Source organism: Bacillus sp. iso_77 (assembly GCF_056173625.1).
Genome location: NZ_CM149683.1, coordinates 692,058 through 749,728, shown reverse-complemented (window position 1 = coordinate 749,728; position 57,671 = coordinate 692,058). Strand labels below are relative to the sequence as shown.

The following is a 57,671-nucleotide window of genomic DNA, read 5'->3' as shown; positions in this document are numbered from 1 at the left end:
TCATTTGACCGCTTGTTCTCCTTGTATAAATTGCTCATATCGCCTTAATTGCTCTTCCATAAAGACCTTTGCTTCTTTACTGTTCATATAACGGCCTGTCCAGCCTTTTTGTTTTAACTGCTTTTTCCACGACTTCGTTTGCGTCATTTTTTGAAGAAGCTGATCCCATGCTCGAATGTCGTGCTGATTCATTTGCTTTGGTCCCATCACACCACGCCAATGAGAGAAGATGAGCGGAATCCCCTGTTCTTTCCAAGTGGGCACGTCTTTGAAGCCTTCTAAACGCTGATTCGTTGTGGTCGCAACAAGCTTCAGTCTTTTCTTTTCATAATCATGGCGAACCTCTGTAATGGTCGTAGTTGCCGCATCTACCTCATGGTCAATGAGTGCTTGAAATAAATCATCTGCACTATCAAATTTTAAAAACTGAATGCGGTACGGATCAATTCCTGCCATTTCAGCAGCCCGTGCGAATGAGATTTGATCATCATTTCCAAAGTCCGGGGCAAACCCAATTTTTAAGGAATCTGGTTTCTTTTTTAATGCGTGTAATAGCTCCTTTCCATCTGAGAAAGGAGAATCAACTGGCACTGCGACTACCTGCCACTCTTCCGCAAGAATAGCAAGCGGGGTGACATCATTCATGGTCACGTTACTGCTGCCCAGCAAATTACGGCTTAATAATAAGCTCGAATTTAAACTAATATAATTGGCATCTCGCTCCATCATATAGGTCCATCCTTTATCAACCGTTCCGCCTCTTTGATAAAGAATATGCACAGGCTCTTCCACTAGCTTTTCTTCTTCTAGCACGGTTTTCATCACTTGAGCTGTTTGGTCAAATCCGCCATCAGGTACACCTGATACCACAATGTATAATGGGCTGTGCTCCAGGAAAGAATCTTTTGCTGTTTTTTCATTAAAGGTGAGCGTTGTACAAAGGCAGACCAAAATGAGTAAGAGTATTCCTTTTTTCATTTTTATGACTCCGTTTGTTTTTTGGCGGGATAATATTTTCGTTCTGGTCTACCAATGATTCCATACGCCAGCTCTGCCCGGCATTCTCCCGTTGTCACAAGATACTCTACGTATCGTCTTGCTGTTGTGCGTGATGCGCCCATTTTTTCTCCGAGTTCTTCCGCTGTAATTCCGTTCATCTCTGCTGTCATGAATGTTTTCACCTTGTCCAAAGTCAATGAATTAATGCCTGTTGGCAAGTCTCGCTCATCCTTTTGCTGCGATTCTTCCTGTATTTGACCAAAAAACAGATCAATCATCGTTTGATTGACTTCATCTTTTGAATTGATTAACTCTCTCTTCTCTTTATATTCGGTTAAAACCTGCGTGAATTTTTGGGCGGTCACTGGTTTGATTAAATAATGAACCACTCCATAATGCAATGCGTCTCTTAACAGCATCGTTTCCGTTGCAGCCGTGATAATGATCACATCCACTTCAGGATGGCGCTCTCTTAACAGCGGCAAAAGGTTCGTGCCGAGCTCATCAGGCATGTAGACATCAAGTAAAATGAGATCCAATTGTTCTTTTTGAAGTGCCTCCCACAGATCCTTTGCACTCTTTGCCTTGCCGGCCACTTGAAAGCCTTGTACCTTTTGGATATAAGATTCATGAATCGCAGCGATTCGAAAATCATCTTCCGCAATGAGTACCTTTATCACAACCTATTCCCCCTTTGTGCCTTTCGGTATGTAAACAGTGAAGATGGCACCGCCTTCTTTTTGGTTCGCAACTTCAATCCAGCCCCCAAGTTCATCTAGCACTTCTTTGACATTGGCAAGTCCATAACCTCGCCCTTCTCCCTTTGATGAATGTCCTCTTGTGAAAAGTTGTGAAATGGCTCCTTCATCTACACCGTCCCCTGAATCAGATACCTCTATGATAATATCAAATCCAATATCTGTGATGAACAAGCTGACTTCTCTTTTCTCCTTATTCAATACAGCCTCAAACGCATTGTCTACGAGATTGCCAATGATGGTAATAAAGTGAGATAAACTTAAATGGGCTGGGAGCGGCTCCAATGAACTATTTTCATCAATGTGAAAATGAACCTTTTTCTCAGATGCCTTTCCTAACTTCCCAAGTAAAATGGCTTGTATATTCGGAGAGCGAATTTGCTTCATGAGTAAATCATGCTGGCGATTTTGAAGTGTATACTCTTCTTTAATTAACTCAATGGCTTCATCCACTTGTTTCAACTCAAGCAAGCCTAAAATAGCGTACAGCTTATTCGAAAATTCGTGTGTTTGTGCTCTAAGGTCTTCTGAATATTGACTGACCTCTGTCAATGTATCCAACAGCTTTGTCAGCTCGGTTTTCTCCCTGAAGCTCACAATTCCTCCAAATACTCGATTGTCCTGCACCACTTTTTTGACATTTAGCACGAAGGTTTTATCATTGACGACTGATTCTATGTTAGGTTCAATCGTCTCTACCTTTAGATAGAAAAGAAGATTGGCATTTGGCAACACTTGATCAATATGAAGAGGCAGCGTTGAAGAGACGCGTAGCATCTGTTCAGCTGACGTATTCATCATCGTAATGGCACCTTTACGGTCAAATGCAATGATTCCCTCTTTAATCGCATGCAGCATCGCTTCTCTTTCTCGATATAATGAAGCAATTTCATGCGGTTCAAGCCCTAATATATCTTTTCGAATACTCCTTGTTAAAAAAATCGCTCCAAAAACCCCAGGCAAGAGCACAAGAAGGGCAATATAACTTAATTTGAAGAGTTGATGAGCTGTCGCTTGGTCGATATCTCTTTTTAAAAATTCGACACTGACTGTCCCAATAATCTCTTCATAACTGCCAGTTTCTTTCATGATCGGAGCACTTCCTCTGACAACGGTTTCACCATCAGAATCACCCGTTGATATGGAAGTTCCTCCAAATAGCAGTGTACTTCTTCCTTCCGACACACTGATGGTTTTCCCTACATCCTCATGATTCGTATGAAAAAGAACCTTTCCTTTTTGATTGGTGATAAAAATGGCATGCGCTCTTACTTGCTCTTTCATTTGCTCAAGCACAGCCTGTTCTTCATTTTGCGAATCTCCCGTAGCCACCGATGTTTTAATGGGCGGCATATAAGATATCGTTCTAGCAGTTTGCACCGCCAGCTGTTCAGCTTGGCTCTGCCTTTCTGATGTCTGCAAAAAACCAAAACAAATGGTCAATAAGGCAATAACAACAAGTAAAAGACCAATAATTAACCCCAAAATTTTTGTTTGTAAAGTGACTTTCCTTTTGCCCATCCTCACCGCCACAACCCCTAATTCAGTAGATTCACCCGAATAGACTCTAAGAAAATCATATCATTTTTTCTCATGAAGTTAAGAGAAAATTCACACAGACAAAAAAAGGATGACTCAGTATTGAGTCATCCCTGTGTGCCTATTACGTGATGGATAAACCAGCACTTGCATAGCCTGCTACAGTATTCACTAAAGAAAGACCTGTAGCTGATGCCGAGAATACGACAAGTAATCTTGTTTCTGGTGTGACTGGTACATTTAAACCAGTAGCGATGCCGTTTGTAATAGCCCCTAGCGTTAAAATCCCGGTTAACGCTGGAGCCAATGTGACGCTCGCTACTTGAGTGAAGCTGTTATTTGGTGTCGGTGAAGCAAACAGACTAGCAGTTACAGTAATACTCGTGCCAACTAAAGAAAGGGCTGCAGTCGTGCTAAAATAGCCGGCAAATGACGTAATGGTTCCAGCTCTTGGAACGGAGAATGCCATGTTTAACAATGTTCCTGCTGCTCCGGTTAAATCAATGATTCCTCCTACAATACTGACACCTGTCGCCGAGTTACCGAATCCGACCAAACTAGATGTTCCAACTAGACCGCCTGCGATTGTGGTTAAAACAGCTGGTGTACCAGATGCAAATGGAATAATCGCACTTGATCCTGTCGCACCTGTGGCGCCTGTTGCACCGGTTGCTCCCGTGGCACCTGTTCCTGTAGCCCCTGTTGCACCCGTATCTCCTGTTACACCTGTCGCACCTGTGGCGCCTGTTGCACCGGTTGCTCCCGTGGCGCCTGTTCCTGTAGCCCCTGTTGCACCCGTATCTCCTGTGACACCTGTGGCGCCTGTGACTCCGGTCGCTCCTGTTGGACCTGTATCTCCTGTGACACCGGTTGCTCCCGTGGCGCCTGTCACACCTGCGGCTGCCAATAACGTGTAATCTGGAGACGTATCTGGTGTGCCAGTTGGTGGTGCTGTATTTACGACATAAGTTCCACCTTCATATGTCACCACTTGACCTACTGTATAGGTTGGAGCTGTTGCTGGGTCAAATGCCAAAATACCAGCTAACCCTACTCCGGTAGCCCCGGTATCTCCCGTTGCACCTGTGGCTCCGGTTACTCCAGTCGCTCCCGTATCTCCTGTTGCACCTGTGGCTCCGGTTACTCCAGTCGCTCCCGTATCTCCTGTTGCACCTGTAGCTCCGGTTACTCCGGTCGCTCCCGTATCTCCCGTTACACCTGTGGCTCCGGTTACTCCGGTCGCTCCCGTATCTCCTGTTGCACCTGTGGCTCCGGTTACTCCGGTCGCTCCCGTATCTCCCGTTACACCTGTAGCTCCGGTTACTCCAGTCGCTCCCGTATCTCCTGTTGCACCCGTGGCTCCGGTTACTCCGGTCGCTCCCGTATCTCCCGTTACACCTGTGGCTCCGGTTACTCCGGTCGCTCCTGTATCTCCCGTTGCACCCGTGGCTCCGGTTACTCCGGTCGCTCCTGTATCTCCCGTGGCGCCTGTCACACCTGCGGCTGCCAATAACGTATAATCTGGAGACGTATCTGGTGTGCCAGTTGGTGGCGCTGTATTTACGATATAAGTTCCACCTTCATATGTCACCACTTGACCTACTGGATAGGTTGGAGCTGTTGCTGGGTCAAATGCCAAAATACCAGCTAACCCTACTCCGGTTGCCCCGGTATCTCCCGTATCTCCTGTGGCTCCGGTTACTCCGGTCGCTCCCGTATCTCCCGTTACTCCTGTGGCTCCGGTCGCTCCAGTATCTCCCGTTGCACCGGTCGCTCCGATTGCTCCTGTCGCTCCTGTATCTCCCGTTGCACCCGTGGCTCCGGTTGCTCCAGTCGCTCCCGTGGCTCCTGTTCCTGTTGCCCCTGTGGCACCCGTATCTCCTGTGGCTCCGGTCGCTCCAGTAGCACCTGTATCTCCAGTAGCGCCGGTCGCTCCTGTTCCTGTTGCCCCTGTGGCACCCGTATCTCCTGTGGCTCCGGTCGCTCCGGTTGCGCCTGTATCTCCAGTAGCGCCGGTCGCTCCTGTTCCTGTTGCTCCCGTGGCACCCGTATCTCCTGTGGCTCCGGTCGCTCCAGTAGCACCTGTATCTCCAGTAGCACCTGTATCTCCAGTAGCGCCGGTCGCTCCTGTTCCTGTTGCCCCTGTGGCACCCGTATCTCCTGTGGCTCCGGTCGCTCCGGTTGCGCCTGTATCTCCAGTAGCGCCAGTCGCTCCTGTTCCTGTTGCTCCTGTGGCACCCGTATCTCCTGTGGCTCCGGTCGCTCCAGTTGCGCCTGTATCTCCTGTTGCTCCTGTTCCTGTTGCTCCGGTTGCACCCGTATCTCCTGTCGCACCCGCAGCGGCTAGAAGCGTATAATCTGGTGATGTATCCGGTGTACCCGTTGGTGATGCTGTGTTTGCAAGATACGTTCCACCTTCATATGTCACTACTTGACCCAATGGATATCCTGGTGCCGCTGCCGCATCAAAAGGAACGACTCCAGTTAGACCTACACCAGTGGCTCCTGTTGCACCCGTCGGACCTGGATCTCCGGTGACACCTGTTGGTCCTGTACCTGTTGCGCCCGCAGCTGCTAAAAGCGTATAATCCGGCGATGTATCAGGCGTACCTGTTGGTGGTGCTGAATTTACCACATACGTACTGCCATCATATGTCACCACTTGACCTACTGGATACGCCGGGGCTACCGCTGGATCAAATGCTACAATCCCTGTTAACCCAACGCCTGTTGGGCCTTGTGGACCTGCCGGGCCGGCTGGACCCGCAGGGCCTACTGGACCCACTGGACCCGCCGGACCTGCTGGGCCTCTTCTTCCTCTTCCCCCTGGCGGTCCTTGAATGACACACACACAAGGATCTTTTCCGCAGCATGGATTTTTTACTGGTTTCCTTGGTTTGTCTGATTTACCTTTCTTACAACTATCACATTCCCAGCCATCATCCTTATACGCATCATACCAGCTTCCTTTTTGGTAGTGGTCTGTCGAATGAGTTGGGTATATCTTTCCGCATTGTCTACATTTTCTCATAGAATCACCCCAATCCATCGTATTCATCATGATCGATAAAGGTGTATGTACAATTTTATTTTTATCAAAAAATTTGAAAGGTCTTGCACTCTGCGTGCAAGGACCTCTCTCCATCGTTAAAATGTCATCGTCATTTTTAAATCTTTTCCTACCATACTATATTCAATATCCGCTGGACGGATCGCCTCTTTTAGTTTTTTTACTCCTTCTCCTTCAAAAAAAGTAGGTGCATCTTTCCCTCCAATCAACAAAGGTGCCATATAGATAACAGCTTCGTTCACAAGTGATGCTTCTAAAAATGATGCACTCACACTGCCCCCTGCCTCTACAAGCACTGACATCACAGAGCGCTTCTTCAACAGGTGTAACACATCCTGAAGATCTGTCCGGTGTTCTCCGCTTGTGACAAATACTTGATGACCTTTTTGTATCAACTGTTGATACTTTTGATGATCATAATCTTGTGATGTACAAATTATGGTTTCTGCCCTATAATCTGTTAAGCATTTGGCATGAAGCGGTATCCTTAATGTTGAATCTAAAATGACACGAATGGGCTGATGGTTGAATGAATCCTTTACAATTAAGCCGGCATCATCTTGAATAATCGTTTCCACTCCTGTCAGCACCGCATCTGCTTCTTGACGTAAGCGCTGCACTTCTGTTCTCGCCTCTATTCCTGTGATCCATTTGCTTTCTTGCTCAGCCGTGGCAATTTTCCCATCTATCGAAATAGCTGATTTTAAAATGACATAAGGAAGGTTTGTTTGCATCAAATGAAAAAAAGGAGCATTTAAACGATCTGCTTCCTGTTTACATATACCTTGCTCCACTTCAATTCCAGCCTTTTTCAAAAAGGCAATTCCTTTACCTGCAACAACCGGATTCGGATCTTGAGTGGCAATCAGCACTTTCTTCACACCACTTTTGATGATCGCTTCGGTGCAAGGGCCTGTTTTTCCGTGATGTGTACAAGGTTCGAGTGTCACATACATGTCAGCTCCCTTCGCCTTTTCTCCTGCCATTTGTAGCGCATGAATTTCAGCATGAGGCTCGCCAGCCTTCATGTGCGCACCAATCCCAACAATCTCACCGCTCTGAACAATCACTGCACCAACAAGCGGATTGGGTGAGGTTTGTCCTTTCATCGCCTTCGCGTTGGCAATCGCCAGCTTCATATAAAAAACATCGTCTTTCATCTCGGACTCCTTTCTTCTCTCAAGGGAAAGAACTCCTTCAGAAAATGAAGGAGTTCTATTCTCATGTGCTATACTTTCTCAAGCCGTTTCTTTTCAGATCGATCATAGTAAGGCAAGGAATAAAACAGTTTATATGATGCTCGTTGTTTACAAAAACAGCATTTGCGACATTCATATTTATTAATGAGGAGCACATGCGGACAATTGAGTACAGTCAGACCTTTTTTCATATGTTCCTTGCAAACACTTATCATGAGAATCCCCCGCTTACATTCTTTTTCTTAATGAGAGATTACTTCTTTCGGAAATTGTTCAAATAAGCGCAGTACTTCCGTATGTGTGCCATCTTCTCGAATATGATAAATACCACCGTCATATGAGCTTGCATACACATCATTTCCTAGTTGTCTAATGGCACTAATACCATTCTTAGCAATTCGAATCGGACCTGTATTGACATCTAGCTCTGGATTCCATACCACAATATATCCCCAATAGTCTCCGCTCACAATATAGCCAGAGTCTGTCACAGTGATGGATTTAATGGAATATTGATGCTCGTTGTGCTGATTTAAAATTCTGCCTGTATGCAAATCAAACAATCGGACGTTTTTATCACGGCTGACAATGGCAATACGATCTCTTTTGCTATCAATAAATACATCATTTAACAGCTCTGTCGCCCCGATATATTCTGCTGTTAAGGACAAACTCTTTTTATCGAGAAGACAGATGGTTCCTTCAACTGCCGCTGTGATGATATGATCTCCTTCTACCTTTAATGCTTTGACCGCGCAATCATGTGCTTTAGAACGGCCAATTTCCTTTAAGTGTTCTGTCGAAATGACATGCACATAACCGCCATAAGTGCCGATATAAAATTGACGATCCTCCTCATGGAAATACACACTATTGACAGGACCTGTGTTGAGATCAAAAGAGACCATTTGCTGCAATGACTCGTGTACAATATGCACCTGACTCGCATGATCGCCCCATGCATAATAGCTTCCATCCCGTGCAACAGCCACTCCATTTGTGAGAACACCTGTTGATTTTGCGATTTCGATTCCATTCTTTCTGAATTTTCCGTCATCTGATGCAGTGATAATATCACCCGCTTCAGTCAACGCAATATCATTAATAGAAGGTGTCGCCAATTCCTGCTCATCAGAGATCACTTTTCCTTCTTGAATTGACCATTCACAATACGTTTTCCCAAAGCTGGCTCCTAAAATGGCTTGCTCGTCTTCTGTCCAAACAAGCGAGCGCTCCCATTGATATTTATGAGGTAGCAGCGTATCAATTAAATCACCGGTTTCATAATTCCACAGCTTAATTAAATGGTCATAACCCGCTGTGAGCAAGTAGTTACCGCTCGGCGAAAAATTCACACGTTTCACACCTTGTAAATGAGCTTTAATGATTTTTTTCTCCTGTAATGTAGCGGCATCATAAATGATAACTGTGCCATCATCTCTGCCAAGGGCGAATACTTCTTTTTGATTGCTGCCGCTGATGGTATCCAGCTCATAATCAAACGGGCCAATTTCACCTACAATTTCTCCTGTTTCATAGAGCCATACAAGGACATAGCCATCGTCACCAGTTGTATAAGCTTTATCCTCATGAATCCATACAGCTAATACATCCTTGCTATGTCCATGAAATTCTCTTAAAATGGCTCCCGTTTCAATATCCCAAACTAAGCATCTTCTGTCTCTGGACACCGATACAAGAAGCGTATCCTGCTTTGCAAATGCGACAGCTTCCACGTCATCCGCATGACCATATAGCGTACGAATTCTTGTATGTGTGCTAGTATCATATAATTGAATGGTATAGTCTGACGATGCACTCGCTAAATACGTTCCATTTTCCGAAAGGGATAAAGAGTTGATGATATGCTCGTGACTGCCAATGAATGTTCCTTCTCCCGTGGCACGGTCCCATTTATAAATACAGCGGTCATAGCCACCTGTGTAGACAATTTGGTCATGCTGAGTTGATAAAACGGATGTAATCGGTCCTCTATGCATGGTTTTACACTCCCACCTTTATATGTTGTTTTTGACGAGTAACTACACGAAAACCAGTAAATCGAAAAACAGGGTCTGGGTGTTTCCCGTGTCTTCTTGCGACTCTGCATAAATCTCCGCCTCTTGCGAAGGAGCCACCTTTTAAAATGTAGTAATCACTGCCGAGTGTCTCGGTTAAATCATCTACAACCTCAATTCCGCCTTCATATATGTGATACTTGGTGTTGACCCATTCTTCGACATTGCCACCCATATCATATAGTCCAAATAGAGATCTTCCTTTTTCGTAATGACGGACAGGTGTCGTTTTTTCAATATTTGATTCGTGCGTATTACAGTAAGAGGGATCAAACTCATCTCCCCAAGGATATTGATGTCTCGTATTGCCCCGGGCAGCATATTCCCATTCTTCCTCAGTAGGGATCGATACCTCATATCCAAGCTTCCCGCTCAGCCACTGACAAAATGAGAAAGCTTCCTCGATGTCCATGCCCCAAGCTGGATGGTCTTTTCCCCCGCCAAGTTCTAGGTTCGTCAAGCTCTCTGGATAAGGCTTTCCTGTCTCGTCGCAATAGCTTTGATACCATTCATTGGTGACGACCGTATCTGAAATGAAAAATTCGCTCATATACGGCTGATAAGATGGAAATTCTTTGTACAGCCATTTTTGAAATTTTTTCTCACGGCCATAGGCTGGATTCAGAAGTTTGTCCTTCCAAAATTCTGATGCCTTTTTCATATCTTCTTCATTACTTCCAATCGTCGCATAGCCGCTTGGGATTTGAATCCAATTGATATCAGGTTTCACGCTTTTCTCCCGCCTTCTTTAAATAAACTCATCTACTGATTAATTAATTTCTTCTCATCGACCATATGCCCTGATGCTGCTTTTGCCTTTAAATACGCCTCATTATAGAGAGAGGCTTCTACCGTATGATCAAACCGTAAAACCGGAAGACCGTAAGCAGCAATGGAATCGACTTTATCTGGATTATTGGTTAAGAGATGCAATGGTTTCCCTTTGTTTAAATAGTGCAAGACAGCCGCTGCTTCCTCGTAATGCCGATCATCATCTCCGCAGCCGATCAACCTGTTCGCCTCAAATGTATCCAGTTTCATTTCCTGTAATTTATACGTGAAGGCTTTGGCCATTAGCCCAATAGAGCGCCCTTCTTGATTGGCCATATACACAAGCATGCCTTTTCCGTAATCAGTGATTTTTTTTAGCGATGATGCAAGCTGTGGACCGCAATCACATTTCAGTGACCCAAACACATCCCCTGTTTGGCAGACACTATGAATTCGCACAAGCGGCGGCACTTCATTTTCAAAGTCGCCAAAAAGGAGACAAGAGGAAAATGTTTGCTGCTCGGTACTCATTTGTACAATAGACTCAACCGTTGGCGTTGTATCAGCTTCTACAGACGCAAAGGCATACCATGTAAACTGCACTTCTTCATGTTCAATAGAGATCGGCAGGTTCACTGGCCCCACGAGCAAATAGTGTTTTTCTTGAAATGTAAAATGATGAATCATTGATTGTAGTTCAGCTACAAACTTGTTCATTTGTCTCCCCCTATTCATCACTGCACCCCATTGAACTCTCTCAGCGCAGTGATGGCGTGATGAATATGTGTATGCACTCCCTTTGCATCCTGAGCACCGGTTCCAGCTAGAATCATGGCTCAGGAAAAATTTCCTGTCATACTGGCTGAATAGATGTGCGATGCCAATCATCCATCAGTACCTTTCATAAAGACTCTTTTTAGGCTGTCACTTGTCCAGTACAAAGGAGCAGAAATCGAGCTTCATACGCTGTATTCTCTGTAAGAGAGCAACACCATTGGATGATTCTTGAATGGAAACTGACATGCTCTTTCTCTAAAAGAATATCTCTGCTAGCTTCGAGCTGCTTTCTCCTTTACTAGAAGCTCTGGTTCTTCAAATGCACGTCATCCGGTTGTACCCTTTGATTGGATGAATAGTCCGTACTTCAATTCAGCTACATTGATTGAAGCATGACACCCGCCTAGGTATGCACCAAGAACCATCACATCAAACATCGCGTTTATCCTCCTTTGCACTAGATTTTGACAGCAATGACATGATGCTGGCTGATCCCAGCCTTCGCTTGTAATGGTGTAATCGAAACGAGCTCAAGTCCTGATGTACAAATCTTTTCTCCAAGCTGAGTATCTGAGAATGAAAAATGGAAGCGTCCATCTTCTCCGATTAAGCCTGTTTTCCACTCTTCTCCCCATACAACAAGGGAAAACACACCACCTTCATGAAGCAGCGAGGAAATCTGCTTTAAGTATCGTTCGTGGTCATCAGGGTGCTGATGGTGAAAGCAGCCATGATCTAAAATCAAATCAAACGTCAGCTCGCGCCCTTGATTCATCGACCAGGACATAAAATCTTGATGATAAAAATGGACAGGAACCTCTTTTCTCTTCTTTAATCCTTGCCATTCCTCATGCTCATAAAGATCAATGCCGGTATATGCCGACAGTCCTTGTAAATGTTCAAGAGCCCGGCCGTTCCCGCAGCCGATATCCAGCACCGAAGCAAGTGCATCCTTTTCCCTGGAACGCCATGCCTTCAGAGACATCACAGCAGCGTCTGTTAATGATGGATCAGTGGACCACATATCTGTTCTTTGCTCATAGTGTTCTTGAAAAGCCATGCGCATTTTCTCTAAATACAACCCGCTGTCTTCATGATACAAAGCCTTTTTCATCACGTGACCTCCTTCAATTCACAATCACCTTTCCTAATAAAGGTGGTTTTCAAGCAAAAAGCCTTATGATAAAATGAAAGATGGATTTTTTAGGAAATCTATTTTCTGAAAAAGGAGAGAAGCATCCCACATGTCACTCTTCTTTTTCAGCACTCATCTTCACATACAACCACAGCCATTCAACTGTTACAGCGCCTCAGTTTGTTATACATTTTCTTCATATGGGTTCACCTCCTTAACAGCGATAAGAAAGCGCTTTCTTTATGATGATCCTCTGAATACCTTGAACAATATCATTGAGAAATAGGCATAGTAGAAAGACGAATCTACCATTCTAAGCTATCTTTCATCTATTTTTTTGTCTAATAGATATTTCTTCAGTATCGCTCTGCCTCAGAAGCGCTCTCCCTTAGGTCTTAATGCATCATCATTTACCGAATTGATCCTGAAATCCACCCATCAAAAATTTAACAACTAATTCCATAATAACTTGATTAAGCCAAATATATTGTTTTTAGATTATTTTGTCAACAAATTATTTCCTAAACATTAGAATGATTTTCTAATTGAAAATACAGGTATATTTCGTGGTTTTTTGACCTTAAAACACTTATTTCTACACAAAAATACAACTTAAACCAATAGAACTAAGAAATTTATCTACTAAATTACACAAGATTTTTATTTCATTTTGAAATAAAAATAAAGATATCATAATTATTTCCCGAATGGTTTTTTGTGATATTTTCACTACTTTTTTCATTTTTTGATGGTACCCTTTGATATTTCTATATTTTCAATTAGACATTTTACTGTTTATCCCAATTTTTCAACCTTTCTTATTATAGTGAAAAAGACAGATGGTAGATTTTAATTATCGCAGCATGAAAAAAAGCCCCTTACAAAAGTAAGAGGCTTTCAGCGTGTAGACAAACCCTCGCATTCTTTGTCAGTCCTGTGCGCTGGTACTCACGAATGTCAATCCGCTCTGCTCCGGTGCTCGTCCTTCCTAGACTGCAAAGGTTTTCTATCACGCTGAAAAGAAGACAAAGGGCTAAAATCAAGTTCATTTTAGCCCTTTGTCAACAATCTGAAAAAAAGCCCCTTACAAAAGTAAGAGGCTTTTTACGATGGCGTTTATGCCCAATTTTTCACTTTTTCATGGTCAGTCACAAAGAGAAGAACTTTTCCTTCATCTAAATGTTCTTCAAATGTCTCAGCTTCTTCTTTTGAGAAACCAATTTCGTGAATCTTATTGCGGAGTTCATCTCCCTTTTTGCTAAAGATGTTTCCAACCGCATGCTTGAGTCCAACTTCTTTTGGACCTATTGTATTGGCATCTGTGTTACTTGCAATACGCTCAGTTCGATCATCGTCATGGGACAGAACATAAATGTCCTCTCTTGCAACACCGAGTTGTTTTAATTGCTCCACATCTCTTTGAAGTGTTTCATCATTTGAATACTCTCTTACAACAGGTTTCATTTATTATTCCTCCTTTAACGTCTTACGAATCTTTTACCCGTCACTTTTGTCATTAAACCTTCCTCCAGCACATCCATTTTTACTCTGTGAACTTAATGCGTCTATGGACTTATTTTTGACAAAAAGACTGTGAATATGACTAAATTTTCTGAAAAATTGTATTCATTCCTTGTCATTTGTTGTACAATTCTTATACTGGAGGCTAGAAATGGGGTGGAGCTGATGTATTATTTTTCAGCTGAGCAGCAGTTTAATGCATGGGTTGTCAGTGATTTGGTGAAACAGCTTTTTCAAAAATGGAATCCTGAAGAATCAAAAGCAAAGCCGCTTACTTTGTTTGCTGAACAGCACTTTCACATCTGCATCGATTATCTCTTTTCTATTATTATTAACATTGGAGATATCGAGTCAATCGAACAAGATCCACAAGACCTGTTGTCCTCATATTTAAATATCCTTTTTCCTTTTGTGACGCACGATATGATGAAAGCCTCCATGCAAAATGCAAATGAATATTTATTAAAAGAACGTGATGCGGATGAGTATCAACTGTTTGGTTGTCTCCCGCCGCTCCTTTCTGTCTCTCTTCAAAAAAAGTAGTCCCCTTCTTTTAGATGGTGGCTGCTTTTTTGTATGTGCTTGGAAAAGACCGTATGTTTTGAACGAAAAGAAGCATCATGTTAATGTAAATCTAGGTTGCAAGTGAAAGGGAGGATTTGACATGAGTCAACAAAAACAAATTCAATTAGCAAAACGTCCAAAAGGGTTACCTACTAAAGATGTTTTTCATTTTGAAACAGTTGATATACCAACGCCGCAAGATGGCGAAGTCTTGATTCAAACGAAATATGTGTCTGTAGATCCTTACATGAGAGGACGAATGCAAGATACAAAATCCTATACACCTCCGTTTAAACTCAATGAAGTGATCCAGGGTGGAGTGGTCGGAGAAGTCGTCGAGTCCAAATCTCCTCAATTTGAGAAAGGTGATTTTGTACTTGGATTCCTTGGCTGGCAGGAATATTCTACTGCCAAAGCAGAGTCTCTGACAAAAATTGATCCATCCATTGCGCCGCTCTCTTATTACTTAGGGATTTTGGGCATGCCAGGACAAACCGCCTATTTTGGACTTCTTGCGATTGGTCAGCCAAAAGAAGGAGAAACTGTTGTCATTTCTGGAGCCGCAGGTGCCGTTGGTTCTGTTGTCGGACAGATTGCTAAAATCAAAGGTGCCCACGTCGTAGGAATTGCCGGATCTGATGATAAGCTGGCTTATTTAAAAGAACTGGGCTTTGATGAAACCATTAATTATAAAACAACAAATGATTTAGATGACGCCATTGCAAAAGCCTGTCCAAACGGTGTCGATGTGTATTTTGACAATGTGGGCGGCGAAATCTCTGATGCTGTGATGAATCATTTGAACCGTTTTGCACGTATTCCAGTCTGCGGCGCCATTTCTTCTTATAACATTAGTGCAAGCGAAGACATTGGGCCTCGTGTGCAAACAAAACTAATTAAAACAAGTGCATTGATGCAGGGCTTCATTGTTGCCAACTACTCTGATCGTTTTGAAGAAGCGGCAAAAGATCTCGCACAATGGGTAAAAGAAGACAAACTGACTTACAAAGAAACCATTATCGAAGGTTTTGACCATATTCCAGATGCATTCCTCGGACTATTCAAAGGGGAAAATGTCGGAAAACAGCTTGTCAAAGTTTCATAAAAAGAAAGGACCCTCCATGTGGGAGGGTCCTTTTTTTATGCTTGCTTGGGCGCAAGGTGCAGCTGACCTTGCTTATAAACAATTTCCTGAAGCGAAAGATTTAGCTTTTTCGCCATTTTTTTAAGCATTGAATGCTCTTGAGATGTGACTAGGCTGATAACCGCCCCTTCTTTTCCTGCGCGGCCGGTTCTGCCTGAACGGTGGATATAGCCTTCTTCGTTTGGCAGGTCGGCATGGATCACGTAAGGCAGATCGTCAATATCGATCCCTCTTGCTGCGATATCTGTTGCAAGAAGAAGCGGGAATTCACGCTGTTCAAAAGCCTTTAAGATGACTGCACGCTCTGCTTTTTTCGCTTCACTGTGAAGCACACCAAGGTCGACATGGTGATACGCTAATTTTTCTGCATAAATGCTCAAATTCGTAATATCTCGCACAAAGACAAGTGCCTGCATGTCCTCAAGCCGTGATAGCTTTTGTAGTAATTTCACCTTGTCACGCTGATCACATAACAGGTAATAATGCCCTACCTTCTGCGCTTCTTCTTGGCTTCTGCTAATTTTCAATACTTCTGGTTCAGATGCAATGTCTTTAATCTGTTGAACGGTTTCCTCTTTCAACGTCGCAGAAAAACAAAGGATTTGTCTTTCTTTTAATGTGGATTTAATGATCGCTTGGATCGTTTTCATATGCTCTGGGACAAGAAGCTGGTCTGCCTCGTCTAACACGATCGTTTTCACTTCATGCATTTTCAGTTTCTTGATTTTGATTAACTCTTGTACGCGACCCGGTGTCGCCACCACGATATTCGGGTGTTTTTTTAGCTTTTCCTGCTGCTTCTTGATGTTTGCCCCGCCTATTAAGGAAATAGCTTTGATGTCTGAACCTTGTTTGAACTCTTGCACAACATCAAAAATTTGCATCACAAGCTCTCTTGAAGGTGCCAAGATTAAGACTTGCGGGTGTTTGATACTCACATCAATTTTATTTAAAAGCGGCAGAACATACGCTAGGGTCTTCCCTGTTCCAGTCGGTGATTCTGCGATCACATCGCGTTTTTCCGTAATCCACTCTGCTGTTTGTTCTTGTATCGCTGTTGGCTTCTCAAAGCCAGCCGCTTCAAAGTTCTTTTGAATAAATGGCTTTGCTTCTTTCAAAAATGCCCAATTTTCCGTCATGTTGATCTCCTTTATCCTCATTCAATCTATCCTTAAGTATCTCAAAATCAGCTTTGAAACGCAATTTTTCTTTTGATGCTTTTATCGAGCCGGACAGTTCGATATAATCATGAGAGGCACTAGCCGTTTTGAATCTATTTGAGGTGTAAAAAATGATATTATCTGTTAAAGATTTAAGTCATGGCTTTGGCGACAGAGCCATTTTCCACGAAGTCTCCTTCCGGTTATTAAAAGGCGAGCATGTCGGCTTGATCGGCGCCAACGGTGAAGGAAAGTCAACGTTTATGAATATTATTACTGGCAAGCTTGAGCCAGATGCAGGAAAGGTCGAATGGGCAAAAAATGTCCGTGTCGGCTACCTCGATCAGCATACCGTGCTTGAAAAAGGAAGAACCATTCGTGAAGTCCTTCAAGATGCATTCCATTATTTATTCTCAATGGAAGCCGCAATGAATGACATTTACGAAAAAATGGGTGAAGCAGATCCTGATGAGCTAGAAAAGCTTTTAGAAGAAGTAGGCGTCATTCAGGATGCCCTGACGAACAATGATTTTTATATCATTGATTCCAAGGTAGAGGAAATTGCAAGAGGTCTTGGGTTAACAGATCTCGGGCTCGATCGTGATGTGACAGAGCTGAGCGGCGGACAGCGGACAAAAGTACTGCTTGCGAAATTGCTGTTAGAGAAGCCTGAAATTCTTCTTCTTGACGAGCCGACCAACTATTTAGATGAACAGCATATTGAGTGGCTGAAGCGCTATTTGCAGGAATATGAAAATGCATTTATCCTCATTTCACATGATATCCCGTTCCTAAACAGTGTCATTAACTTGATTTATCATGTCGAAAATCAAGAACTCACGCGATACGTTGGTGATTATGACCAATTTAAACAAGTATACGAAGTGAAAAAGCAGCAGCTAGAAGCAGCGTATAAAAGGCAGCAACAAGAAGTGGCTGAATTAAAGGATTTCGTCGCGAGAAACAAAGCACGTGTCAGCACTCGAAATATGGCGATGTCTCGTCAAAAGAAACTCGATAAAATGGACATGATTGAATTAGCAGCGGAAAAACCAAAACCAGAATTCCACTTTAAACCTGCACGTACATCAGGGAAATTGATTTTTGAAACGAAGGATTTAGTCATTGGGTATGACGAACCGCTCTCTCGTCCATTGAATTTAAAAATGGAACGCGGGCAGAAAATTGCGTTATACGGTGCCAACGGTATCGGAAAAACGACACTGCTCCGAAGTCTTCTTGGAGAAATCTCCCCCATTTCTGGTGAGGTGGAACGCGGAGAATTCCTGCATATAGGCTACTTTGAACAAGAAGTAAAAGAGCAAAACAGCAACACTTGTATCGAAGAGGTGTGGAGCACCTTCCCATCGTACACACAATATGAAGTCAGAGCTGCCCTTGCCAAATGCGGTTTAACGACAAAACATATTGAAAGCCGTGTGTCTGTTTTAAGTGGTGGTGAAAAAGCGAAGGTCCGCCTTTGTAAGCTGATCAATGAAGAAACCAACCTACTTGTTCTCGATGAGCCGACAAACCACTTGGATGTCGATGCCAAAGAAGAATTAAAGCGCGCGTTAAAAGAATATAAAGGCAGCGTCCTATTGATTTCCCACGAACCTGAATTTTATCAAGATGTGGCCACTGAAACTTGGAATTGTGAATCCTGGACAACCAAAGTATTATAATCACAAAAAAGCCTTATATCTCATGCAGATATAAGGCTTTTTCTATTTAATGACCTGCTTGAATATTGATGAGATGTTTCCGGCCAATTAGTAGGATGATCATGCCTAACAGAACGACAGCCGCCCCAACATAGTAAGGGGTGCTTGCAGTAAAAGATTCAGCAAGTACGCCGGCAATCCAAGGAGCAATCGCGCCCCCAATAAACCGCACGGCACTGTAAGAGGATGAAGCAATGGAACGCTCAACCGGTGCTGATCCCATCACTGCGGTCGTGAGCACAGTATTGATCATACCAAGAATACCCCCAGCAATGACAATTCCGCAGATGACGACTACAACATGTGAAGTCCAGATTCCAATACCGAATAAAATCACAGCAAACGAAGCAAACAGAACCACAAGAGAAGTCAATGTTCCAAGCTTGCGATGAATGACCGGCGCTGAGAAGACGGAAGTCACAGCTAAAAATAGTCCCCATCCAAAAAAGACATAACCAAGACCATGCTCATCAAGATGAAGCACAAATGGCGAATAAGCTAGAAGAACAAAGAATCCAAAATTATATAAGAAAGCAGCAGATGCCATCGTTAAAAGCCCCTTATATTTCAAGGCTCCAACAGCTTCAAATAACTTCACCTTTTTCTGCGGCTTTTGCATAGGTGGCAGCATAAAGGTAATGGCTAAAAGAGCAACGAGCATTAACACTGCCACACCAAAGAATGGCCCACGCCAAGAGATCGTTCCAAGCTCACCGCCAAGGAGCGGCCCGACAGAAATCCCAAGACCTAGTGCAGCCTCATATAAAATGATGGCCTTCGCACTTCCTCCAACAGACACACCGACAATGACAGAGAGAGCCGTTGAAATGAATAAGGCATTCCCAATGCCCCATCCCCCTCTAAAGCCAATTAATTCATTAATCGTTGAAGAGGTACCCCCTAAAGCAGAAAAGACAATAATAAAAATAAGTCCGATTAATAACGTCCATTTCGCACCAATCCGACTAGAAATAAAACCGGTAAAAAACATCACAAAGCCAGTCACAAGTAAGTAGCTCGTAAACAAAAGAGAGACCTGACTTGGAGATGCATCTAATTGTGATGCAATGGCTGGCAAAATCGGGTCTACAAGCCCTATGCCCATAAATGAAATCACACATGCAAAGGCAACGGCCCAGACGGCTTTTGGCTGCCTAAGCAGACTTGTACGCTGTTTCAACACTTCTTCTTCCTTCATTCCATCAGAACCTTTCCTACAGTTGTTTAACAAAATAAAATAAACACGCTGAGGTGTTTATTTTTGTAATTGCTCAATGGCATGAGCCGCTCTTTCTTTCATCATTTCAAGATCCTTTTTAAAGGATTGAATCGTTTCTAGCTTTTTTGTAATCAATTGATGCTGCACAGTCAGCTGCGCATCAAGATCTAACAGTTTTTCTAATCGTTCCTTCGGGTCAAGTGACAACAAGTAGCCTTCTTTATTCAGCTCAAGCTGTTTTCCGATTTCCATAAACGATTGAAGCTCTTGTAAAGAAAAGCCAAGTACTTCTTTGGCCTGCATCACTTTCTCCAGTTCTTCCATGTCATCCTCTGAGTAAAGTCTGACACCGCCCTCTGTCCGCTTTGGTGCTGATAATAAACCAATCTCTTCATAGAAACGAATCGTCCGTTTCGTCAGACCGCTTCTTTTCGCCACTTGATCAATTTTCATCCATTCCATCACCAGTGCCTCCTGCTCATCAATTCATGTTTTATTATACACCTTTATGACCTTAACGTAAACGTTAATGTTTGATCACTTGATTTCTATTGTGGTTTGATGCAGAATAAATAGGAATCATTACGTTTTAAAGGAGGTACCCTATGCGTTCATTTCCATCCAAAAAAGAACGACACGCACAATTCGGTTCTGTCCCGCCAAGCGCTAGAACAAAACCTTGTCAAAAAGAGGACATGATAGACATCCAACAAACTGAACAGGACTTTTATTTTGATCTGGAACAGGTCGGAATTTGCCGTGTGTCGTACCCTGTACATATTTTGTCTAAAACGGCTCCACAGCACCAAACCGCTTCCGCTGATTTTACGCTGAGTACATATTTGCCAGCTCATCAAAAAGGCATTCATATGAGCCGTCTCACCGAGCAGCTTCACTCCTTTTATGAGAGCGGAAAGCCGGTTGATGTGGATTCCTTAAAAGAATTGACAGCACAGCTTGCCAAGCATATGAATCAGCCATCTGCCTCGATTCAAGTTTCCTTTCCGTGGTACATGGAAAAAAAGAGTCCCATCAGCGGAAAGTCCGGTTTGATGCATGCAGACGTGCAATATGACATCCACTTTCATGAAGAAAACGGATGGATTTGTCATATTGGCTGCACTGCTCAAGTGACAACGTTATGTCCTTGTTCAAAAGAAATCAGTGAATACGGCGCACATAATCAGCGCGGCACTGTATCTATTCAGGTAGAGCTGTTTGAACAAGGTCAACTCCCTGATGACATGAAAGCAGATCTACTGCAGATCATCGAGTCTAATGCGAGTGCACCCCTTTACCCTGTACTCAAAAGACCAGATGAAAAACACGTGACAGAAGAGGCCTATGAAAATCCACGTTTTGTAGAGGATGTTGCGAGGTTAATTGCCGCAGAGTTGTACGAACAAAACTGGATTAAAGGGTTTCAAATTGAGTGCCGAAATGAAGAATCCATTCATCAGCACGATGCTTATGCCAAATGTTCTTATCAAAAAAACTGTAGAATGTCTCTACAGTTTTTTTGCCAACCTTTATTTTTCATTACTTTCTAATTCCTCAATCATCATCGACAGTTCTGTCCAGCGATCCATCGCTTGTTCTAGTTCTTCAGCGACGGCTTTTTGCTTGTCCATCAGCTCTTGAATTTTCCCAAAATCACTGCCAGCCTCAGCAATGCTGGCTTCAAGTTGCTGGTGTTTGTCCTCTAGTGCTTGTATCCGATCTTCAATCCCATCCCATTCAAGCTGGTCCTTATAGGATAGTTTTTTCCTCTTTTTCGGTGCAGCTTCTACTTGTTTTTCAGCTGGTTTTGTCTCTGTCCGCTTCTGTTCTTTTTCTTGCTCCATGTAATCGCTGTAAGCACCTTGGAAGTGTGAAATACGACCATTTCCTTCAAACACAAGCAGACGATGGACGACTCGGTCTAAGAAATAACGATCATGCGACACGGTGATGACTACGCCTGGGAACTGCTCCAAATAATCCTCTAAAATGCTCAGCGTCTCTGTATCAAGATCATTCGTCGGCTCATCTAAAAAGAGAACATTCGGCTCTTCCATCAATACCTTCAATAAATACAATCTGCGGCGCTCTCCCCCTGACAGCTTGCGGATAAACGTGCGCTGCATGGATCTAGGGAATAAAAATCTCTCCAACATCTGCTCTGCTGTCACAATGACGCCATCTGCCGTTTTGACAATTTCAGCTGTTTCTTTGATGTAATCAATGATATTCAGCTCTTCATTCATTTCGTTATGGTCCTGCGTGTAATAGCCAATGCGGACTGTTTGTCCAATGGTCAATTGTCCATTCGTCGGTTCGATTTTACCCGCCAGGCAATTGAGTAAAGTCGTTTTGCCCACTCCATTCGGTCCGATAAATCCGATACGATCACCTGGCACGACTAAATCACTGAACTGGTCCACAAGGGTTTGACCAGCAAATGTGATGCTGATCTCTTCTGCCTCAATCACTTGTTTTCCAAGCCGGTGAGAACCGATCGCAAAATCAAGCTCTCCCTTTGCATCAGGTCCCTTTTGATCCTTCAGCTCTTCCACTCTGCCGATACGTGCTTTTTGCTTTGTCGTTCGAGCCTTTGCCCCTCTTCTGAGCCATGCAAGCTCACGTCTAAGCAGGTTTTGACGTTTCGTTTCTTTTACTTGAGCTTCTGCTTCTCGTTCCGCTCTTTTTTCTAAAAAGACTTCATAATTTCCTTTATATGTGTAAAGCTGCCCCTGATTTAATTCATAGATCCGATTGGCGACACGGTTTAAGAAATAACGATCATGGGTGACAAGAATGACAGCCCCGCTGTATTGACTCAAATATCCTTCAAGCCATTCAATGGTTGCGTTGTCTAGATGGTTTGTCGGCTCATCTAAAATCAGCAAACCCGCAGGCTGAATTAAATTTTTGGCGATCGCCACACGCTTTTTCTGTCCGCCTGATAACGCATGAACAGATCGGCTCACATCTTTAACGCCAAGCTTTGTCAAAATCGTTTTCGCCGAAAGGTTCGCATCCCATGCGTCGTCCTGATCCATTTTATTTTGCATACGCATAAGCGCTTCTTGTTTTGCCTCGTTTTGTGGATCATGCTCTAAATCAGCCAGCGCCTTTTCATAGGCTTTCATCGTTTGAATCATCGGTGCTGTTCCTGAAAAAATATAGTCGAGAATCGTTTCATCCCCGCTCATTTCAGGATCTTGCTCGAGAAATTCGATATCAAGTGTCCCTGCCTTTGTGATGTCGCCTTCCTCAAATGATTCAAGTCCTGCAATGACTTTTAAAAGCGTTGACTTCCCTGTTCCATTCGGTCCAATTAACCCGATGCGTTCCTTTGGTTCTATATGAAAAGAGATATGGTCAAACAGCGTTTTTTCGCCATAGGTTTTATATAATCCTTCTACATTCAATAAACTCATTTTATCAGCCCTTACATAGATTCTTCCTTTATTTTAAATCAGCCAGTAGCAGAAAACTAGTTTTAAAAAACCCGCTTCTGAAAAGAATGTTTCCTTTTGATGCTCGATACACTATGAAGAGGTGATCTAAAGATGATAACCATTAGTTTATGTATGATTGTGAAAAATGAAGAGGAGGTTTTGGCTGACTGCCTGTCTTCTGTTCAAGACATTGTAGATGAGATGATCATTGTTGATACAGGATCAACAGATCAAACAAAGGACATTGCTCACTCCTTTTCAGCAAAGGTACTCGACTTTGAATGGGTCCAGCATTTTGCAAAAGCACGCAATTTCGCTTTTTCCCATGCGACAAAAGAGTATATCTTATGGCTGGATGCCGACGATGTCCTACTTGAAGAGGACCAGCAAAAACTGCTTCAGCTCAAACAGACGCTTGATCCCGCAGTAGATGCCGTCTCGATGTTTTACCATGTTGGATTTAGTGAGGACGGTCAGGTGAATTTTAAATATAGAAGAAATCGGCTCGTCAAGCGTGCCTTGAACTTTCAGTGGTATGGGGCCGTTCATGAGTTTCTTCAGGTGTATGGCAACATCTTACCGGCTGATATCGCCGTCACCCATCAAAAGCGTAAGAAAACAACCGCTGGAGAGCCTGGACGCAATCTGCGCATTTATGAAAACATGCTTGCAAAAGGCGAAGAGATGACGCCTCGTGATCTCTTTTACTTCGCCAATGAATTACGAGATAACAAGCAGCATGTGAAGGCGATTCGCTTTTATCACAAATTTTTAGCCACAAAACAATGCTGGATTGAGGATGAAATTCGCACATGCCAAAATTTAGCTGACTGCTATTATGCAGTCGGTTTTGAGGAAGCCGCCTTATCCTCCTTATTGCGATCCTTCTTATATGATCAGCCCCGTCCAGAATTTTGCTGCCGGATTGGGGATCATTTCAAAGCACAAAATAAATACAAAGCGTCCATCTATTGGTATGAGCAGGCACTGAAGGCACCTGAAATCGAAACAGCCTTTACACTGACACAATATAAAACATGGTATCCTCACCTTCAGCTTTGCTATTGTTATTATCAGCTCGGTGATTTGGCTCAAGCCAAAACCCATCATCTTGCATCCTCAGCCCATTACCCAACCCATCCTAGTGTGCTGTACAACGAAAAAATATTTGCTGAACAAACGTAAATCTCCTGTTATCACATCCGCCTGTCACATGACGGCGGATGTCTTTTGATACACATTAGCCTTTTGTGACATTTAACACTTTAGCGATTTAAAGCGTTTTTCAACCAATTGACTAAATTGCCATTTACGCATATACTAACATTCGTCTTACGAAAAGATTTATCCATTAGGAGGTCAACATGAGTTCTTTATTTAGAAAAAAGTCTCTCGACCAGCTCATGCTTGAAAGTCAAACGAAGCGGCTGAGCCGTTCTTTGAATACATTTGATTTAATCTTGCTTGGCATTGGCTGTGTGGTCGGGACTGGCATTTTTGTGATAACGGGGGTTGCGGCTGCGAAAGATGCGGGACCTGCGATTATTATATCTTTTATTTTGGCTGCGATCGCATGCGCCCTTGCTGCTTTTTGCTACGCTGAATTTTCCTCGTCCATTCCAGTGTCAGGAAGTGTCTATACGTATTCTTACGCAACACTTGGAGAATTCCTCGCCTTTTTAATGGGCTGGGATTTAATGCTTGAATATGTTGTTGCGCTCTCTGCTGTGGCAAGCGGATGGTCATCCTATTTTCAATCACTGCTCAGTGGATTTGGTCTGCACATACCGAAGGCTTTATCGGCTGCACCCGGAGCCGCTGATGGGGCCATCTTTAACCTGCCAGGCGCACTCATTATTTTACTCATTACCTTTATTGTCTCAAGAGGCGTAAAAGAGAGCACGAAGCTGAATAACATCATTGTGCTCATCAAAATTGCCATTGTCCTCCTCTTTATCATTTCAGGCTTTGCTTACGTTAAACCTGAAAATTGGACACCTTTTATGCCAATGGGCTTCCATGGCGTGATTGCAGGAGCGGCCACTGTCTTTTTTGCTTACCTTGGATTTGATGCAATCGCTAATGCATCTGAAGAAGTCAAAAACCCACAAAAAGCGATGCCGATCGGAATCATCGGTGCGCTCGGTGTTTGTACGATTTTATACATCGGGGTTTCATTTGTCTTAACAGGCATGGTTCACTACACGAAGCTGAATGTCAGTGACCCTGTCGCTTTTGCTTTACAAGTGGTTGGCCTGAATAGTGTCGCTGGTATTATATCGGCAGGTGCTATTATCGGGATTACGACAGTGTTAATTGCACTTGTCTACGCTCAGGTTCGTTTAACCTTTGCTATGAGCCGAGATGGACTCATGCCGAAAATCTTTTCAAACGTTCATCCAAAATCGAAGACACCGGTTGCCAACACTTGGCTGACAGGCGCTGTTGCGGCATGTATCGTTGGATTCGTCAACTTATCAACACTTGCTAATTTAGTCAGCATCGGTACACTTGCGGCCTTTACGGTGATCTCGATCGCTGTGATCATACTCCGGAAAAAACATCCGAATATGAAAACAGCGTTTAAAGTACCCTTTGTTCCTGTCCTTCCCATCATTAGTGCGGTCATTTGTATGATCTTGGCTGCCACACTGAAATGGGAGACATGGCGAGCCTTCCTCATCTGGGTAGCCATTGGTGTCGTTGTGTACTTCACCTATGCAAGACGCAAAAGCCATCTGAATCAAACACAATAGAAAAGAGACACGGGGTATCCCGGTCTCTTTTTTGTTTAAATCACACTGTTTTTCACTGAATTCGAATCCACCATATCTGGATCGAGTACGCTTGAAATCGGAATGACAAGCGGTGAACAATCTCCATTGTCCTCACCAAAACCCTGGTTCAATTTCATCGAGAGAAAATAATCGATCTGCTGATAAGGTCCTAGCGTCAGTGATGCCCCCCGATCCATTGCATTGATTTTAAAAGCACCGACATTGACGACTGAGGGTGAGAATAACATCACACATCACTTCCTTGGAATAGGTTTAGCTGCTGGCGAAAAAGAGGCAGGTGAGTCCACTTGATCTCGATCATCTACATGGCTCTTTGTTCCGACAAAACCGCTGGCATCTCCAAAATTCTGTCCGTACCCCTGATTTTTTTTATCTGAGTTTTGCCACTCTGCTAACAAATTTTGTCCGACATTCACCGCCGACGCATTTTCAAAGGAATTAATTTTTAACATGAAAATATTAATATTGATATACGGAGTTGGTTGAACCACAGATAAACCTCCTTTTTATAGGTATATGCGAGCACCCATCAAGTATGTTAACAGGAGGTCTTCACATGGACTTCGAAAAAATGAAGCAGTGGATGGACATTGCCCAGCAAATGCATGGAGATGATTTTTGGAAAATGATATTCGATGATGAGCAAAGATCTCCCTTTATGGCAAATGGTCCGTCTCCCTTTACATTCTCGCAGCAAGATCAGCGAGGAACAGATGCATCGTTTCCACCAGTCGACATTGTGGAAACCCCTACTGAATTTCAGTACTTAATTTATCTGCCTGGCTACCGGAAGGAAGATGTTCAGGTGCTGTCATATGGTGAATATTTAGTTGTAAAAGGACAGCGTTTTTCCTTTTTTAACGAACAAGATTTTCGCCAAAAACAAGGAAAGTATGGTCCGTTTGAAAGAAAAATTCGGCTCCCAGATATGATTCTTGGTCAAATGAATGCGGCTTTTAAAGACGGCGTGCTATACATTCGCTTGCAAAAGGATGAAGGAAAAGCAACTGCGATAATCATAGATGACGAATATTGATACTGACTGCGTCTATTAGATCACGATCATCAATCGTTTCAATCGGCAAGATCGTGATCACGCCATCAGCATTTTGTTCACCAAAACCATTGTTTCTTTTGATCGTCGAGCAGTGATTTCGTACGATCGTCGAACCGAATGTCATCGAGGACCCTGTACCAATCGTATTCGTCTTCATATGGGTAATCTGAATGCGTGTAGGCAGCATGCACTTCTCCCCTTTCATGTATCTCTATAAGTATATACCGGGCAGCTTTTCCATAGACTAGAGCAAGGCGAAAGAAAAGGTTGTGGTCCACTTGAAACATTTCATTCAATCACTCTTTAAAAAAACCGAAGCCAGTCCATCCCCATCTGTCGTCGAGCTGGAAAAAAGACTCACCGCTCTTGAGCAGAAAATGTCTGCACCTGCTCCGCCTGTCTCGGAGGATACGCACATTCACATTGAATCACTGCATGTGGACAAAATTGACTACCATTTAGAGTTTGGTGAGCTTTCCATTGATCAGCTTAAAGGTAGACTCAACATTGGAGCCACCTATTACACGCCAAAGGACCCGCACCTCAAAAAGGCAGCTTCAGTACCGAAGCCAAAAGAAACAAAAACACCAAAAGTCTCCATTCGATCAAAGTCTTCATCTCAGCACGACCGGAAGCCAGAAATAAACCGCAAGCACAATCGCTACAATACTGATCACATTTAGCCAAAAGCCAGCCTTGACCATATCAGATATTTTCAGCACATCCGCACTAAAGACAGCCGCATTTGGCGGTGTGGAAATTGGCAACATAAACGCACATGAGGAAGCTAACGCAGCCGCAGCCATTAAGCCGTACGGCTCCATGCCAATTGCAAGTCCAAGCCCTACTGTAATCGGAATGATCATGTTCGCAACTGCTGTATTGGACATAATTTCGGTCATAAATAAAATAGAAGCCGTTAAAATAATCAGCAGCATGAGATACGACAGCCCATTTAAATGCTGTAAATTTTCCCCGATCCATCCTGTTAGATTCGTTTCCGCAAATCCTGTAGCGAGCGAAAGCCCGCCTCCAAACAAAAGCAAAAGCCCCCACGGCAACTGCTTCATATCCTGCCATTCTAGTATTCTCTCTCCATTTGTCGCTGGAATGAGAAATAACAGCATCGCCCCAAAGATTGCGATCGACGTATCCGAGACAGGAAGCCCGCCAAACAAAAAGATTTTAAAGATCCATAAAAAAGCCGTCATAAGAAAAATAGCAAAAACCCATTTTTCTTCTTGTTTCATTTTGCCTAAATCCTCTAAACCCTTCCGTATAAACGCCGCTCCCATTTCACCTGTGTGCTCTACCTTGAACTGTATCTTGGTCAAATACAGAAATAAGAGAATAAGCAGAACAGCCGCCACCGGAAAACCAAACAAAAACCATTCAAAAAACATAATTTCTCGATCTAACAACTTTTTTGACATCGCTGCAAAAACAGCATTTGGCACAGACCCAACGAGTGTCGCCAGTCCGCCAATAGAGGCTGAATAAGTGACTGATAATAGGATGCTTTTACTGAATCGGTCAAGAGATGCACCAGACAAAATATCGTTCGCCTTCACCTCTTTAATCACAGCCAGTGCCACAGGCAGCATCATCAGTGCTGTGGCTGCATTTGAAATCCACATAGATAAAAAGGCCGTTGCCATCATAACCCCTAATACAATGCGGTCACTTCTTGTGCCAATGATGTTTAAAATATGTAAGGCCATTCTTCTATGTAAATTCCATTTTTCAATAGCAATGGCAATCATAAATCCGCCCATGTACATAAAAACAATCGGGTCTCCATAAGCTCTTGATGTTTGCTCCATCGATAGCCCGCCAAGTGTTGGCAAAAGGATGATGGGCAATAAAGAGGTAGCCGGTATAGGCAAAGCTTCTGTGACCCACCATGTCGCAGTCCAAGCAGTAACGCCCAGTACCACTCTTGGTGCATAGGTCAATTCACTTTCTGGAATGAGCAAAAAAATAAGCAAAAAGAAGATCGGTCCAAGAACAAGTCCAGTCAGATTCACTTTTTTATAAACGATCACAATTCCTCCTTCATGAAAACGCTTTTAATTTTCTAATTTTTCACATTCGATGATCACATAAAAAATCCTTTAAATCATAAGAAAAAATGAAGAGATCCTTAAGCAGCAGCTGTGTCTTGCTTCATATTTCCACTTCATGACTTGGTCTATTTTCATAGGAGAAACTATACAAATCCTACACAGTAACTGTAAACTATAGAGGATCTAATCAAAAATTGAGGTGTTTTCATTGTATACAGATCAACGAAAATCATTTTGGAAACAGAAAAAAGTCATCATTCCCCTTCTTAGCATCATCGCGATTGCTGCTGCTCTCTTTTTCTTAAAAGATACGCTTTTCTCCAAAGAAAAAGAGGCGCTGAAAGCCGCTGAATCCTTTACGAAACATCTGGAGAAAAAAGAATTCACAAAATTGGCAGATGAGGTCACAAGCGGCTCTCTGAAAGCCAATGACTTTTCTAAAAAACAACTTGCCGAAAAATACGATCATATCTTTAGCGGCATCGGTGCGAATGAACTAAACGTCTCAAACGTCAACGTAGAAAAACAGGATAAAGGAAATGGGTATCAATTCACCTATGAAGTCACGATGAAAACGTCACTTGGAAAACTGAACAAACTCTCTTACAAGGGCGTTCTCTCCGAAGAGGATAACGAGTGGAAAGTAGACTGGAAACCAAATCTCATCTTCCCGCAAATGGAAAAGGGTGACACCATCAAAGTGACAACGGATCCTGCGGTACGCGGAAATATTGTAGATCGAAAAGGGCGCACGTTAGCAGAAACAACTGGTGGACACGCACTTGGCATCATCCCTGGAAAGCTCGGGACAGGTACGGAAAAAGAAAGCAACATCAAAAAAATCAGCAGCGCTTTTGATATAGATGAAGAGCTGATTCAAAATCAGTTGAAACAAGCATGGGTCACAGATGACACATTTGTCCCGCTAAAGTCTATGTTAGAGCAAAAGCCGATTCCAAAAGACATAAATGGCGTCACCTATCAAACGAAGGAAATGCGCTACTATCCATATAACGAAGCCGCTGCTCATCTGACAGGCTATGTGGGAAAAGCAAATGCGGATGATATCAAAAGAAATCCAGCTTTAAAGGCGGATCAAATCATCGGCAAAACCGGCCTTGAATTCACATTTGACAAGAACTTAAGAGGACAAGATGGCGGAAGCATCCTCATTATCCATGATGAAACAGGTATTGAAGAAACATTACAAAAAACAGACCGAAAAGACGGAAAAACAGTCAAACTGACCATTGATGCATCTTTACAGAAAAAAGCCTATCAACAGCTGAAAGGTGAAAAAGGGGCTGTCACCATTATGAATCCATCATCAGGTGATTTATTAGCGCTTGTTAGCACCCCTTCTTACGATGTCAATTTAATGACCAACGGGATCACGCCTAAACAATACCAAGCATACAGTGAAAATCCTGATCTCCCATTCCAAGCTCGGTATGCGAGCAGATATGCACCAGGATCTACATTCAAAACCATTACAGCAGCGATTGGACTGGAAACAGGTGTCACAAAACCTAATAAAGTGCGCACCATTCATGGACTGAAATGGCAAAAGGATCAATCATGGGGAAATTATCGCATTACACGGGTTCATGACAAAGAACAAGTCAATATGGTCGATGCCCTCGTGTACTCAGATAATATTTATTTTGGACAGGAAGCCCTTGAAATCGGCAAAGATACTTACGAGAAAAAAGTGAAAACATTTGGGTTTGGTGATGATTTAAACATGCCGTTCACAATGAAACCGGCACAAGTGTCTAACGACGGGATCCAATCAGACATCTTACTTGCCGACTCAGCATATGGCCAAGGAGAATTACTCATGTCTCCAATTGAACAAGTACATGCCTATTCTCCATTTGCAACAGGAGGAAAGCTTGTGTACCCTCGAGTCATTCAGGATGAAAAAACAGCATCACCAAAACAGATCATCAAAGAAGATACAGCAAATACGGTGAAGGATGCACTAACTCAAGTCGTCACCAATTCAAACGGAACCGCTCACTCGTTGCAAATAAAAGGGGCTGATATAGCCGCTAAAACCGGAACAGCGGAACTAAAGAGCAAACAAGGTGCGACAGACGGTACTGAAAATGGATTTTTACTTGCGTTTAATCCTAAAAAAGAAGATTATGTCCTCGTCGGCATGATTGAAGGTGTGAAAAACCGTGGAGGCAGTGGACTTGTCATTCAAAAAATGAAGCCTGTCATCGCTTCTTTCTATAAATAACCCTTTAGAGACACACGCTCCATCAAGCGCATGTGTCTCTTTTTTTCTAAATCATGACAATTTGCTATTGTTTTATAGTTCACCTTATGAATAAAATGAGGAGAATGAAAAAAAGAAAACAAGTTGAATGAAAGGAGGAAGTCTCATTGGCTATTGCTGCTCAAACAAAGAATAAACCTCAAAAAGCGGTCACCGGTTCAACGGTTTATCCTATTTTATTGATTATTGGTATTTGCCATATGCTCAACGACACATTGCAAGCCGTGATTCCTGCCATGTTCCCTATTTTAGAACGCTCAATGGGGCTGACCTTTACTCAATTAGGGCTAATCGCCTTTACATTAAATATGGTCTCCTCTGTCATGCAGCCTGCGATCGGGTGGTACACAGATAAACGGCCGATGCCCTATGCACTGCCTATCGCATTATTTTCAAGTGCTGTCGGCATTCTCGGCCTTGCGTTTGCACCATCATTTGCGACCATCCTACTGTGCGTCGTCTTTATTGGACTCGGCTCTGCGATTTTCCATCCAGAGGGCTCACGGGTTGCCAACATGGCAGCTGGTCCTAGACGGGGTCTTGCTCAATCCATCTATCAAGTCGGTGGAAATACAGGCCAAGCCTTTGCTCCGCTAATCGCTGCATTAATGCTCGTCCCTCTCGGTCAGCCAGGTGTGGCTTGGTTTACGATTGTTGGAATGATTGCTGTCGGTTTCCTTCTTTATATTTCAAGATGGTACGCAGGAAGACTTCAAACCATTCGAGCACAAGCGAAAAAAGCGCCTGCAAAAGCAGCAAGATCTGAACTTCATCGCAAGTCAGCGCTCACAGCACTTGGCATTATCGTCTTTCTTATTTTCGCACGTTCTTGGTATGGAAATGCGATCTCGAATTTCTATGCGTTTTATGCGATTGAACAATATGGTTTGACGATTAAAGAATCACAAACTTATATTTTCTTATTTCTTATATTGGGTGCGATTGGGACATTTTTAGGCGGGCCGCTTGCAGACCGCTTCGGCAAGAAAACCGTCATTTTAATTTCTTTATTAGCATCCTTTCCGCTTGCCCTGCTTCTCCCATTTGCCGGACCAGTTTTTGCTTATGTTTTACTTGGACTCATTGGGATCATTCTGACCTCAAGCTTCTCTGTCACCGTGGTCTATGCCCAAGAACTATTTCCCGGGAAAATTGGCACAATGTCTGGTTTAACTGTTGGGCTTGCGTTTGGTATGGGAGCGATTGGATCCGTTGCCCTCGGCTCATTAATTGATGCAGTCGGTTTAACGCCTACCATGATCGGTGTCGCCTTTTTACCGATATTAGGCATCCTAGCCTTCTTACTGCCAAGCGATCAGACCATAGCGAAATGGAATGAATCATAAAAGGTAAAAACCGCTCAATAAATGAGCGGTTTTTTCATATCTCATAAAAATGCGTGTCAGGAACATGCTTCTTTGCAATAAACCCCTGCTGAAAGTCTGGAAAGACCTTTTGCACCTGTTTAATTTTCAGATGAATCAAATCCGCATACGGAATATACAAATGATCCACAAGAGTGTGTTCTGTCATATAGTAATACCAATTCAGATTAAAGGTATTTTCATCAATGATCGTAAAGGCAGAGAAATGATAGAACAGCAGTGGACATTCGTCGAGATACATATCTCCTTTCACAACGGAGAGCTTATAGTTTTCAATATTCCAAATCGCTGCATTGGCACCTTTAGATGCCACCACATGGACACCCTCAAAATCATCGACCCACCTTTCAACATACCGCTGATCACCATATGTCTTTTTTTCCGTATCCATTTCTACTGTACAGTGCGCAATGCAGTTCTCTTTCCACTGCGTCACAGCCCGTTTGGCCACATCTGTGTTTCGACAGCCTACAAACCCAGTATTAAAACGGCCGGATAATTCATAAAAGTGATAGAATCGCTTGGAATTCATATGATCTGTCAAAAATACATGAGCGAGTGGATTTTCTGCAAATATCGCCTCTGGATCATGATAAAAATACAAATCCGTATCCAAATGAGCGAGATAATCTGCATCAGAGGACTCAAGAATTTTGAGTAGAAACGCAGGCTTAAGCGTCCAGCAATACTCGTGGAACGTACGATCCGCCTTTGCTTTTCGCAGCGAATCATCTTCCACATCTTCAAGCTGTTCATATTGGACATGTGGATGAGGAAACTGACTTAACACTGTGTAAGCCAAAGGATCAGCACATAAGACAGAAAGTTTGTATGATTGAGCCGTCTGCTCAAGTGAATGAATCAGCGCCAGCAGCTTAAACACATGGGTATTCGACACAATGGTTGTGAAATGATAGGATGCCATCTACAACACATCCACTTGGAACAAGTCAACATGCAGCAGCTCTTTTGTGAGCCCTTGAATGGCCTCGGCCAGCACCGTGCATCCATGTTCCTGCTTGGCAAGCTGAGCCGCCTCTGACAGCTTTTTCAAAGGGAAATGCTTTGCCGTCAGCACGTCCATTTGATCACGTTTAATGCCCACATTCCGCTCTGTGATCATATGAAGCAGCTCCAAAAAATAAGCGAGCAGATCATCATATGCTTCATTCTTACGCAGCTGGCGAATGTCTTTCACGATATCATTTGTCACGGTATGAGAAAATGGTCCAGAGAAAGCCAAATGAACATCAATCGAATCAATATTGTTGTACTTCTCGCACATATACAAAATGTTATATTTGATGTCATCGAATGACGTTAAATTACTTGGATGTTCCTGATGCACACTTAAAATATCCTCACGCAGCTCAAATGAGAGGCCAAGCTGATGTAGACGAATGCCTAAATCATAATCCTCAAACCCGTATCGAACGATTTTTTCATCAAACATCCCTAGTTCCATGACATGCTTTCGCTTGACGGAAGAGTTATTTGTGATAAAAAATCGCCACGGCAATTGATAAGAACTTAAATCATAGTCGTACGTGTTTAAAATGTCTTTCAGGATATCAATAAATTCGGACTGCAAGTCGAAACTTCTCTCTAGAAATGCGCCGCTTTTCACTTCCTCCATCGACACAAGAGACGTTTTGTCTTTCATTTTCCGCTGATACAGCCCTTGTTTTTTTAATCGATTCACATGATCTTTATCAAAACCGGTGTAAAAATAACGGTAGATTCGCTTCCAGCATACACCGCAAATGACACGGTCCTCATGATCAGCATGTGCCTCTGCGTGCTTTTGAATAAATTGGGGCTCTGCCAACATATCGCTGTCATGGAATATTAAGAGGTCTCCCTCTGCCTCACGAATGGCATGATTGCGCCCCTTGGCAATTCCTTGATTGACAGGAATACGCACCTTTTTGAATGGAAAGTTCACCTCAATGTTTTCGAGCATTTCCATCGTGCCGTCCGTTGACCCATTATCAGCGACAATGACCTCAAATGGAATATCGGTTTCCTGAAGCGTTAAGGAAAAGAGGCTCCCTTCTAAACGCTCTTTCGCATTATAACTCGGAATAATGACGCTGACCTTCGACTTTTCATTCATGCGCCATCCTCCTCCAGTTTGGCATAGCCGTTAAACATCGGATTGACTTGTTCTACCGATTCAATCACATGACGCAGCACTTCCCGATAGGCTTCTTGGAAAAATGGCAAGTCATCTCTTCCTTTTTCATGGATTTGCTGCATGTCATCTTTGCTTAAGATCCGAAAACCACTGAAATGATAGCAAATAAGTGGGCTTCCATCCTCAAGCAAAATACGTCCATTCTCTTCCTGATAAGAATGCTGGCCATAATTCCAGTGACCAATATTCACACCCTTTGTTTGAATATCTTCTACTTTTTCAAACAGCACCGGCATATGATCCAAATACCCTTGATCGCCAAATTTCCCCTCTCCAGGCGCATTTTTGCATTCTTTTAGACATTCTTCTTTCCACCAGCTCAGGCACTTTCGGCCGGCTTCATCTCCTTTAAAATGCAGGAACCCTGAATTATAGCGCCCTAAAAGTTTCTGAAGCATCTTCACTTCCTCTGGATCAAAGCTTGGAATGACAATATCCCCTCTTGATAGAAGCACAGAGGCATCAGGCTGGTTTTGAAAAATCACTTGTGGACTCTCATAAAAGAACAAATCCGCATCAAGATACGTCACTTCCTCCGCCTGGTCCTGCTTAAATAGCCACTCAATCCAAATCGGTTTTAATGTCCAGCAATATTCCGAATCATTTCGTTCCTTTTTGATCTCTAGAAGCTCCGGCGTTTCAAGCTCACGCACATGAACAAGATCGACATGCGGGAAATTCATTTGATGAAGCAAATCAAATGCAGCATCATCCATACATAACGTTTTGATGACAGCATCATCTTCTACTTGCTTCAACGATAAGAAAAACGCAATGGCTTGATAAAGTCTTCCACTTGATAGAACCGTACAATATATGCTGTTCATCTGTATACACCTCTATTTTTGAAAGAATTCGCGATACCATTCAATTGTCTTTTCTAACCCTTCATCAATGGAGTAATCAGGCTTCCAATCAAGCAGCTTTCTCGCCTTTTCTGCTGATAAATATTGATGCTTAATCTCATGCGTTCCTTGATTCAAAATACGAGGTTTTAGTTCACTGCCCATCGCCTTTAAGATTTTATCAACGAGCTCAAGCACAGTCAGCTGAATTTCATTACTAAAGTTAAATGCTTCTCCTGCAAGCCCTTTTTCCTCCATTTTTTCAGCTAGCAGTAAATAAGCCTTGACCGCATCTTCAATATAGAAATAATCACGGATAAAGGTTCCGTCACTTCTAATTTCTGGCGCCTTTCCCTCTAACACCAGCTGGATGGTTTGCGGAATGATTCGGTTAAAATTCAAATCCCCGCCTCCATATAAATTACCGCAGCGCGTAATACAAACCGGAAGACCATATGTGTTGTAGTACGTGTGAGAAATTAAATCTGCACAGCTTTTTGACACATCATATGGGTGCTTGCCGTTAAGCGGCATGTCTTCATCATAAGGAAGCTGTTCTTGATCTCCGTATGCTTTATCACTCGATGCCACAATCACTCGTTTGATAAGCGGCTGCCTTCTGCATGCCTCCAGCACATTCCATGTTCCTAAAATATTGGCTTCAAATGTAGAAACTGGGTGACGATTTGCGACCCCAACAATCGCTTGGGCGGCCAAATGAAAGACTGTATCAATCTCATATTCTCCTAACGCACGTTCTATCGTTTGCATGTCCTCCAGTGCGCCTTGGACGACATTCATCTTTTCAAATTGACTGCCTTGATATAAGTTCGATCTTGGCACCTGATCACGTACAAGCCCTGTTACGTTTGCTCCTTGATCAATCAATTCCTTGACGAGGTAACTCCCTAACAATCCCGTACACCCGGTCACAAATACGTTTTTCCCATTCCAAAATCCGCTCATGCTGTCACCAAACCTTCCATGGTTGTTTTCCATCTGCCCACATGCCGTTGATTTCTTTCAAGTTTTTATACGTATCAATTGCTGTCCAAAATCCGTGGTGCTCGTAGACTGCAAGTTCACCATCATTCGCCAAGTTTTGAAGAGGCTCTGCTTCGAACACACATTGATCATCATCTGTTAAATAATCAAAAACCTTTGGAGACAACACAAAAAATCCTCCATTGATCATCCCGATACTGTCTGTCTTCTCAGAGAAGGATTGTGCCATCCCGTTATACACCTTCAGCGTGCCGTACTGTGATTTCTTTTCAATTCCTGTGACAGTGGCAGCTGCTCCAAGCTCTTGATGGCGCTTGAGCAAATGAAACATATTGATATTGGCAAGTCCGTCCCCGTACGTCATCATAAATGTCTCATCACCAATATAATCCTGTACCTGCTTTAACCGCCCGCCTGTCATCGTATTCTCACCCGTATCTAAAAAAGTGATTTTCCAGTTCTCCGAATTCCCTAAAAGCTTTATTTCCCCTGTCGACATATCCAGCTGCATGCTGTGATGCCGCCAGTCGTAGTTGAGAAAATACTCTTTGATTTTCTCTCCTTTATATCCAAGCAATAAGATAAACTCGTCTACACCGTAATACTGATAGATTTTCATAATATGCCATAGAATAGGCCGATCTCCGATCATAGCAAGTGGTTTAGGAAGCGCTTGTGTGACCTCACTCATTCTCGTTCCCTTTCCTCCGCAGAGAATGACTGCTTTCATCTTCTCCCCTCATCTCTCTATGAAAATTTTTGATTGAAAACCCTATCTTCATGCGGAAAATCAGTACATGTACCCTTATACTTTGTCCGACATCAGGTTTTGAATCTACTCTATTCATATGTTGGAATATGAGAGGATGCCACCTAGCATTTAACTATTTTTACAAACAAAAAAGAGCGAGATTTGCATTCTCGCTCTTTCAAAGTTTAAATTGTATATTTTCAGGGTAGATGGTATGATAAACATGTGCATATACAGCACAAACAGCCTCTTTCGATAAAGAGACTACTAGATTGAATGAACTCAAGTGGCAGCTTGCTTCATTCTTAATATGAATCACGGAGGTGAATCCCCATGGCACAAAATGTACTTTGTGAAGTGAACTCTTGCCGTTTTTGGGCTGACAACAGCTGTACAGCCTCTACCATTAAAATTGGTAAAAGCACAATGACTGACGTGACTCGCAATGCTGAAACGGATTGCGAAACATTTGAAACAAAATAATATATGATTTTCTGAGATGAAGGAACTGGCAGGTTCCTTCTTTTCTTTTATCATTCTATCAAGAATGATAATTATTATCAAGCGTTTTTCACGAAACATTTCTCGGGAAATAATGACACGATATTTCTCCATTCGTTGACGATTTTCACTCCTTTTTCTATACTCAACATATCCAAAGAAGAAAAAGTGGTGACCAATCAGTGGATTTTACGATACGTTTTCTATCATTCTATGTGGTTGAAATAGAAGGCAAAGAGGAACAAGCAAATAAACGGTTTAAACATTACCAAACATTAAACCAAGAAGAATTTGAACAAAGTGAGCTGAAAGACTTTCTAGACGGTGAGCTAAAAAAAATCGTCAAACGAAAAGTGGACAGACACCCTAAGTCTGAGCAAGTACCGACTAAAATTGGCCGATTTATTGTCGAACCCGGGCATGAACTCGATTCAAATCCAAACTACAATTTATTTCATCAGACGAGATTTGCAGATACAAAAGAAGTATTTAACGAATGCAGTGAACAATTTGTTCGCACCTATTTAGATACAAGTGCTGTCAGAGGCGGCGTGTTTTTGGTTGCATCTGCGGTTCCTAAAAAGTATTTCGATGACTCTTTTGTCTTTATCATGAAATGCGATTTTGAACAGAAAGTCGCTTCTATTGCTGATACATCTACCTTGATCAAAAAAGTAGAAATGGCGATTACAACAAAAAACATGAAATCGATTCAATACCCGTTTATGCCAGAAGAGGGCATGACAGAGGAAGCCGAAGTGAAAATTCACCAATCCTCACACGCTCGTTATTTTGAAGACTTTCTAAAATTCGTCGAATACGGGGAATCGATGCCTGAAATCATGAAATCACAGGTCATGAATATGGTGCAGGAACATGTATTTGAAACATTTCAGGATGAAAGTGAAGAATTAAAACAATTTGAAGAGGACCTTGAAATATGGGAAGCAAGTGAAAAACGGGAGATTCGGGAAACACTCGATACAGAACAGGTCACGCTAGCGGCTTCACACATTGTTGAACAAACCCCTGATATCACGATGAAGATGCGTCTAGGCGAAACAGAAATTAAAGGACTTTTAGCCGACTTCGGTCACTCGATTCATATTGCAAAGGTCAACAATCGATATGTCGTGCTCGTTGAAGCAGATCAAATTGTATTTGAAAAAGGAAGCACACCTGTTGAATTCCATAAACCCAATGGCTTGAAAGAGGTCGTCAGCCAACTCACGCAAAAAGCCTATGATTCAGACTTAGAATAAGAGAATATGACTGCCTCCTGCGATCATCTGCATGAGGCAGTTTTTTATATAACGCTTTATTTCTTACACTGCACTAGAAGAAACATGCTGCCCGCTTCTTATCCACATGCTGACGAGCATTAAACTTATGATAAGCATCAGCCAAAAGACGCTGTTTGTTCCGAAAAACTGGATCAACGTATACCCACACAAAGGTCCTAAAGCAGCCCCCATATCTTGAACAAAAGAATAACTGGCGAGAAAGCGGTTCTTATCTGTTTGAGCAGAAGCTTTTTGAAAGGCAAGTGTATCGGTGAACGTTGTGACAATTGTTGCCATCAGTTGCATCAAAAGCAGCATCAATAGGAACCAGCCACTTACCTTCAGCATGATCACAAGAAAACTGAGCCCTCCAAATGAAAGAAACATCCAGCATAACATTCGTTCCTTCATCACAAGACGATCAAACCATTTGCCCGTTCTCGGTGCGAGAAATGGTTCCCATCCCCACCTGAGTGCTTGAATAACACCGCTTAAAGCCGAAGCTCCGATGACAAAGCCAAACAGAGTCAATTCATCTTGGTCAATCTTTGCTTCAACGATATGACTCAGCGTGGATGCGAATAAACCTTGGATGATCAGTGCGATCAGCATGCCTGTTATCAGTACTTTTACCACATCTCGTGTAAACCACTTCTGTTTGATGCCATGATACACCTGCGTGCCTTCTCTCTTTTCAATTTCATCCAACGATACATAAAAAATGCAGCCCATTAATGTGAGTAAGCCAAAGACAAGCGTCATGGACTGAAAACCGATCAAGCTGGCAAGGATTCCACCAAATAACATGCCAAATAAACTGCCAAGCCGGTAAAGCCCATTATAAAGACCCGTCAAATGTCCTTGTGAGCCTTCGTCCATTTCAGCCAAGACCCTCATCCCACTCATACGGAGTAACGTCCAAGCGAGACCCCATGCACAGCGGCAAATCAATAGCAGCCAAAATCCACTCATACCATATAATATCGTGGTCACTGACGCGATCAAAATTGCGATCAGTACACCGGTCTTCATTGGAATATATCGATAAAGCCACCATACGACAGGTGCTAGCGGGATACGAATGAATCGGTTGATAGACAGCAGTAACCCCACCTCCCAAATGGATGATAAACCAATCTCTTTCCAATAGACCGGGAGAACAATATAGAGCATTGAATCCCCAATAAGTGCAAATGCTGTGATGAGCGAAATTGACACCACTTGCTTTTGACGACGATCCATTTTTTCTTCCCCCTTCGCTACCTTTACGATAAGGGATACCTTATAATAAATCTAATGAATGTTTTTGATTGAATCATCAAAATAATTGATAGGCGGTGCAAAGATGAATTTACATGCCCTCCGTATTTTTGCAAAGGTAGCCGAAACAAAAAGTGTCACACAAACGGCAGACGTGCTGTCTTTGACGCAGCCGGCTGTGACAGCACAATTACGAAGCATTGAACGAGAGATCGGCTTTCGTCTTTTCAAACGAAACGGCCGGGGGATTACACTGACGGAGATGGGAAAGATCCTGTATCCATATGCCCGGCAAGTATTCGAGGCGGAAAAAGAAGTAGAATATCAGATTACTCTTCTGCAAAACGGAAAAAAAGGAAGACTCAGAATTGCTTCTACCTACGTACCACTTAACTTTTTGCTGCCTGATTGGCTTGCCTCTTTTAAAACAGCATCGCCACAGACAGATATTGAATTAAAAAGCGGAAACTCCGCTCAAGTGATCGAAAGCCTGCTTCAATATCAATCAGATGTAGCGATCGCCGTAATAGAGGATCTGCACCACGAAGATCTTCACACCTCTCACTTGACTGATTTAAGTTATGACTTTATCGTGCCTGTGGATCACCCGTTAAATGGACAAACCGTCCCCCTAGAACGCCTAAGCCATGAACCCTTTTTAATGCGAGAAGAAGGCAGTTCGACGAGAGACAAACTTTTTTCCCTTTTTACCGCTAAAGGAATTAAAAAACCGACCGTTGATTTACAATTCAGTGGTGTCCACGAAGCCATTCAAATGATCAAAGCTGGCTATGGCATCACACTTGTTCCTCGTGACGCTGTTCAGCGAAGCTTAGAACGTGGAGAGATTGGGCGCGTGTATATCGAAGGAATTGACATTATCAGACCTGTTGTGGTCTGCAAACGGGCGAATGACCTTGAGGAAAATAGGACGGTGAATGCTTTTCTGCAAATGAAAGACATTGGACCCTTTATAGCACCTGACTCCAATTAAAAAAGTGCCTGTTTCAGCAACAGGCACTTTCTCTATTCGGATGGCTGAACAAGATCAAATGGGACCGCTTTTGAGGCTTTTACTAATTGTTCTGGTGTGATGAGTATTTCATTTCCCCATTCTCCCGCTCCAACGCCTAATATCTCTTCTTCTAATAGCGATGCTTCGATAATCGTGCGGAACCCTTCAGGCTGCCAGCAAAATGGCGGGATGGAGCCAATGCGATAGCCTGTCACTTCAAGCACCGTGTCTGGTGAAGCCATTTTGATATTGCGAGAGCCTGCAGCTTTCTTTAGTTTCCCTGATTTGATGTGCTGGTCAGCACCCACCATTACAAGCAGCTGCTCCCCTTCCCCTGTTTCAAAGATCAATGTTTTGATCATTTGTCTTTCTCTAAAACCAAGAGCAGCCGCTACATTCGCTGCGCCCTTCTCTGTTTTGGCAGAAAATGTTTTGATGTCATACGGGATGCCATGCTTGTCCAAAAAGTCATGTGCTGGTAATTTTTTCAATGGATTGAACCCCTTTCCTTACGATGTTCTTTCATTTAGCTTATCACAATCCTCTCATCCTTAAGATGTATTTTTCAATGGAAAACCTCTGCACACTTCGCCAACATGCTATACTGAACTTGTTTTTGAAAAGGAGTCGGTTGGATATGGGAAATAAGTTTTGGTTTTATACAGGTAGTAAAAGCCTTCTCATGCTAAGTGATATTCTATTTTTGATGACAGTCACATTGGTTATTTATCAAGATACACAATCTGTCGCCTATGCGGCTGTATTTCCACTCATAAGAACACTATGTCAGCTATTAGCTGGGTTCCTCTCTCCTGTTTTGACAGAACTCTTTCAAGCCAAGCGTCTATTGAAATGGGTCCCTCTTTTACGTATTGGAATGCTCGTCGTATTCACGACCCAATTTGATTTCTTTCAGCAGCACCTGATCTGGCTGTTTAGTGCGTTCGTTTTGATTTCCATCACAGGCGGGTTCATCAGCCCTTTATTACAGGCCATCATGCCGATGCTTGTGCCAGCAAATCAGCTTGTGAAAGCGAACAGTACAGCCTCCGTTTTTTATCAATCTGTTCAAATCGCCGGCTATTCGTTTACTGGAATGCTCGTCCTGTTGATTGGTCCATTTTATTTAATGTGGGCCTCTTGTTTCATGATTGTGTTGTCCTATCTATTGATCATCCCTGTTTTTTCTCTACTCAAGCAAGAAGACACGGTTCAAAAAGAAAATAAGATGAACGGGTTCAAGGATGGCTGGAAGATCATTTGGACAAACAAAACGGTTCGCATCCTGACTTTCATGGATGTTAGTGAAAATATTGCAGGTGCTTTGTGGGTCGGACCGGTTACGCTTGCCTTTGTCACACTTGTTTTAAATGAAGGTGCGGAATGGTGGGGATATATCAATGCCGCATATTATATAGGTGCCATTATAGGCGGACTTATGGCTGCATGGCTAAGTCAGTTTATTCAAAAACAACTTCTCCTCTTTATGGCAGCGGGCTCTTTTATTTATGCAGTGCTGACGATCCTATTTTCGCTAAACAGCCTGCCATGGCTTGCATTGCTGCTTTGTATTTTAATGGGGCCTGCCTATCAAATTCGGGATGTTTCGCAGCAAACCATCCTCCAAACGGAAACGCCAGTCCATGAGTTATCAAAGGTGTATTCGGCTCAATACGTTCTCTCTTCTATGTCTGTCAGTTTATCTATTTTCTTTGTTGGATTAATTGCGGATACATTCGGAGCGAGATTTGTGTATTTGTTAGGCGGACTGTTTGTACTCATCTGCTCAAGCATTGCCATCACCACTTTCATGATGCAGAAAAAAAGAGCCACTGTTTAAGGCAGCGGCTCTTTTACTTTTCTTTTAACATCGCAAACATGTCACGCGCCATTGCTTCTAGGATATAGACAACGGGTGTCTGTGTAGTAATGTTGGCTCTATGGACTCGTTCGTCTGTAACGTAATAAGCAATATTCAAGTCAGAAATACGAGAAATTGTACAGTGCTGATTGTTTGTAATACTAATGATCGTGCTGCCTTCTCTTTTTAGTTTCGAAATATGATCAATCGTAATACTGTTCTCTCCTGATACCGACAGCACAATGGTGACACTATTGTCTAAATACTGCATATTCATCGGGAAAAACGGATCATTGATGTAGAATGAAAATTTCTCCAGACTTGAAAAGTACCTTGCCCCATACTGCGCCAAAATACCAGAACTGCCCGTCCCAATAAACAGCACATTCTTTGCATCCGCAATGAGCTTCGCTGCCTCTTTAATCTTTTCCTCAAAATCTCCTTTAAGTGTCCGTTCGATAAATTCATACAGGAAATGCTGCGTGCTTTTCAAAGAAGGTGTTTGTTCTGCTTCTAAATACATTTTGAGCTTCACCTTAAATTCTGAAAAGCCTTCACAATTCACTTTTCGACAAAAGCGAAGGACAGATGAGGTCGATATATGTGCGGCATCTGCCAAATCACGAATTCTCATATAGACGACTTTTTCACTGTTTTCCATAATGTATCGGTATAAAGCGCTTTCTAGTTCATTAAAGCTGGAAATGACCTCACTTGAAAACATCTGACTTCCCCTTTCTCCAACAACATGACACAACACGTTTCTTTTATGTAACAAATCTCTAAATAGGGCACCCTTGCCTAAAGACGCTGAAACCGTTTACGCACAAGGTACTCTCACGATAAGCTATAGATGTACAAACAAATGATAAAAGATTGATTCACTCTATTATAACATTGTGCGTTACATTATTCGGAGGTGCAGAACATGGCAAAAGGATTAAAGGTTGTCACAATCGGCGGAGGATCAAGCTATACACCAGAACTTGTCGAAGGATTCATTAAACGGTACGAGGAATTTCCAATAAGCGAACTTTGGCTCGTCGATATCGAAGCAGGTAAAGAAAAGCTTGAGATCGTCGGAAATCTTGCAAAACGCATGGTGAAAAAAGCAGGGCTTCCAATCGAGGTTCATTTAACTTTAGATCGCCGGAAAGCACTGGTAGACGCTAATTTCGTCACAACACAATTCCGCGTCGGATTACTGGAAGCACGTATGAAGGATGAACGTATTCCTTTAAAATATGATGTCATTGGTCAAGAAACAAACGGTCCAGGCGGTCTATTCAAGGGTCTGCGCACCATCCCTGTCATTCTTGAGATTGTGAAAGATATTGAAGAATTATGCCCGGATGCTTGGCTTGTGAATTTCACCAACCCAGCTGGTATGGTCACAGAAGCCGTACTTCGCTATTCAAACCACCGCAAAGTCGTTGGCTTATGTAACGTACCAATCGGCATTCGCATGGGCATCGCCAAAGGACTTGATGTCGACGCAAGCAGAGTCGAAGTCAGCTTTGCTGGATTAAACCATATGGTCTTTGGACTGAACGTGTTCTTAGATGGCAAAAGCATCATGGATCAAGTGATCGAAGACATGGCAGATCCAAACTCGACCATGTCGATGAACAACATTCAAGCGATTCCGTGGGATGCAGATTTCTTAAAAGGGCTTGGTGTGATTCCTTGTCCATATCACCGATACTACTACAAAACAAGTGATATGCTGGCTGAAGAAAAGAAAGCAGCAGAGAATGAAGGAACTCGTGCAGAAGTCGTCCGTGCACTAGAAAATGACCTGTTCGAGCTTTACAAAGATCCTGATCTTGATATTAAGCCGCCACAGCTTGAAAAACGAGGCGGTGCTTACTACAGTGATGCAGCATGTAACTTGATCGCATCCATTTATAACGACAAGCATGACATTCAGCCTGTAAACACAATCAACAATGGCGCCATCAGTGACATTCCAAATGATTCTGCCGTTGAACTGAACTGTGTCATCACAAAAGACGGCCCAAAACCAATCGCTGTTGGTGAAATGCCGGTTGCTGTCAAAGGACTTATTTCTCAAATTAAATCCTTTGAACGTGTAGCCGCTGAAGCAGCCGTGACAGGCGACTACAACACAGCACTTGTCGCCATGACCATCAATCCGCTTGTCCCATCAGATGCCATTGCAAAAAGCATCCTAGATGAAATGCTAGAAGCACACAAAGACTACTTACCACAGTTTTTCAATAAAGTAGAAGCATAAAAAGAAGCCGCACTTGTCAAAGTGCGGTTTTTCTTATTTCCCGGCAAACAACTGATCCATCTGAGCACGGTCATAGTCTAAGAGCCAGTGCTGTAAACCTTCATAAACTGGACACAGATGTTCTGGATCTGCCGCAATAAGATCGCAGCCTCGATCATCATATAAGTGGAAAATCATCTGTTTTGAGAGATTGATGAGATAAATGTCATAACCAAGCTTTCCTTTCAAGATTTGATTCGGTTTGTAGAAATCCTCTTGGCATATGGCTTGTAATAGCGGGCGCAATCGAATATCTTGCAGCTGACACTTGAGTGTAAATCTCTCTCTTTTCATTGTTTCTTCTTGTTTTGGTTGTATATAGGTCAAACGCTCGTGACGCAATCGGTGACGCACTTGTCGGTATGCATATTTCTGATAAACTAGGAGCTTTTGCTTCGTTAATTCATGTTCATGCTGCGTATAGACATCCGTGACAAGTAGAATATCGTCTTCTGGATCAAAAGCATATCTGACAATTTTCAAAGCCCGATCGCCTGCTTTTTCTAATACAACCGGTTCTTCTCCTAATGACCAATCTGCCACTTCAAAGCGAAGACCAAAAGGCCACCTATAAAAAAGAGGCGGCGCGAGGACAAGTTCAGGAAAATGACTTTTTAAAAAACGATTGGTTTGATCGCTCATCTCATGTCCTTCCATTGGTTTTATTTCTTATTTTACCGTTGAAACTGATGGAAATTCAATTGGAAATAAACTGTCATTTCTTATATGATAGAAAGAGATGGAGGTGTGACCAATTGAAAAAATGGTTTTTACAGGTGTTCCTCACCGCATTGATCACGATGTGGATACAGACTGGACTTGATCAGGCGAACATCATTCAAATCAACAATGTATGGGTCGATGTCAGCAGCTGGATCCTAATCTTCTTTGTCATCTACGCACTTTTTGAATGGACTGCTCACGTCTTAGTAAAATGGAAAATCGCTCATCGCTGAACATCTCTTTTTACAGAGATGTTTTTTGTTGAAACTCTTCCTGCACAAGTTCATGAATCACGCCCATTCCTGCCTGACTTCCAGCTGCTGCTGCAAGAACAAGCTGAGCAGGTCCGCCTAAATTATCACCACATGCAAAAATACCGCTGACGGTTGTACGCCCAAGAATATCTGTTTCAATGCCCCCATTTTTCGTCATTTGACAGCCTAGTTTTTCAGCAAAAGGGGTTGACTGCTTGAAATCACTTGCGACAAATCCGCCTTCTCTTATCACTATCTCTCCATTTACAAGCTGAAGAGAGCGTAGCTGACCATTGTCATGATGGATCGCTACAATTGGCACATCAATAACTTGAATAGAATGTGCTGATAGCAGTGCTTTCTCCTCTTCAGCTAACACTTGCTGTCCATTTGTAAACACAATCAAATCGTTTGTCCAATTGGAAAGAAGTTTCGCCATATGCAAAGCGCGCTGGTTCTCTGCAATCAGGGCAAGTGGCTTGTCCTTCAGCTCCCAGCCATCGCAGAAAGGACAGCTAAACAACGTCTTTCCATACACATCATGAATCCCGTTGATCTTTGGCAATATGTCCTGAAGTCCTGTGGCCAAAATGATTTTTTTCGCTTCGAATCTTTCTCCTTCTTGTGTCAGTAACACGAAATTGTCCTCATGATTTTGTATCTCCACAATTCTGCTTCGTTTGATTTGGATATTGGGGTAGTTTTGAAGATCCGCTTCTCCTGCTTGTCTGATCTCAAACGGTGTCATTCCATCGTTTGTAATAAATCCATGTGATTCCTGAGTCACTCGATTTCTTGGCATCTCATCATCGAATACCATGACCTGTTTTCTGCCCCGCCCGACAACAAGAGCTGCATTTAATCCGGATGGCCCGCCTCCAATAATGGCACAATCTAATAACATATAAATCTCCCCTTTTTATTAAAGACTTTAAAGACTTTTAATATCTATAATTAGTTCAAAAAAATCACATGTTGAAAAATGGATTTTTTTCTGTCTGCTCTATTTGGCTTGCAATATCAACTAACCGCTTTTGACTTAACGTCTCCTGCATTTTCGTTTCAACATCCTGCATGACTTGTTCAATCAAACAGCCATCGTGAGGCATGAAAGAATCATGTGCTAAGGAACAACGAAATAAATGGGTTTGTCCTTCTACCGCCTGAATGACGTCTAGAAACGAAATGTCCTCCTTCTTTTTCAGAATGGTGTAACCACCTTTTGCGCCAGGTGTTGATTCAATCAATCCCGCCTTCACAAGCTTTGTTAAAATTTTAGATAAATAGGTAGGTGAAAGATCTTGCATCTTGGCGAGAGGCTCAACGCCTATTGCTTTCCCCTTTGGTGCAAGGGTTAAAAAGACCATCGTATGCAGCGCATAGTTGGTCGCTTTAGAATATTTCATAGAAACATTCCTTTCTATCTATTGTAGACCTTTTATATCTGTAATTGATCATAAAAGATTCAAGAAGAAAAAGCAAGTATTGTGGATCTGCTTCTTTTTTCATTCCACATTTCGCATTTCCTTCCGATAATAGAAGTAAGCACGAATAAAAGCTTGATGAAGACTAGAAGGAGTGAACAAAATGTCAGATCAACAGCACAATGCAGCACACGAAGAAGAAGAGGAATTTAACGTATACGACATGCTTCCACCCGCAGGAACAATCATTGGCGAAGCAACAGAAGAAGAAATGGAAGCTGCGGCAGCATTAGAAGTGAGACATTACGCCTTTATGCGTCTGCAAGACTCGTACATTCAATTTGATGGATCTTCTTATAAAGAATTGCTTAAAGACTTTCAAGAACTAGAATTTGATTCTGCAAAATTTTGGAGAGCCATCGCACGACGCCTGCAAGTCCCATACGAATGGCCAATCCGAATCGACCATGCAAACGGCCCTATTTATATTGGTGAAACAGAAGATAGCCGTGAGGTTGAGGAGAGTGCGGAGTAAAGGAATTGGTGACCCCCTTTTTGGTGAGGGGGTCTTTTTAATAATTTAAAAGATTTCTATTTCAGATATTTTTCACATGAAATAGATATTCTTATTGCTCTTCTAAATCAAATTCCAACCATAATGATATATTAAAAGCGATTTCATGCATTTCTTCTATTTTTGATTGATTCAATTGCTCCGCAAAACGACGTGCCCTTTGAAAAATATCGTCATTCTGCTTAACCACCACATCATTCAGTGTAAGGATTGTGCTGAGCGCCCAGCCAGCAGTTACTAACATATTTTCGTCTTGAATGGAGTTCATAAAAGTTTCTACTTCTGAAAAAAACCACTTGATATCATCAATTTGGTCTAAATGAAAAAATACAATTTTATGAAGTGCCTCAGGGTCTCGAGTCTTCAATATGTCTTTTACTTCTTCTTTTGATAATGGCGGATTCTGCTTTTCATATTCAGCCTGCCACTCTTCATCTGACATCCCATCTTCTTCACTATCCTCTGCGGTATAATGCCCCGCAATCAATTCATCAAACGAATCCGTTAATTTAAAATCCGTCTCATATTCTAGATCAAAGTAATGAATCGGCGGATGTTCCTTTGTTTCTCTATAATCCAATGCGATCCACGTATGACCATCCCCACAAATCAGTACAAGCCCCTCAGGCAATTCCCATTCTTCTATTAAATAATCACTGTCCATGATACCTTCGCCTTTGGCAATTCCTCTTAAATGATCAAATGACACATGATCCTCTGCCCATCCATTCGGCTGATCTGTTGGAAAAGCATTATGCAGGGTATAACCGCCATTTTGCTCGAGGATAAGCTTCTTATATGTATCAGGCAAGATGACGCCTAGTTTCTTTTCTGCTTTTGCAATGCCTTTTTCATTGATTTTCTTAAATGTCTCTTCACTTTCTCTGTCTGTATCCCAAAATGGCTTCAAATAAAATACCTCCAATTGTTATTTCTATCTCATTTTACCATTTGAGAGAACTAGTTTAATAGTCCTGTTCATAAAAAAAGAGAAGGGTTCCCCCTCCTCTTTTTCATCATGATTGTTCCTGGTTTCTCGCTTCAAATTCATCTAGCATTGCACGCACTTCATCTGTTGATGATGTGTTCATTAATTGGTTTCTTAGGAAGCTCGCTCCTCTGAATCCTTTTACATAAATCTTAAAGAAACGATGCAGTGCCTTGAATGGACGCAAACCTAGTGATGAATATTGATCATGAAGATCAAGATGTAATCTTAAAAGACCTAACAGTTCGTCACTCGTATGCTCTTTCGGCTCTTTTTCAAAAGCAAATGGGTTATGGAAAATCCCACGCCCAATCATCACACCGTCCACTCCATACTGTTCAGCAAGCTTTAAGCCAGTTTGACGGTCAGGAATATCACCATTGATTGTCAAAAGCGTATCAGGTGCTACTTCATCACGAAGTTTTTTAATTTCAGGAATGAGCTCCCAGTGCGCATCTACCTGGCTCATTTCCTTTCTAGTACGAAGATGAATCGATAAATTCACAATGTCTTGCTTCAAAATGTGTCTGAGCCAACCACGCCATTCATCGACCTCTGTAAACCCTAGTCTTGTTTTCACACTAACAGGTAATCCCCCTGCTTTTGCCGCTTGAATCAGCTCTGCCGCAACGTCTGGGCGAAGAATCAATCCACTACCCTTCCCGTTTTGCGTGACATTTGGGACAGGACAGCCCATATTAATATCGAGCCCCTGAAATCCTAACTCCGCCATTCCAATACTCATTTGTCTGAAGTTCTCAGGCTTATCTCCCCAAATATGAGCAACAATCGGCTGCTCATCCTCTGTAAACGTTAAACGGCCTTTCACACTTTGAATGCCATCAGGGTGGCAGTAGCTCTCACTGTTCGTAAACTCTGTAAAAAACACATCCGGTCTCGCCGCCTCACTCACAACATGACGAAACACAACATCTGTCACTTCTTCCATTGGTGCTAATATAAAAAATGGCCGTGGTAAATCACGCCAGAAATTTTTACTCATCTTTCATCCAATTCCTCTCACGACATAGCGCCTAAAGGGCTTGTCCTTCTGTAAATTCTTTCAGCAATTTTTATCATTATATACTTTAATATGAACCGGGCAAAATTGCAAAAAAGGAAATTATAAAGCGAAATGTGGGATGAAATTAATTTTTCAAACTCCGGTTACCGCTATTTAAAAAGTGCATTGAAAATAAAATATCCCTATCTCGATATTTTCTAAGAGATTAGGATATTAAATACATTTATTTATTGATCGAACACCAGACTTTCTACAGATTTAACATAAGTTAAATACTTTTCTTTGAAATTTTCAAAGGTGACTATAACGACTAAAAATATAGAAGCAGTATTAAAACAGCTTTTAATGATACTAATATAAAATGACTCTTCCTTTTCAACAAAAAATTATTTTTGTTTCCTGTTTTCTTAATCATATAATTTAAAACCAAAAAACCTTTTTGTGTTATCATTTGTTCGTTCTAATTTCGCAACAATATACCCGTTTTTTTCGAAGAAATCCAAATCCCCTTTTAGTAATTCATCTTTATTCAAAGTTACGAAGTACTGTCCCTTTTTTATCTCATTAATTTTTTTATTAATAAACTTCAAAATTCTTGCCTTTACAGAGGGATTTGGCTTTGAATATGAGCCATCATGAATTAAAAAGTTAATGTTGTGACCTCCAAAGTTTTCCAAAGAAGAAATAAACCATGTTAAATCAAACATATTTAATTTCATATAATTGATACCGTGTGAACAATCGTCAGGCAAACTGCATTCTATTTTTACTCTACCAGTTATAGATTTTTTTCTATCATTTACATTATTCTCAAATTGAACATCGAAAACTCCAGCAGTATCATAAGCTAGTTCAGACAACGTTTGAAATAATTTTTCCAAACTTTCGATATGTTTTTCATATGAATTAAATTCATCTGTCTTCTGTTGAGTTAATGTTAACCGATCGCTTTTTAAGACGTTTATATGATTTGTAATTGATTTTAATCTATCATGATTATCTAATTGAATGTTTATCTCAGCTATTTTAGTATTTAACTCTTCTCTATCTGCAATCATTGAGTTTATGTCTTCTAATAGACTACTATTCTTAAGTATCTTATAATCATTCTTCAAAGTTTTTTCTAATTTGTCTTTCACCTTAAATAGTTCGTTTATCTTCTCATCTATGTTTTTTATTTTACCTTCAAAATAACTCCCTCTATTTTCAACCATAAAATCATAAAAATTCTTCACTTTATCGTAATTATTCGAGATTTCATTAGGAAACCATCCCAATAGCTGTTTATAGAAAGGTTCAATGTCACTGAGTGCTTGGATTTCCTCAACTTTTTTCTTTAAATTTTCGATATTCTGTTTATATTGATTTTTAACATGCATTAGTTTAAAAAGTTCATTTTGAATATTATTTAATTCCGATTTATTTTTACTATAGTCTATGGCTTTTAAATTATATTGTTTGTTTATATCAATTGAATTTATATTTTTTTCAAGCTTTTGAATTTTGCTTCTATACTTAGATTTTTCAGATTTTAATTCAGAGATAGTTTTTCCGATTGTAGTAGAAAGTATTTTTTTCTTATCTTTTAAATCATTTATATTTTTAGTTATTTTTTTTATTTCTGTTTCTGAATTGTAAGGCAAATTACATAAGAAAGCTAGAATCTTATTTTCTGTAGTTGCATTTCTATCTGATATTCCCAATGAGTTTTTTATAAAACCGTTTTGTTCATCTCTTATAATATATTCCCTTATTGAAGCAAATGAAATATCGCTATTTTCATCGCCTAAAATCTCTTTTTGAATTTTCTTCTTGTAATCTTTCTCTTCATATATATCCCATTCATTTAGATCATAACAAATATTTTTATCCCATAATATATATCCCTTATCGGGTGTGTTAATGAACCTAGCTAAAAAGCTGTCAATTTCGTTAGAATTAACCTTCAGTGTAATTAGAATACCCTTATTTATTAACATTTTGTTAGTTTTATAATATGCGTTTATTTCTTCACCTAAAAGGAAGGAAAGACATTCTATCATAGTAGTCTTTCCAACCCCATTCGCTTCATCTTTTTCGTCTTTTTTTTCGCCTAAAATTATATTTACACCTTTTTCATTAAATTGATAAGTATTTAAAACTTTCTTCTCTTTATAGGAATATATTGATAATTCTTTTAAAATCATTTTTTTACCCTCTTTATCATATTGCTATCTGATGTTATTAATCCCATTGAATACAAAAATGCCAATGATAAGAATAAAACTCTTTCAATATTTATATTTAATTCAATACCTTGTTTTTGCGAAAACTCATTGAAAAGCTTATCTAAATGTTTAGATTTATTATCATCCAAAAGAAAATACAGCACCTTTGCATCGTATAATAAATTCTCTTCTAAACTTTGATATTTATGCATTGTAAAAAAATTCATAAAGACACCTTTTTCCGTTTATCCTCATTAAAAATGTCACATCCAATAATAGCCCATGACACTAAAATCTTGATGTAAAATCGCAACTTAGACTTATTATAAGAAAGTTCACTTGAGTATTCTTTATAAATTTCATCAACAGTAGCTTCAAAAATACTTTCACCAGTGTTAAAACAATTATGAACCCTATTATAGCTAGATCTCACAGTACTAGTAATAATAGTCTTTTTATCAAAATCAATATAACTTGGTGTCATCATAATTTCATCAATTGATGGAAAATAAGCGGAATAAGTTTCAATTTCTTTCCTAAAACTCTCGCTACAAACCATTTTTTCATACTTATTTTCTATTTCTTCTTCATTTAAATCTAGAATTTCCATTGCTTTTTTTTTACTTTTATTAAACTCTAAAAGAAAGCTTTTAAACTCATCTTCATCTATATCTTCATCTAAACCTTTTTCCTTTTTGGTAACTACAGTATTTTCTCTCTCTAACATATCACTCAGTTGTTCAAGAAAAGGAACAATCTGATCATGATCTTTTAATTGTATATTTTTAACGTTATATTTTGTGAAGTCCTCATTATTAACAGATAAAATAAAACTTCTTTCATGATATCCACTGTAAAGTTTATTAATATACTCAAATACGTTGCTTACATAAGGATCTGATAAACTAAATCCAATAAAAAGAATTGTCTTACTAGCAATCATATTTTTCATTTGAGCAAGAGTAGCATTATCTTGGTCATATAACTTCTCATAGTCCTCTCTTAATAAGACACAATCACCAGCAGACTCATGATCACCATGGATTTTTAGAATAAATTCGTTAAGATTATGAATTTGTCCCATTAAATGTTCGTTCGTGTATATTATCTTTTCTATTTGTTCTTTTGCAGCTTTCTCCAATAATTGATCATAATTAGTAGTAATTATTTTTTTGGAGATTCTAAATAACTTTCTGTGTTTTTCCAATAATTTTTCTTTTCTACTATCATACTTAAATCTCTTATATATAGTATCTCTTATAATTCTTTTTTCACTTTTTATATATTCTAAGATATCTAATACTCCCATGGTTTTGTTCTCAAGGAGCTCTATAAATGGTTTGTATTCTGAGTTCTCTTCAATAATCTTTTCTAACATTAATTTCACTAACCCATTCCAATCTGGGAAGCCGAAATCTCTCGAAAATCCAGCACCGATAAAGAATACAAGATTATTATTTTTTGCATTTTCAATTAATGAGTTAGGTATTAAGAATTCGTTTTCCACTTTAATCACCTTTTTTATATTCTTATTCATAGATTACCATAAAAATTAAAATTTTGGTAATTTTTTGGTTTATTTATAGATTTTCAATTCAAAAAATCCATGTTACGTTTAGATTTAAGAGAAATTTTTATTAAGTAAGCACATATAGGAGAGAAGAGGAGAGTTAGATACAGAAGAATTAAAAAAGAAGATGGCATTAATCCACACAATAAGTAAAATTGCTGCCATCTTTGAACGACTTTAAAATTTTTACATTTAAATAGATATACTGAGCTTTTTTATTTAAAATTTAAATAACTGAAAAAACGGTACTAAGATTCACTAAAACTTTGTACTGTTGAGGGACTATAATCACCATCAATCATTTTTAAAAACTAACTGTGCCACACACTCCACATGACTCGTATGCGGAAACATATCCACCGGCTGCACTTCCTCCGTCACATACCCACCATCTTCAAGAATACGCAAATCACGAGCTAGCGTCCCAGGATTACAGGACACATACACAACACGGTTTGGTTTCATCTTTAAAATCGTATCAAGCAGTGCTTCATCACAGCCTTTTCTTGGTGGATCGACCACTAGCGTATCTGCTTTGATACCTTCTTTGTACCAGTTTGGGATAACAGTTTCTGCTTCACCGACTGCGAATTCAACGTTGTTAATCCCGTTTAAGGCAGCATTGCGTTTTGCATCTTCAATCGCTTCTGGCACAATTTCTACGCCATATACTCTGCCTGCTTTTTGTGCGAGAAATAAGGAAATTGTACCGATTCCGCAATACGCATCGATCACGGTTTCTTCTCCTTGCAGCTCGGCATATTCCAGCGCTTTGTCATAAAGCACCTTTGTTTGAGCTGGGTTTACTTGATAAAACGAGCGGGCTGAAATAGCAAATTTGATGTCGCCAATCTCGTCATAAATGTATTCTTCTCCCCATAAAACGGTCGTTTCGTCTCCGAAAATGACATTTGTCTTCTTTGAATTCACGTTTTGCACAATTGACCGAACGTGTGGGAAGCGTGCTATAATCTGCTCAATCACTTGTTGCTTTTGCGGAAAATCAGCCGTTCTTGTGACAAACACAACCATCATTTCACCTGTTGCCATGCCGTAGCGAACCATGACATGACGCAGCCAGCCTTTATGCCGCTCTTCGTTATATGCTTTGATGCCAAACGCATTGCAGATGTCTTTTACTGCCTGTACCACTTCGTCATTTTCTGATTGCTGGATCAAACATTTTTCCATATCAATGATTTCATGGGTACGCTGCTGATAAAATCCAGCAACAAGTCCGCCTTCCCGTTCACCAACTGGTACTTGTGCTTTGTTTCTGTAATTCCAAGGGTCTTCCATGCCGAGTACAGGATGAACTTTTACACGGCTCATATCAAGCTTGCCGATCCGCTCAAATACGTCCTTTACTTGTTTCTGTTTAAAAAGCAGCTGGCCTTCATAGCTCATGTGCTGAATTTGACAGCCTCCGCACTGCTTATAGATAGGACATGGCGCATCTTGCCTGTGCTGACTTTCCTTTGTCAGCTCCATGAGTCGTCCAAAAGCAAATCCTTTTTTGACACGTGTGACTTTGATTTTCCCTTGTTCGTCAGGAAGGGCATTCGGTACAAACACAGGGAAACCCTCAATTTTCGCTACACCTGCACCTTCGTGCGTTAAATCTTCGAAGGTTACATTGTAGTATTCATTCTTTTCAACAGGCGGTTTCATTTTCACCAATTTTATCACCTCATTTGCAAAGAAAAACTTGGTCGCCATAAGGAACCAAGTTCAGTCTTCACCCTATTTTTTCAGCTGTTGCTTTTGGCACAATAAATTCAATATGGCGATACAAGTTTTCAAATTCACCTGGCAGCATGCCGCCGTATTCACCATCTAAATTCAATTGCATTTTATCTTTTACATCTACCTTCACGCGATTCGCTTTTGCGTAGATGACATTGTTATCATGAATATGCTCGCCTCTGAGTGCAAGGCTGACCACTCGAATGGCTTCTGCTAGATTGACCTTCTTTAGAATGATCAGGTCAAACATCCCATCATCTAGAATGGAATCTGGTGCGAGCTTTTCAAAGCCGCCTACTGAGTTTGTTAGTGAAACAAGAAACAGCATGATTTCTCCATGAAACAATTTGCCGTCATATTCAATTTCGACTTCTGTCGGGCGAATGGAAGGAAGCATCTCCATGCCTTTCAAATAATACGCAAGTTGTCCTAGCATGGTTTTCAGCTTACTAGGCACTTCATAGGTCAGCTCTGTTAATCGGCCGCCTCCCGCAATATTAATGAAATACTGTCCATTCACTTTACCAATATCAAGCGGCTTTGCTACACCATCAATGATGGCATCTGTCGCTTTTAAAATATCTTCTCTTGGAATGCCAAGTGCTCTTGCGAAGTCATTGGTCGTTCCAACTGGAATGATTCCTAATTTTGGTCTTTTTTCAAGCGGTGCTAATCCATTGACGACTTCATTAATCGTGCCGTCTCCACCAGCTGCTACAATTAAATCAAAATCTCTCTGTGCGGCTTTTTCGGCTGCTTGTGTTGCATCTCCTGCACATGTCGTCGCATGACAAGATGTTTCATAGCCAGCCTGTTCAAATTTTTGCAAAACCTGCGGTAAATTCTTCTTAAAGAGTTCACGTCCAGATGTCGGATTGTATATAATTCGAGCACGTTTCATTCATCATCATCCTATTATCATTATGCAATCTATTTTCACCACTAACAACCTTTAATTATACTATGAGATTTGAAAATGGCAACAGAACAACCCCCTAATATTTGAAATCTCACGGTACGTTTCCCTCAGCAGATCAGCATTCTGATAAGATAAAAGAAAACGATGAAAAGGATGGTATGCCATGAAAAAGCCTGTCTATTTCAATCATGACGGCGGTGTTGATGATCTCGTGTCCTTATTTCTACTTCTTCAAATGGAACACCTGAAAGTGATCGGGATGTCTGTGATTCCTGCTGATTGTTATTTAGAGCCTGCGCTGAGCGCTTCTCAGAAAATTATTGATCGTTTTAGCCCATATGAGATTGAAGTCGCCGCTTCCAATTCTAGAGGTGTGAATCCATTTCCAAAGGAATGGCGCATGCATGCTTTTTATGTAGATGCCCTGCCGATTTTAAATGAAAAAGGCGCTATTGATACAAAAGTATCTAAGCTTCCTGCACATCTTCACCTGATTGAAACGGTGAAAAAGTCAACCGAACCTGTTACGCTGCT

The 57,671-nt window shown here is 41.5% G+C and carries 54 protein-coding genes (1 of these 54 only partly in view); 18 read left to right on the top strand and 36 right to left on the bottom strand.

Annotated elements, in window-relative coordinates; genetic code table 11:
* The 10 genes from AC0VYC_RS03690 to AC0VYC_RS03645 all read right to left on the bottom strand — a co-directional run bounded on the left by AC0VYC_RS03690 (window position 1) and on the right by AC0VYC_RS03645 (window position 13,790).
* A complete protein-coding gene (locus tag AC0VYC_RS03690) occupies window positions 1-978 on the bottom strand; it encodes a tripartite tricarboxylate transporter substrate-binding protein (RefSeq protein WP_475389482.1) in 978 nt (325 codons plus the stop codon).
* Between the two features lie 2 nt (window positions 979-980).
* Window positions 981-1,679 (bottom strand): response regulator, encoded by a 699-nt coding sequence (locus tag AC0VYC_RS03685; protein WP_475389480.1) that lies wholly within the window; start codon window positions 1,677-1,679, stop codon window positions 981-983.
* A 3-nt stretch (window positions 1,680-1,682) separates the two neighbouring features.
* Window positions 1,683-3,278 carry a sensor histidine kinase gene (locus tag AC0VYC_RS03680; protein ID WP_475389478.1) on the bottom strand — a complete coding sequence of 532 codons (1,596 nt, stop codon included), beginning with the start codon at window positions 3,276-3,278 and terminating at the stop codon, window positions 1,683-1,685.
* 142 nt (window positions 3,279-3,420) lie between these two features.
* Entirely contained in the window at window positions 3,421-6,327 is a 2,907-nt protein-coding gene (locus AC0VYC_RS03675; protein ID WP_475389476.1) for an exosporium glycoprotein BclB-related protein, read from the bottom strand.
* Between the two features lie 116 nt (window positions 6,328-6,443).
* Window positions 6,444-7,526, bottom strand: coding sequence for a bifunctional diaminohydroxyphosphoribosylaminopyrimidine deaminase/5-amino-6-(5-phosphoribosylamino)uracil reductase RibD (ribD, locus tag AC0VYC_RS03670; RefSeq protein WP_342499399.1), 1,083 nt, complete (start codon window positions 7,524-7,526; stop codon window positions 6,444-6,446).
* 281 nt (window positions 7,527-7,807) lie between these two features.
* Window positions 7,808-9,565: a WD40 repeat domain-containing protein gene (locus AC0VYC_RS03665; protein ID WP_035391378.1), complete on the bottom strand. Its 1,758-nt coding sequence runs from the start codon at window positions 9,563-9,565 to the stop codon at window positions 7,808-7,810.
* A 4-nt stretch (window positions 9,566-9,569) separates the two neighbouring features.
* Window positions 9,570-10,373: a formylglycine-generating enzyme family protein gene (locus AC0VYC_RS03660; protein ID WP_024718589.1), complete on the bottom strand. Its 804-nt coding sequence runs from the start codon at window positions 10,371-10,373 to the stop codon at window positions 9,570-9,572.
* Window positions 10,374-10,405: 32 nt separating this feature from the next.
* On the bottom strand, window positions 10,406-11,131 hold the full coding sequence (locus AC0VYC_RS03655; protein WP_017360404.1) for a GTP cyclohydrolase II: 726 nt from the start codon (window positions 11,129-11,131) through the stop codon (window positions 10,406-10,408).
* 517 nt (window positions 11,132-11,648) lie between these two features.
* The gene (locus tag AC0VYC_RS03650; protein ID WP_008343184.1) at window positions 11,649-12,305 is read right to left on the bottom strand and encodes a class I SAM-dependent methyltransferase; all 657 of its coding nucleotides are present in this window, start codon (window positions 12,303-12,305) and stop codon (window positions 11,649-11,651) included.
* 1,137 nt (window positions 12,306-13,442) lie between these two features.
* Complete coding sequence (locus tag AC0VYC_RS03645; protein ID WP_017360406.1) at window positions 13,443-13,790, bottom strand: YflT domain-containing protein; 348 nt, start codon at window positions 13,788-13,790, stop codon at window positions 13,443-13,445.
* Between the two features lie 222 nt (window positions 13,791-14,012).
* Here AC0VYC_RS03645 and AC0VYC_RS03640 point away from each other — a divergent pair, with 222 nt between their 5' ends.
* Both AC0VYC_RS03640 and AC0VYC_RS03635 read left to right on the top strand, forming a co-directional pair.
* Complete coding sequence (locus AC0VYC_RS03640; protein ID WP_017366799.1) at window positions 14,013-14,390, top strand: YfmB family protein; 378 nt, start codon at window positions 14,013-14,015, stop codon at window positions 14,388-14,390.
* A gap of 121 nt (window positions 14,391-14,511) precedes the next feature.
* Entirely contained in the window at window positions 14,512-15,516 is a 1,005-nt protein-coding gene (locus AC0VYC_RS03635; RefSeq protein ID WP_096881116.1) for an NADP-dependent oxidoreductase, read from the top strand.
* A gap of 35 nt (window positions 15,517-15,551) precedes the next feature.
* On the opposite strand, the gene AC0VYC_RS03630 is transcribed toward AC0VYC_RS03635, so the two are convergent.
* Window positions 15,552-16,694 carry a DEAD/DEAH box helicase gene (locus AC0VYC_RS03630; RefSeq protein ID WP_259254871.1) on the bottom strand — a complete coding sequence of 381 codons (1,143 nt, stop codon included), beginning with the start codon at window positions 16,692-16,694 and terminating at the stop codon, window positions 15,552-15,554.
* 152 nt (window positions 16,695-16,846) lie between these two features.
* Here AC0VYC_RS03630 and AC0VYC_RS03625 point away from each other — a divergent pair, with 152 nt between their 5' ends.
* A complete protein-coding gene (locus tag AC0VYC_RS03625; RefSeq protein ID WP_008343192.1) occupies window positions 16,847-18,400 on the top strand; it encodes an ABC-F family ATP-binding cassette domain-containing protein in 1,554 nt (517 codons plus the stop codon).
* Between the two features lie 46 nt (window positions 18,401-18,446).
* On the opposite strand, the gene AC0VYC_RS03620 is transcribed toward AC0VYC_RS03625, so the two are convergent.
* Window positions 18,447-19,637, bottom strand: a complete 1,191-nt coding sequence (locus AC0VYC_RS03620; RefSeq protein WP_058015461.1) for an MFS transporter — start codon at window positions 19,635-19,637, stop codon at window positions 18,447-18,449.
* A gap of 57 nt (window positions 19,638-19,694) precedes the next feature.
* Complete coding sequence (locus AC0VYC_RS03615) at window positions 19,695-20,120, bottom strand: MerR family transcriptional regulator (protein WP_475389471.1); 426 nt, start codon at window positions 20,118-20,120, stop codon at window positions 19,695-19,697.
* Between the two features lie 143 nt (window positions 20,121-20,263).
* Between AC0VYC_RS03615 and folE2 the strand changes: the two genes are divergently transcribed.
* A complete protein-coding gene (gene folE2 / locus AC0VYC_RS03610; RefSeq protein WP_475389469.1) occupies window positions 20,264-21,208 on the top strand; it encodes a GTP cyclohydrolase FolE2 in 945 nt (314 codons plus the stop codon).
* On the opposite strand, the gene AC0VYC_RS03605 is transcribed toward folE2, so the two are convergent.
* A complete protein-coding gene (locus AC0VYC_RS03605; RefSeq protein ID WP_041506629.1) occupies window positions 21,188-23,080 on the bottom strand; it encodes an ABC-F family ATP-binding cassette domain-containing protein in 1,893 nt (630 codons plus the stop codon). The genes folE2 and AC0VYC_RS03605 overlap by 21 nt on opposite strands.
* A 132-nt stretch (window positions 23,081-23,212) precedes the next feature.
* Here AC0VYC_RS03605 and AC0VYC_RS03600 point away from each other — a divergent pair, with 132 nt between their 5' ends.
* Window positions 23,213-24,286, top strand: coding sequence for a tetratricopeptide repeat-containing glycosyltransferase family 2 protein (locus tag AC0VYC_RS03600; protein ID WP_286067103.1), 1,074 nt, complete (start codon window positions 23,213-23,215; stop codon window positions 24,284-24,286).
* A 179-nt stretch (window positions 24,287-24,465) separates the two neighbouring features.
* The gene (locus tag AC0VYC_RS03595) at window positions 24,466-25,857 is read left to right on the top strand and encodes an amino acid permease (RefSeq protein ID WP_008344176.1); all 1,392 of its coding nucleotides are present in this window, start codon (window positions 24,466-24,468) and stop codon (window positions 25,855-25,857) included.
* Window positions 25,858-25,892: 35 nt separating this feature from the next.
* Here the strand turns inward: AC0VYC_RS03595 and AC0VYC_RS03590 are convergent, their stop codons facing one another.
* Window positions 25,893-26,126 carry a hypothetical protein gene (locus AC0VYC_RS03590; RefSeq protein ID WP_008344178.1) on the bottom strand — a complete coding sequence of 78 codons (234 nt, stop codon included), beginning with the start codon at window positions 26,124-26,126 and terminating at the stop codon, window positions 25,893-25,895.
* A 6-nt stretch (window positions 26,127-26,132) separates the two neighbouring features.
* Entirely contained in the window at window positions 26,133-26,390 is a 258-nt protein-coding gene (locus tag AC0VYC_RS03585; protein ID WP_008344180.1) for a hypothetical protein, read from the bottom strand.
* Window positions 26,391-26,455: 65 nt separating this feature from the next.
* Here AC0VYC_RS03585 and AC0VYC_RS03580 point away from each other — a divergent pair, with 65 nt between their 5' ends.
* Window positions 26,456-26,935 carry an Hsp20/alpha crystallin family protein gene (locus AC0VYC_RS03580; protein ID WP_008344182.1) on the top strand — a complete coding sequence of 160 codons (480 nt, stop codon included), beginning with the start codon at window positions 26,456-26,458 and terminating at the stop codon, window positions 26,933-26,935.
* Here AC0VYC_RS03580 and AC0VYC_RS03575 read toward each other — a convergent pair.
* Window positions 26,916-27,143, bottom strand: a complete 228-nt coding sequence (locus tag AC0VYC_RS03575; RefSeq protein WP_017360415.1) for a hypothetical protein — start codon at window positions 27,141-27,143, stop codon at window positions 26,916-26,918. The genes AC0VYC_RS03580 and AC0VYC_RS03575 overlap by 20 nt on opposite strands.
* Window positions 27,144-27,234: 91 nt before the next feature.
* Here AC0VYC_RS03575 and AC0VYC_RS03570 point away from each other — a divergent pair, with 91 nt between their 5' ends.
* A complete protein-coding gene (locus AC0VYC_RS03570; protein ID WP_056705609.1) occupies window positions 27,235-27,639 on the top strand; it encodes a hypothetical protein in 405 nt (134 codons plus the stop codon).
* Here AC0VYC_RS03570 and AC0VYC_RS03565 read toward each other — a convergent pair.
* A complete protein-coding gene (locus AC0VYC_RS03565) occupies window positions 27,571-29,001 on the bottom strand; it encodes an SLC13 family permease (protein WP_475389464.1) in 1,431 nt (476 codons plus the stop codon). The genes AC0VYC_RS03570 and AC0VYC_RS03565 overlap by 69 nt on opposite strands.
* A gap of 229 nt (window positions 29,002-29,230) precedes the next feature.
* Between AC0VYC_RS03565 and pbp4 the strand changes: the two genes are divergently transcribed.
* Together pbp4 and AC0VYC_RS03555 are read left to right on the top strand one after the other, a co-directional pair.
* Window positions 29,231-31,270 (top strand): penicillin-binding protein PBP4(5), encoded by a 2,040-nt coding sequence (gene pbp4 / locus AC0VYC_RS03560; protein WP_475389462.1) that lies wholly within the window; start codon window positions 29,231-29,233, stop codon window positions 31,268-31,270.
* 146 nt (window positions 31,271-31,416) lie between these two features.
* Window positions 31,417-32,655: an MFS transporter gene (locus AC0VYC_RS03555; RefSeq protein ID WP_144740868.1), complete on the top strand. Its 1,239-nt coding sequence runs from the start codon at window positions 31,417-31,419 to the stop codon at window positions 32,653-32,655.
* A gap of 34 nt (window positions 32,656-32,689) precedes the next feature.
* On the opposite strand, the gene AC0VYC_RS03550 is transcribed toward AC0VYC_RS03555, so the two are convergent.
* From AC0VYC_RS03550 to rfbF, 5 genes are read right to left on the bottom strand one after another with little or no spacing between them, the layout of a single operon-like run.
* A complete protein-coding gene (locus AC0VYC_RS03550) occupies window positions 32,690-33,619 on the bottom strand; it encodes a putative nucleotide-diphospho-sugar transferase (protein WP_327861794.1) in 930 nt (309 codons plus the stop codon).
* On the bottom strand, window positions 33,620-34,810 hold the full coding sequence (locus AC0VYC_RS03545) for a glycosyltransferase family 2 protein (protein WP_475389459.1): 1,191 nt from the start codon (window positions 34,808-34,810) through the stop codon (window positions 33,620-33,622).
* A complete protein-coding gene (locus tag AC0VYC_RS03540; RefSeq protein ID WP_045034449.1) occupies window positions 34,807-35,718 on the bottom strand; it encodes a putative nucleotide-diphospho-sugar transferase in 912 nt (303 codons plus the stop codon). Before AC0VYC_RS03540 ends, AC0VYC_RS03545 begins: the two co-directional genes overlap by 4 nt.
* A gap of 12 nt (window positions 35,719-35,730) precedes the next feature.
* Window positions 35,731-36,702 carry a GDP-mannose 4,6-dehydratase gene (locus AC0VYC_RS03535; protein WP_025092661.1) on the bottom strand — a complete coding sequence of 324 codons (972 nt, stop codon included), beginning with the start codon at window positions 36,700-36,702 and terminating at the stop codon, window positions 35,731-35,733.
* 4 nt (window positions 36,703-36,706) lie between these two features.
* The gene (gene rfbF / locus AC0VYC_RS03530; protein ID WP_096881107.1) at window positions 36,707-37,471 is read right to left on the bottom strand and encodes a glucose-1-phosphate cytidylyltransferase; all 765 of its coding nucleotides are present in this window, start codon (window positions 37,469-37,471) and stop codon (window positions 36,707-36,709) included.
* A gap of 354 nt (window positions 37,472-37,825) precedes the next feature.
* On the opposite strand from rfbF, the gene AC0VYC_RS03525 reads away from it, so the two are divergent.
* Both AC0VYC_RS03525 and AC0VYC_RS03520 read left to right on the top strand, forming a co-directional pair.
* Window positions 37,826-37,975 carry a DUF1540 domain-containing protein gene (locus AC0VYC_RS03525; RefSeq protein WP_008344201.1) on the top strand — a complete coding sequence of 50 codons (150 nt, stop codon included), beginning with the start codon at window positions 37,826-37,828 and terminating at the stop codon, window positions 37,973-37,975.
* Between the two features lie 200 nt (window positions 37,976-38,175).
* Window positions 38,176-39,255 (top strand): DUF3900 domain-containing protein, encoded by a 1,080-nt coding sequence (locus AC0VYC_RS03520; RefSeq protein WP_039168562.1) that lies wholly within the window; start codon window positions 38,176-38,178, stop codon window positions 39,253-39,255.
* Between the two features lie 63 nt (window positions 39,256-39,318).
* Here AC0VYC_RS03520 and AC0VYC_RS03515 read toward each other — a convergent pair whose 3' ends face one another.
* Window positions 39,319-40,518 carry an MFS transporter gene (locus AC0VYC_RS03515; RefSeq protein ID WP_445596999.1) on the bottom strand — a complete coding sequence of 400 codons (1,200 nt, stop codon included), beginning with the start codon at window positions 40,516-40,518 and terminating at the stop codon, window positions 39,319-39,321.
* A gap of 103 nt (window positions 40,519-40,621) precedes the next feature.
* On the opposite strand from AC0VYC_RS03515, the gene AC0VYC_RS03510 reads away from it, so the two are divergent.
* Window positions 40,622-41,530, top strand: a complete 909-nt coding sequence (locus tag AC0VYC_RS03510; protein ID WP_057078352.1) for a LysR family transcriptional regulator — start codon at window positions 40,622-40,624, stop codon at window positions 41,528-41,530.
* 32 nt (window positions 41,531-41,562) lie between these two features.
* Here the strand turns inward: AC0VYC_RS03510 and AC0VYC_RS03505 are convergent, their stop codons facing one another.
* Window positions 41,563-42,042: an aminoacyl-tRNA deacylase gene (locus AC0VYC_RS03505; protein ID WP_475389454.1), complete on the bottom strand. Its 480-nt coding sequence runs from the start codon at window positions 42,040-42,042 to the stop codon at window positions 41,563-41,565.
* Window positions 42,043-42,188: 146 nt separating this feature from the next.
* Here AC0VYC_RS03505 and AC0VYC_RS03500 point away from each other — a divergent pair, with 146 nt between their 5' ends.
* Window positions 42,189-43,391 (top strand): MFS transporter, encoded by a 1,203-nt coding sequence (locus AC0VYC_RS03500; RefSeq protein ID WP_475389452.1) that lies wholly within the window; start codon window positions 42,189-42,191, stop codon window positions 43,389-43,391.
* 13 nt (window positions 43,392-43,404) lie between these two features.
* Here the strand turns inward: AC0VYC_RS03500 and AC0VYC_RS03495 are convergent, their stop codons facing one another.
* Window positions 43,405-44,136: a MurR/RpiR family transcriptional regulator gene (locus AC0VYC_RS03495; RefSeq protein ID WP_017366780.1), complete on the bottom strand. Its 732-nt coding sequence runs from the start codon at window positions 44,134-44,136 to the stop codon at window positions 43,405-43,407.
* 204 nt (window positions 44,137-44,340) lie between these two features.
* Between AC0VYC_RS03495 and AC0VYC_RS03490 the strand changes: the two genes are divergently transcribed.
* Entirely contained in the window at window positions 44,341-45,669 is a 1,329-nt protein-coding gene (locus AC0VYC_RS03490) for a 6-phospho-beta-glucosidase (RefSeq protein ID WP_475389449.1), read from the top strand.
* Window positions 45,670-45,702: 33 nt separating this feature from the next.
* Here AC0VYC_RS03490 and AC0VYC_RS03485 read toward each other — a convergent pair whose 3' ends face one another.
* The gene (locus AC0VYC_RS03485; protein WP_335364329.1) at window positions 45,703-46,350 is read right to left on the bottom strand and encodes a DUF3885 domain-containing protein; all 648 of its coding nucleotides are present in this window, start codon (window positions 46,348-46,350) and stop codon (window positions 45,703-45,705) included.
* Window positions 46,351-46,463: 113 nt separating this feature from the next.
* Between AC0VYC_RS03485 and AC0VYC_RS03480 the strand changes: the two genes are divergently transcribed.
* Window positions 46,464-46,664, top strand: a complete 201-nt coding sequence (locus AC0VYC_RS03480; RefSeq protein ID WP_242731716.1) for a hypothetical protein — start codon at window positions 46,464-46,466, stop codon at window positions 46,662-46,664.
* Window positions 46,665-46,674: 10 nt separating this feature from the next.
* On the opposite strand, the gene AC0VYC_RS03475 is transcribed toward AC0VYC_RS03480, so the two are convergent.
* Together AC0VYC_RS03475 and AC0VYC_RS03470 are read right to left on the bottom strand one after the other, a co-directional pair.
* Window positions 46,675-47,589, bottom strand: a complete 915-nt coding sequence (locus AC0VYC_RS03475; RefSeq protein WP_427244034.1) for an NAD(P)/FAD-dependent oxidoreductase — start codon at window positions 47,587-47,589, stop codon at window positions 46,675-46,677.
* A gap of 64 nt (window positions 47,590-47,653) precedes the next feature.
* A complete protein-coding gene (locus AC0VYC_RS03470; protein WP_024718615.1) occupies window positions 47,654-48,091 on the bottom strand; it encodes an Rrf2 family transcriptional regulator in 438 nt (145 codons plus the stop codon).
* A gap of 181 nt (window positions 48,092-48,272) precedes the next feature.
* Between AC0VYC_RS03470 and AC0VYC_RS03465 the strand changes: the two genes are divergently transcribed.
* Window positions 48,273-48,644, top strand: a complete 372-nt coding sequence (locus AC0VYC_RS03465) for a hypothetical protein (RefSeq protein ID WP_024718616.1) — start codon at window positions 48,273-48,275, stop codon at window positions 48,642-48,644.
* 91 nt (window positions 48,645-48,735) lie between these two features.
* Here AC0VYC_RS03465 and AC0VYC_RS03460 read toward each other — a convergent pair whose 3' ends face one another.
* The 7 genes from AC0VYC_RS03460 to AC0VYC_RS03430 form a co-directional block, all read right to left on the bottom strand.
* Complete coding sequence (locus AC0VYC_RS03460) at window positions 48,736-49,593, bottom strand: SMI1/KNR4 family protein (protein ID WP_475389445.1); 858 nt, start codon at window positions 49,591-49,593, stop codon at window positions 48,736-48,738.
* A 106-nt stretch (window positions 49,594-49,699) separates the two neighbouring features.
* Window positions 49,700-50,674 (bottom strand): tRNA dihydrouridine synthase, encoded by a 975-nt coding sequence (locus AC0VYC_RS03455; protein WP_427244032.1) that lies wholly within the window; start codon window positions 50,672-50,674, stop codon window positions 49,700-49,702.
* Window positions 50,675-51,102: 428 nt separating this feature from the next.
* Window positions 51,103-52,881, bottom strand: coding sequence for a DUF2326 domain-containing protein (locus AC0VYC_RS03450; RefSeq protein ID WP_475389442.1), 1,779 nt, complete (start codon window positions 52,879-52,881; stop codon window positions 51,103-51,105).
* Complete coding sequence (locus tag AC0VYC_RS03445; RefSeq protein ID WP_119124530.1) at window positions 52,878-53,129, bottom strand: ABC-three component system middle component 6; 252 nt, start codon at window positions 53,127-53,129, stop codon at window positions 52,878-52,880. The genes AC0VYC_RS03450 and AC0VYC_RS03445 overlap by 4 nt, the downstream gene beginning before the upstream one ends.
* On the bottom strand, window positions 53,126-54,409 hold the full coding sequence (locus AC0VYC_RS03440) for an SIR2 family protein (RefSeq protein WP_268507745.1): 1,284 nt from the start codon (window positions 54,407-54,409) through the stop codon (window positions 53,126-53,128). The genes AC0VYC_RS03445 and AC0VYC_RS03440 overlap by 4 nt, the downstream gene beginning before the upstream one ends.
* A gap of 357 nt (window positions 54,410-54,766) precedes the next feature.
* Window positions 54,767-56,149 (bottom strand): 23S rRNA (uracil(1939)-C(5))-methyltransferase RlmD, encoded by a 1,383-nt coding sequence (gene rlmD / locus AC0VYC_RS03435; protein ID WP_475389439.1) that lies wholly within the window; start codon window positions 56,147-56,149, stop codon window positions 54,767-54,769.
* A gap of 61 nt (window positions 56,150-56,210) precedes the next feature.
* On the bottom strand, window positions 56,211-57,119 hold the full coding sequence (locus AC0VYC_RS03430; protein ID WP_007496845.1) for a diacylglycerol kinase: 909 nt from the start codon (window positions 57,117-57,119) through the stop codon (window positions 56,211-56,213).
* 181 nt (window positions 57,120-57,300) lie between these two features.
* On the opposite strand from AC0VYC_RS03430, the gene AC0VYC_RS03425 reads away from it, so the two are divergent.
* Window positions 57,301-57,671, top strand: partial view of a nucleoside hydrolase gene (locus AC0VYC_RS03425; protein ID WP_144667874.1) — the start only. Its footprint extends 583 nt past the window's final position; 371 of the gene's 954 nt are visible here — the first part of the coding sequence; its start codon is at window positions 57,301-57,303; the stop codon falls past the right edge of the window.

What these genes read in the sequence shown, in the direction of transcription:
- AC0VYC_RS03615 (WP_475389471.1), bottom strand. Translation starts at nt 20,120, where the DNA reads ATGGAATGGATGAAAATTGATCAAGTGGCGAAAAGAAGCGGTCTGACG.
- AC0VYC_RS03490 (WP_475389449.1), top strand. Translation starts at nt 44,341, where the DNA reads ATGGCAAAAGGATTAAAGGTTGTCACAATCGGCGGAGGATCAAGCTAT.
- AC0VYC_RS03580 (WP_008344182.1), top strand. Translation starts at nt 26,456, where the DNA reads ATGGACTTCGAAAAAATGAAGCAGTGGATGGACATTGCCCAGCAAATG.
- AC0VYC_RS03515 (WP_445596999.1), bottom strand. Translation starts at nt 40,518, where the DNA reads ATGGATCGTCGTCAAAAGCAAGTGGTGTCAATTTCGCTCATCACAGCA.
- AC0VYC_RS03500 (WP_475389452.1), top strand. Translation starts at nt 42,189, where the DNA reads ATGGGAAATAAGTTTTGGTTTTATACAGGTAGTAAAAGCCTTCTCATG.
- AC0VYC_RS03430 (WP_007496845.1), bottom strand. Translation starts at nt 57,119, where the DNA reads ATGAAACGTGCTCGAATTATATACAATCCGACATCTGGACGTGAACTC.
- rfbF (WP_096881107.1), bottom strand. Translation starts at nt 37,471, where the DNA reads ATGAAAGCAGTCATTCTCTGCGGAGGAAAGGGAACGAGAATGAGTGAG.
- AC0VYC_RS03575 (WP_017360415.1), bottom strand. Translation starts at nt 27,143, where the DNA reads ATGCTGCCTACACGCATTCAGATTACCCATATGAAGACGAATACGATT.
- AC0VYC_RS03445 (WP_119124530.1), bottom strand. Translation starts at nt 53,129, where the DNA reads ATGAATTTTTTTACAATGCATAAATATCAAAGTTTAGAAGAGAATTTA.
- ribD (WP_342499399.1), bottom strand. Translation starts at nt 7,526, where the DNA reads ATGAAAGACGATGTTTTTTATATGAAGCTGGCGATTGCCAACGCGAAG.
- AC0VYC_RS03625 (WP_008343192.1), top strand. Translation starts at nt 16,847, where the DNA reads ATGATATTATCTGTTAAAGATTTAAGTCATGGCTTTGGCGACAGAGCC.
- AC0VYC_RS03665 (WP_035391378.1), bottom strand. Translation starts at nt 9,565, where the DNA reads ATGCATAGAGGACCGATTACATCCGTTTTATCAACTCAGCATGACCAA.
- AC0VYC_RS03510 (WP_057078352.1), top strand. Translation starts at nt 40,622, where the DNA reads ATGAATTTACATGCCCTCCGTATTTTTGCAAAGGTAGCCGAAACAAAA.
- AC0VYC_RS03450 (WP_475389442.1), bottom strand. Translation starts at nt 52,881, where the DNA reads ATGATTTTAAAAGAATTATCAATATATTCCTATAAAGAGAAGAAAGTT.
- AC0VYC_RS03545 (WP_475389459.1), bottom strand. Translation starts at nt 34,810, where the DNA reads ATGAATGAAAAGTCGAAGGTCAGCGTCATTATTCCGAGTTATAATGCG.
- AC0VYC_RS03495 (WP_017366780.1), bottom strand. Translation starts at nt 44,136, where the DNA reads ATGTTTTCAAGTGAGGTCATTTCCAGCTTTAATGAACTAGAAAGCGCT.
- AC0VYC_RS03535 (WP_025092661.1), bottom strand. Translation starts at nt 36,702, where the DNA reads ATGAGCGGATTTTGGAATGGGAAAAACGTATTTGTGACCGGGTGTACG.
- AC0VYC_RS03690 (WP_475389482.1), bottom strand. Translation starts at nt 978, where the DNA reads ATGAAAAAAGGAATACTCTTACTCATTTTGGTCTGCCTTTGTACAACG.
- AC0VYC_RS03640 (WP_017366799.1), top strand. Translation starts at nt 14,013, where the DNA reads ATGTATTATTTTTCAGCTGAGCAGCAGTTTAATGCATGGGTTGTCAGT.
- AC0VYC_RS03645 (WP_017360406.1), bottom strand. Translation starts at nt 13,790, where the DNA reads ATGAAACCTGTTGTAAGAGAGTATTCAAATGATGAAACACTTCAAAGA.
- AC0VYC_RS03675 (WP_475389476.1), bottom strand. Translation starts at nt 6,327, where the DNA reads ATGAGAAAATGTAGACAATGCGGAAAGATATACCCAACTCATTCGACA.
- AC0VYC_RS03680 (WP_475389478.1), bottom strand. Translation starts at nt 3,278, where the DNA reads ATGGGCAAAAGGAAAGTCACTTTACAAACAAAAATTTTGGGGTTAATT.
- AC0VYC_RS03525 (WP_008344201.1), top strand. Translation starts at nt 37,826, where the DNA reads ATGGCACAAAATGTACTTTGTGAAGTGAACTCTTGCCGTTTTTGGGCT.
- AC0VYC_RS03600 (WP_286067103.1), top strand. Translation starts at nt 23,213, where the DNA reads ATGATAACCATTAGTTTATGTATGATTGTGAAAAATGAAGAGGAGGTT.
- AC0VYC_RS03635 (WP_096881116.1), top strand. Translation starts at nt 14,512, where the DNA reads ATGAGTCAACAAAAACAAATTCAATTAGCAAAACGTCCAAAAGGGTTA.
- AC0VYC_RS03650 (WP_008343184.1), bottom strand. Translation starts at nt 12,305, where the DNA reads ATGAAAAAGGCTTTGTATCATGAAGACAGCGGGTTGTATTTAGAGAAA.
- AC0VYC_RS03605 (WP_041506629.1), bottom strand. Translation starts at nt 23,080, where the DNA reads ATGAGTTTATTGAATGTAGAAGGATTATATAAAACCTATGGCGAAAAA.
- folE2 (WP_475389469.1), top strand. Translation starts at nt 20,264, where the DNA reads ATGCGTTCATTTCCATCCAAAAAAGAACGACACGCACAATTCGGTTCT.
- AC0VYC_RS03630 (WP_259254871.1), bottom strand. Translation starts at nt 16,694, where the DNA reads ATGACGGAAAATTGGGCATTTTTGAAAGAAGCAAAGCCATTTATTCAA.
- AC0VYC_RS03475 (WP_427244034.1), bottom strand. Translation starts at nt 47,589, where the DNA reads ATGTTATTAGATTGTGCCATTATTGGAGGCGGGCCATCCGGATTAAAT.
- AC0VYC_RS03485 (WP_335364329.1), bottom strand. Translation starts at nt 46,350, where the DNA reads ATGAGCGATCAAACCAATCGTTTTTTAAAAAGTCATTTTCCTGAACTT.
- AC0VYC_RS03655 (WP_017360404.1), bottom strand. Translation starts at nt 11,131, where the DNA reads ATGAACAAGTTTGTAGCTGAACTACAATCAATGATTCATCATTTTACA.
- AC0VYC_RS03540 (WP_045034449.1), bottom strand. Translation starts at nt 35,718, where the DNA reads ATGAACAGCATATATTGTACGGTTCTATCAAGTGGAAGACTTTATCAA.
- AC0VYC_RS03470 (WP_024718615.1), bottom strand. Translation starts at nt 48,091, where the DNA reads ATGAAATATTCTAAAGCGACCAACTATGCGCTGCATACGATGGTCTTT.
- AC0VYC_RS03590 (WP_008344178.1), bottom strand. Translation starts at nt 26,126, where the DNA reads ATGTTATTCTCACCCTCAGTCGTCAATGTCGGTGCTTTTAAAATCAAT.
- AC0VYC_RS03465 (WP_024718616.1), top strand. Translation starts at nt 48,273, where the DNA reads ATGTCAGATCAACAGCACAATGCAGCACACGAAGAAGAAGAGGAATTT.
- AC0VYC_RS03595 (WP_008344176.1), top strand. Translation starts at nt 24,466, where the DNA reads ATGAGTTCTTTATTTAGAAAAAAGTCTCTCGACCAGCTCATGCTTGAA.
- AC0VYC_RS03455 (WP_427244032.1), bottom strand. Translation starts at nt 50,674, where the DNA reads ATGAGTAAAAATTTCTGGCGTGATTTACCACGGCCATTTTTTATATTA.
- AC0VYC_RS03550 (WP_327861794.1), bottom strand. Translation starts at nt 33,619, where the DNA reads ATGGCATCCTATCATTTCACAACCATTGTGTCGAATACCCATGTGTTT.
- AC0VYC_RS03620 (WP_058015461.1), bottom strand. Translation starts at nt 19,637, where the DNA reads ATGAAGGAAGAAGAAGTGTTGAAACAGCGTACAAGTCTGCTTAGGCAG.